The organism is Roseobacter sp. N2S (assembly GCF_031454055.1).
Lineage (GTDB): Bacteria > Pseudomonadota > Alphaproteobacteria > Rhodobacterales > Rhodobacteraceae > Amylibacter.
In genome coordinates, this window is sequence record NZ_JAVDQB010000001.1 from 967943 (window position 1) to 1021495 (window position 53553).

At 55.6% G+C, this 53553-nt stretch carries 64 protein-coding genes (2 of these 64 only partly in view); 34 read left to right on the top strand and 30 right to left on the bottom strand.

Annotated features, from left to right (window positions below):
- Both cpaB and GGE09_RS04755 read right to left on the bottom strand, forming a co-directional pair.
- Positions 1-586, bottom strand: the 5' portion of a protein-coding gene (gene cpaB, locus GGE09_RS04750) for a Flp pilus assembly protein CpaB (protein ID WP_309744361.1). Its footprint begins 248 nt before the window's first position; the window shows 586 of its 834 coding nt (coding positions 1-586); the start codon lies at positions 584-586; its stop codon lies off the left edge, out of view.
- 277 nt (positions 587-863) lie between these two features.
- On the bottom strand, positions 864-1037 hold the full coding sequence (locus GGE09_RS04755; RefSeq protein ID WP_172827912.1) for a hypothetical protein: 174 nt from the start codon (positions 1035-1037) through the stop codon (positions 864-866).
- 352 nt (positions 1038-1389) lie between these two features.
- Here GGE09_RS04755 and GGE09_RS04760 point away from each other — a divergent pair, with 352 nt between their 5' ends.
- Together GGE09_RS04760 and GGE09_RS04765 are read left to right on the top strand one after the other, a co-directional pair.
- The gene (locus GGE09_RS04760) at positions 1390-2247 is read left to right on the top strand and encodes a lytic transglycosylase domain-containing protein (RefSeq protein ID WP_309744364.1); all 858 of its coding nucleotides are present in this window, start codon (positions 1390-1392) and stop codon (positions 2245-2247) included.
- On the top strand, positions 2244-3665 hold the full coding sequence (locus GGE09_RS04765) for a UbiA family prenyltransferase (protein WP_309744366.1): 1422 nt from the start codon (positions 2244-2246) through the stop codon (positions 3663-3665). The genes GGE09_RS04760 and GGE09_RS04765 overlap by 4 nt, the downstream gene beginning before the upstream one ends.
- Before the next feature lie 12 nt (positions 3666-3677).
- Here the strand turns inward: GGE09_RS04765 and GGE09_RS04770 are convergent, their stop codons facing one another.
- From GGE09_RS04770 to GGE09_RS04780, 3 genes are read right to left on the bottom strand one after another with little or no spacing between them, the layout of a single operon-like run.
- Positions 3678-4415, bottom strand: coding sequence for an SDR family NAD(P)-dependent oxidoreductase (locus GGE09_RS04770; protein WP_309744368.1), 738 nt, complete (start codon positions 4413-4415; stop codon positions 3678-3680).
- On the bottom strand, positions 4412-5734 hold the full coding sequence (locus GGE09_RS04775; RefSeq protein WP_309744370.1) for an FAD-binding oxidoreductase: 1323 nt from the start codon (positions 5732-5734) through the stop codon (positions 4412-4414). Before GGE09_RS04775 ends, GGE09_RS04770 begins: the two co-directional genes overlap by 4 nt.
- The gene (locus GGE09_RS04780) at positions 5715-6692 is read right to left on the bottom strand and encodes a lysylphosphatidylglycerol synthase transmembrane domain-containing protein (RefSeq protein WP_309744372.1); all 978 of its coding nucleotides are present in this window, start codon (positions 6690-6692) and stop codon (positions 5715-5717) included. The genes GGE09_RS04775 and GGE09_RS04780 overlap by 20 nt, the downstream gene beginning before the upstream one ends.
- Positions 6693-6889: 197 nt before the next feature.
- On the opposite strand from GGE09_RS04780, the gene GGE09_RS04785 reads away from it, so the two are divergent.
- A complete protein-coding gene (locus GGE09_RS04785) occupies positions 6890-7132 on the top strand; it encodes a CDGSH iron-sulfur domain-containing protein (RefSeq protein WP_309744374.1) in 243 nt (80 codons plus the stop codon).
- A gap of 75 nt (positions 7133-7207) precedes the next feature.
- Here GGE09_RS04785 and GGE09_RS04790 read toward each other — a convergent pair whose 3' ends face one another.
- The 3 genes from GGE09_RS04790 to GGE09_RS04800 form a co-directional block, all read right to left on the bottom strand.
- A complete protein-coding gene (locus GGE09_RS04790) occupies positions 7208-7834 on the bottom strand; it encodes a 3-oxoacid CoA-transferase subunit B (RefSeq protein WP_309744376.1) in 627 nt (208 codons plus the stop codon).
- Between the two features lie 3 nt (positions 7835-7837).
- Complete coding sequence (locus tag GGE09_RS04795) at positions 7838-8542, bottom strand: CoA transferase subunit A (protein ID WP_309744378.1); 705 nt, start codon at positions 8540-8542, stop codon at positions 7838-7840.
- Positions 8543-8693: 151 nt separating this feature from the next.
- The gene (locus GGE09_RS04800) at positions 8694-9803 is read right to left on the bottom strand and encodes a class II histone deacetylase (protein WP_309744380.1); all 1110 of its coding nucleotides are present in this window, start codon (positions 9801-9803) and stop codon (positions 8694-8696) included.
- 78 nt (positions 9804-9881) lie between these two features.
- Here GGE09_RS04800 and GGE09_RS04805 point away from each other — a divergent pair, with 78 nt between their 5' ends.
- Positions 9882-10154, top strand: coding sequence for a DUF167 domain-containing protein (locus tag GGE09_RS04805; RefSeq protein WP_309744382.1), 273 nt, complete (start codon positions 9882-9884; stop codon positions 10152-10154).
- Positions 10155-10161: 7 nt separating this feature from the next.
- On the opposite strand, the gene GGE09_RS04810 is transcribed toward GGE09_RS04805, so the two are convergent.
- Positions 10162-10404 (bottom strand): hypothetical protein, encoded by a 243-nt coding sequence (locus GGE09_RS04810; protein ID WP_309744384.1) that lies wholly within the window; start codon positions 10402-10404, stop codon positions 10162-10164.
- 34 nt (positions 10405-10438) lie between these two features.
- Between GGE09_RS04810 and GGE09_RS04815 the strand changes: the two genes are divergently transcribed.
- Entirely contained in the window at positions 10439-10792 is a 354-nt protein-coding gene (locus tag GGE09_RS04815) for a YigZ family protein (RefSeq protein WP_309744386.1), read from the top strand.
- Between the two features lie 39 nt (positions 10793-10831).
- Here the strand turns inward: GGE09_RS04815 and GGE09_RS04820 are convergent, their stop codons facing one another.
- Both GGE09_RS04820 and GGE09_RS04825 read right to left on the bottom strand, forming a co-directional pair.
- On the bottom strand, positions 10832-11398 hold the full coding sequence (locus GGE09_RS04820) for a L,D-transpeptidase family protein (protein WP_309744387.1): 567 nt from the start codon (positions 11396-11398) through the stop codon (positions 10832-10834).
- A gap of 91 nt (positions 11399-11489) precedes the next feature.
- Entirely contained in the window at positions 11490-11888 is a 399-nt protein-coding gene (locus tag GGE09_RS04825; protein WP_309744389.1) for a helix-turn-helix transcriptional regulator, read from the bottom strand.
- 197 nt (positions 11889-12085) lie between these two features.
- Here GGE09_RS04825 and GGE09_RS04830 point away from each other — a divergent pair, with 197 nt between their 5' ends.
- A complete protein-coding gene (locus GGE09_RS04830) occupies positions 12086-12283 on the top strand; it encodes a CsbD family protein (RefSeq protein WP_309744391.1) in 198 nt (65 codons plus the stop codon).
- A gap of 569 nt (positions 12284-12852) precedes the next feature.
- Here the strand turns inward: GGE09_RS04830 and GGE09_RS04835 are convergent.
- The 5 genes from GGE09_RS04835 to GGE09_RS04855 form a co-directional block, all read right to left on the bottom strand.
- Positions 12853-13245 (bottom strand): helix-turn-helix transcriptional regulator, encoded by a 393-nt coding sequence (locus GGE09_RS04835; protein ID WP_309744393.1) that lies wholly within the window; start codon positions 13243-13245, stop codon positions 12853-12855.
- Positions 13238-13621, bottom strand: a complete 384-nt coding sequence (locus tag GGE09_RS04840; protein WP_309744395.1) for a hypothetical protein — start codon at positions 13619-13621, stop codon at positions 13238-13240. The genes GGE09_RS04835 and GGE09_RS04840 overlap by 8 nt, the downstream gene beginning before the upstream one ends.
- Before the next feature lie 221 nt (positions 13622-13842).
- A complete protein-coding gene (rimO, locus tag GGE09_RS04845) occupies positions 13843-15231 on the bottom strand; it encodes a 30S ribosomal protein S12 methylthiotransferase RimO (RefSeq protein ID WP_309744396.1) in 1389 nt (462 codons plus the stop codon).
- A gap of 125 nt (positions 15232-15356) precedes the next feature.
- Positions 15357-15824, bottom strand: coding sequence for a DUF1810 domain-containing protein (locus tag GGE09_RS04850; RefSeq protein ID WP_309744398.1), 468 nt, complete (start codon positions 15822-15824; stop codon positions 15357-15359).
- A 213-nt stretch (positions 15825-16037) separates the two neighbouring features.
- Positions 16038-16499 (bottom strand): MaoC family dehydratase, encoded by a 462-nt coding sequence (locus GGE09_RS04855; protein WP_309744400.1) that lies wholly within the window; start codon positions 16497-16499, stop codon positions 16038-16040.
- A gap of 280 nt (positions 16500-16779) precedes the next feature.
- On the opposite strand from GGE09_RS04855, the gene GGE09_RS04860 reads away from it, so the two are divergent.
- The 3 genes from GGE09_RS04860 (at position 16780) to GGE09_RS04870 (ending at position 19313) form a co-directional block, all read left to right on the top strand.
- Positions 16780-17211: a thioesterase family protein gene (locus tag GGE09_RS04860; protein WP_309744402.1), complete on the top strand. Its 432-nt coding sequence runs from the start codon at positions 16780-16782 to the stop codon at positions 17209-17211.
- A gap of 86 nt (positions 17212-17297) precedes the next feature.
- A complete protein-coding gene (locus tag GGE09_RS04865; protein ID WP_309744404.1) occupies positions 17298-18095 on the top strand; it encodes a TIGR03084 family metal-binding protein in 798 nt (265 codons plus the stop codon).
- A 6-nt stretch (positions 18096-18101) separates the two neighbouring features.
- On the top strand, positions 18102-19313 hold the full coding sequence (locus tag GGE09_RS04870; protein ID WP_309744406.1) for a YbfB/YjiJ family MFS transporter: 1212 nt from the start codon (positions 18102-18104) through the stop codon (positions 19311-19313).
- Here GGE09_RS04870 and GGE09_RS04875 read toward each other — a convergent pair.
- The gene (locus GGE09_RS04875; protein ID WP_309744408.1) at positions 19305-19586 is read right to left on the bottom strand and encodes a DUF1127 domain-containing protein; all 282 of its coding nucleotides are present in this window, start codon (positions 19584-19586) and stop codon (positions 19305-19307) included. The genes GGE09_RS04870 and GGE09_RS04875 overlap by 9 nt on opposite strands.
- 112 nt (positions 19587-19698) lie before the next feature.
- On the opposite strand from GGE09_RS04875, the gene GGE09_RS04880 reads away from it, so the two are divergent.
- The 6 genes from GGE09_RS04880 (at position 19699) to GGE09_RS04905 (ending at position 23389) form a co-directional block, all read left to right on the top strand.
- Complete coding sequence (locus GGE09_RS04880; RefSeq protein ID WP_309744410.1) at positions 19699-20589, top strand: LysR substrate-binding domain-containing protein; 891 nt, start codon at positions 19699-19701, stop codon at positions 20587-20589.
- A 212-nt stretch (positions 20590-20801) separates the two neighbouring features.
- Positions 20802-21116: an AtpZ/AtpI family protein gene (locus tag GGE09_RS04885; RefSeq protein WP_309744412.1), complete on the top strand. Its 315-nt coding sequence runs from the start codon at positions 20802-20804 to the stop codon at positions 21114-21116.
- A gap of 50 nt (positions 21117-21166) precedes the next feature.
- Positions 21167-21928: a F0F1 ATP synthase subunit A gene (locus GGE09_RS04890; protein ID WP_405048535.1), complete on the top strand. Its 762-nt coding sequence runs from the start codon at positions 21167-21169 to the stop codon at positions 21926-21928.
- Positions 21929-21980: 52 nt separating this feature from the next.
- Complete coding sequence (locus tag GGE09_RS04895; RefSeq protein ID WP_309744843.1) at positions 21981-22217, top strand: F0F1 ATP synthase subunit C; 237 nt, start codon at positions 21981-21983, stop codon at positions 22215-22217.
- A 75-nt stretch (positions 22218-22292) separates the two neighbouring features.
- Positions 22293-22823, top strand: coding sequence for a F0F1 ATP synthase subunit B' (locus GGE09_RS04900; protein WP_309744416.1), 531 nt, complete (start codon positions 22293-22295; stop codon positions 22821-22823).
- Positions 22824-22828: 5 nt separating this feature from the next.
- Positions 22829-23389: a F0F1 ATP synthase subunit B gene (locus GGE09_RS04905; protein ID WP_309744418.1), complete on the top strand. Its 561-nt coding sequence runs from the start codon at positions 22829-22831 to the stop codon at positions 23387-23389.
- Positions 23390-23503: 114 nt separating this feature from the next.
- Here the strand turns inward: GGE09_RS04905 and GGE09_RS04910 are convergent, their stop codons facing one another.
- Together GGE09_RS04910 and GGE09_RS04915 are read right to left on the bottom strand one after the other, a co-directional pair.
- A complete protein-coding gene (locus tag GGE09_RS04910) occupies positions 23504-24790 on the bottom strand; it encodes a homoserine dehydrogenase (protein ID WP_309744420.1) in 1287 nt (428 codons plus the stop codon).
- Positions 24791-24886: 96 nt separating this feature from the next.
- Positions 24887-25153 (bottom strand): hypothetical protein, encoded by a 267-nt coding sequence (locus GGE09_RS04915; protein ID WP_309744422.1) that lies wholly within the window; start codon positions 25151-25153, stop codon positions 24887-24889.
- 160 nt (positions 25154-25313) lie between these two features.
- Here GGE09_RS04915 and GGE09_RS04920 point away from each other — a divergent pair, with 160 nt between their 5' ends.
- A complete protein-coding gene (locus GGE09_RS04920; protein WP_309744423.1) occupies positions 25314-25892 on the top strand; it encodes a TetR/AcrR family transcriptional regulator in 579 nt (192 codons plus the stop codon).
- A 10-nt stretch (positions 25893-25902) separates the two neighbouring features.
- Here the strand turns inward: GGE09_RS04920 and GGE09_RS04925 are convergent, their stop codons facing one another.
- The 3 genes from GGE09_RS04925 to GGE09_RS04935 are packed head-to-tail and all read right to left on the bottom strand — an operon-like array spanning position 25903 to position 29497.
- The gene (locus tag GGE09_RS04925) at positions 25903-27246 is read right to left on the bottom strand and encodes an insulinase family protein (RefSeq protein WP_309744425.1); all 1344 of its coding nucleotides are present in this window, start codon (positions 27244-27246) and stop codon (positions 25903-25905) included.
- 1 nt (position 27247) lies between these two features.
- Positions 27248-28531, bottom strand: a complete 1284-nt coding sequence (locus GGE09_RS04930) for an insulinase family protein (protein ID WP_309744427.1) — start codon at positions 28529-28531, stop codon at positions 27248-27250.
- A 39-nt stretch (positions 28532-28570) separates the two neighbouring features.
- Positions 28571-29497 (bottom strand): adenylate/guanylate cyclase domain-containing protein, encoded by a 927-nt coding sequence (locus tag GGE09_RS04935; RefSeq protein WP_309744429.1) that lies wholly within the window; start codon positions 29495-29497, stop codon positions 28571-28573.
- Between the two features lie 206 nt (positions 29498-29703).
- Here GGE09_RS04935 and GGE09_RS04940 point away from each other — a divergent pair, with 206 nt between their 5' ends.
- Genes GGE09_RS04940 through GGE09_RS04950 form a run of 3 tightly spaced genes read left to right on the top strand, consistent with a single transcriptional unit; the run spans position 29704 to position 30917 of the window.
- On the top strand, positions 29704-29910 hold the full coding sequence (locus GGE09_RS04940; protein ID WP_309744431.1) for a hypothetical protein: 207 nt from the start codon (positions 29704-29706) through the stop codon (positions 29908-29910).
- Positions 29911-30225 (top strand): YbjQ family protein, encoded by a 315-nt coding sequence (locus GGE09_RS04945; protein WP_309744433.1) that lies wholly within the window; start codon positions 29911-29913, stop codon positions 30223-30225. It abuts the gene before it with no gap.
- On the top strand, positions 30222-30917 hold the full coding sequence (locus tag GGE09_RS04950) for an SDR family NAD(P)-dependent oxidoreductase (RefSeq protein WP_309744435.1): 696 nt from the start codon (positions 30222-30224) through the stop codon (positions 30915-30917). The genes GGE09_RS04945 and GGE09_RS04950 overlap by 4 nt, the downstream gene beginning before the upstream one ends.
- A 71-nt stretch (positions 30918-30988) precedes the next feature.
- Here GGE09_RS04950 and glyA read toward each other — a convergent pair whose 3' ends face one another.
- A complete protein-coding gene (gene glyA, locus GGE09_RS04955; RefSeq protein ID WP_309744437.1) occupies positions 30989-32281 on the bottom strand; it encodes a serine hydroxymethyltransferase in 1293 nt (430 codons plus the stop codon).
- 329 nt (positions 32282-32610) lie between these two features.
- Here glyA and GGE09_RS04960 point away from each other — a divergent pair, with 329 nt between their 5' ends.
- Positions 32611-33375 (top strand): NAD kinase, encoded by a 765-nt coding sequence (locus tag GGE09_RS04960; RefSeq protein ID WP_309744439.1) that lies wholly within the window; start codon positions 32611-32613, stop codon positions 33373-33375.
- A 67-nt stretch (positions 33376-33442) separates the two neighbouring features.
- Here GGE09_RS04960 and GGE09_RS04965 read toward each other — a convergent pair whose 3' ends face one another.
- A complete protein-coding gene (locus GGE09_RS04965; protein WP_309744440.1) occupies positions 33443-33829 on the bottom strand; it encodes a Lin0512 family protein in 387 nt (128 codons plus the stop codon).
- On the bottom strand, positions 33826-34173 hold the full coding sequence (locus GGE09_RS04970; protein ID WP_309744442.1) for a Lin0512 family protein: 348 nt from the start codon (positions 34171-34173) through the stop codon (positions 33826-33828). Before GGE09_RS04970 ends, GGE09_RS04965 begins: the two co-directional genes overlap by 4 nt.
- Positions 34174-34303: 130 nt before the next feature.
- Between GGE09_RS04970 and GGE09_RS04975 the strand changes: the two genes are divergently transcribed.
- The 4 genes from GGE09_RS04975 to GGE09_RS04990 are packed head-to-tail and all read left to right on the top strand — an operon-like array spanning position 34304 to position 39748.
- Positions 34304-35374, top strand: a complete 1071-nt coding sequence (locus GGE09_RS04975) for an AI-2E family transporter (RefSeq protein ID WP_309744445.1) — start codon at positions 34304-34306, stop codon at positions 35372-35374.
- Complete coding sequence (locus tag GGE09_RS04980; protein WP_309744447.1) at positions 35367-36041, top strand: chromosomal replication initiator DnaA; 675 nt, start codon at positions 35367-35369, stop codon at positions 36039-36041. The genes GGE09_RS04975 and GGE09_RS04980 overlap by 8 nt, the downstream gene beginning before the upstream one ends.
- Complete coding sequence (locus GGE09_RS04985; protein WP_309744449.1) at positions 36041-38257, top strand: RNA degradosome polyphosphate kinase; 2217 nt, start codon at positions 36041-36043, stop codon at positions 38255-38257. The genes GGE09_RS04980 and GGE09_RS04985 overlap by 1 nt, the downstream gene beginning before the upstream one ends.
- A gap of 15 nt (positions 38258-38272) precedes the next feature.
- The gene (locus GGE09_RS04990) at positions 38273-39748 is read left to right on the top strand and encodes a Ppx/GppA family phosphatase (protein WP_309744451.1); all 1476 of its coding nucleotides are present in this window, start codon (positions 38273-38275) and stop codon (positions 39746-39748) included.
- 4 nt (positions 39749-39752) lie between these two features.
- Here GGE09_RS04990 and GGE09_RS04995 read toward each other — a convergent pair whose 3' ends face one another.
- On the bottom strand, positions 39753-40418 hold the full coding sequence (locus tag GGE09_RS04995) for a YafY family protein (protein ID WP_309744453.1): 666 nt from the start codon (positions 40416-40418) through the stop codon (positions 39753-39755).
- Positions 40419-40517: 99 nt separating this feature from the next.
- On the opposite strand from GGE09_RS04995, the gene GGE09_RS05000 reads away from it, so the two are divergent.
- Positions 40518-41375, top strand: a complete 858-nt coding sequence (locus GGE09_RS05000; protein ID WP_309744455.1) for a DMT family transporter — start codon at positions 40518-40520, stop codon at positions 41373-41375.
- A gap of 1 nt (position 41376) precedes the next feature.
- Here the strand turns inward: GGE09_RS05000 and GGE09_RS05005 are convergent, their stop codons facing one another.
- Positions 41377-42636, bottom strand: coding sequence for a patatin-like phospholipase family protein (locus tag GGE09_RS05005; RefSeq protein WP_309744458.1), 1260 nt, complete (start codon positions 42634-42636; stop codon positions 41377-41379).
- 182 nt (positions 42637-42818) lie between these two features.
- Here GGE09_RS05005 and proS point away from each other — a divergent pair, with 182 nt between their 5' ends.
- The 8 genes from proS (at position 42819) to recR (ending at position 50548) form a co-directional block, all read left to right on the top strand.
- Complete coding sequence (proS, locus tag GGE09_RS05010; RefSeq protein ID WP_309744459.1) at positions 42819-44156, top strand: proline--tRNA ligase; 1338 nt, start codon at positions 42819-42821, stop codon at positions 44154-44156.
- A 13-nt stretch (positions 44157-44169) separates the two neighbouring features.
- Positions 44170-44667 carry a DUF2937 family protein gene (locus tag GGE09_RS05015; RefSeq protein ID WP_309744461.1) on the top strand — a complete coding sequence of 166 codons (498 nt, stop codon included), beginning with the start codon at positions 44170-44172 and terminating at the stop codon, positions 44665-44667.
- Entirely contained in the window at positions 44664-45947 is a 1284-nt protein-coding gene (locus tag GGE09_RS05020; protein ID WP_309744463.1) for a lipoprotein-releasing ABC transporter permease subunit, read from the top strand. Before GGE09_RS05015 ends, GGE09_RS05020 begins: the two co-directional genes overlap by 4 nt.
- Before the next feature lie 83 nt (positions 45948-46030).
- On the top strand, positions 46031-46708 hold the full coding sequence (locus tag GGE09_RS05025) for an ABC transporter ATP-binding protein (RefSeq protein WP_309744465.1): 678 nt from the start codon (positions 46031-46033) through the stop codon (positions 46706-46708).
- Positions 46709-46830: 122 nt separating this feature from the next.
- A complete protein-coding gene (locus GGE09_RS05030; protein WP_309744467.1) occupies positions 46831-48072 on the top strand; it encodes an MFS transporter in 1242 nt (413 codons plus the stop codon).
- A complete protein-coding gene (locus tag GGE09_RS05035) occupies positions 48073-49455 on the top strand; it encodes an MATE family efflux transporter (RefSeq protein WP_309744469.1) in 1383 nt (460 codons plus the stop codon). It begins immediately after the preceding gene.
- Between the two features lie 60 nt (positions 49456-49515).
- The gene (locus tag GGE09_RS05040) at positions 49516-49860 is read left to right on the top strand and encodes a YbaB/EbfC family nucleoid-associated protein (protein ID WP_309744471.1); all 345 of its coding nucleotides are present in this window, start codon (positions 49516-49518) and stop codon (positions 49858-49860) included.
- 88 nt (positions 49861-49948) lie between these two features.
- Positions 49949-50548, top strand: a complete 600-nt coding sequence (gene recR, locus GGE09_RS05045) for a recombination mediator RecR (RefSeq protein WP_309744473.1) — start codon at positions 49949-49951, stop codon at positions 50546-50548.
- A 48-nt stretch (positions 50549-50596) separates the two neighbouring features.
- Here recR and GGE09_RS05050 read toward each other — a convergent pair whose 3' ends face one another.
- From GGE09_RS05050 to gpt, 3 genes are all read right to left on the bottom strand, one after another.
- Positions 50597-50944, bottom strand: a complete 348-nt coding sequence (locus GGE09_RS05050) for a RidA family protein (protein ID WP_309744475.1) — start codon at positions 50942-50944, stop codon at positions 50597-50599.
- 80 nt (positions 50945-51024) lie between these two features.
- Positions 51025-52179 carry a PLP-dependent aspartate aminotransferase family protein gene (locus GGE09_RS05055; protein WP_309744477.1) on the bottom strand — a complete coding sequence of 385 codons (1155 nt, stop codon included), beginning with the start codon at positions 52177-52179 and terminating at the stop codon, positions 51025-51027.
- Entirely contained in the window at positions 52180-52683 is a 504-nt protein-coding gene (gene gpt / locus GGE09_RS05060; RefSeq protein WP_309744479.1) for a xanthine phosphoribosyltransferase, read from the bottom strand.
- 156 nt (positions 52684-52839) lie between these two features.
- Between gpt and edd the strand changes: the two genes are divergently transcribed.
- On the top strand, positions 52840-53553 hold the start of the coding sequence (edd, locus tag GGE09_RS05065) for a phosphogluconate dehydratase (RefSeq protein ID WP_309744481.1). 1104 nt of this gene lie beyond the right edge of the window; the window shows 714 of its 1818 coding nt (coding positions 1-714); its start codon is at positions 52840-52842; the stop codon falls past the right edge of the window.

The window sequence follows — 53553 nt, forward strand, 5'->3', positions numbered from 1 at the left end:
CTGTGGTCACATTGCGTGAAGCATCGGCTTGTTGGTCAATCGCGATCAGTTCTAATCCATTCAGGATCAGTTTTGTCACGGTTTCAGTGTTGGATTGCCCAGTCCAATAAACGTCAACTTTATCGCCAGGGCGTAGGAAGCCAGACACACCAGAGGCAACATCAACGCGGATGGCAAATGCACGCATGCCTTTTTTCAACCGCGACGAAACGCCAGCGTCTTCGCCAAGGCGGGTCACTTTGGTGGACAAAATTGCTTCACCAGGTTCCATCGTACGCAACACTGTGCGGAACTCATTGGCATCTTCGCCTGTGCCGATCAGTGTTTCCAATTCGGAAAAGGAATTCTCAGGAACGGCCGCCAAGGGGAATTCAACAGCTTTGACATCGTCTTTTGTCAAAGGTTTGCCGTAGTCCAGTTCAGTCGCCGCTACATAGACGGTTTTCAGGTCGATCTTCTGAATCTGAGGTGTGTTTTTCTCTGCCAGAGCTGTTTCATATTGATTGAAACGCTCCATTGCCATGTAAACGGCGCCGCCTGCGATAGCGACCCCCATTACCAGCACCAATGCAAATACCATACGCATTTTCTTCACCCGCTCTTTTGTAATCTCGTTACTTAGTTTAACTCATTCAGTCGGTTGAGTTGTTACCTGTGGCGGCGCGCTATTGCGTGCTGCCGTCTTGGCCTGTGCCTTGGTGACATCATTTGTCGCGCACCAGAAACACGCTTGGTGTTCCACCTAAAAAAAAGCGCGATCCGATCTATGATCGTTCGCGGCATACAAAGTCTTGGGGTTTGCTGCCGCCTAGCGCGGTGGAGAGCGAAGGGCGCTAAGGCCCTTCGCTACAGCATCAGTCAGCTTAGGAAACAGAAGTCGCAGACAGCTGAGTGTTGATGTCGGAGGCCAGATCTTCCATGCCGCCACGGATCGCTGTCACTACAACGCCACCAACCAGAACCAGTGCTGCTGTCAGAACAACCCAGTCAACTGTTACTGCGCCATCTTCGTCTTTTGCAAATTTAAAAAGTTTCATTTTTGTACCCTCCAAGGTCACATTTGAGTTTTTTCGTAGACCCGTTTGTTTTGGTAGAGCGTTCTCGTCAATGCTCGTCCCGTCGTGTCTATGAAGCTATTTATACTCGGAATTGTGACCACACTTTGGCGCTGAAACTTTGAATATCTCAGATTTTCACTTTTTATCGAATTAAATTGGAAAACTCTTTGATTTCAAGCGGATGTCTGCCGATAAAAAGTGAAAACAAATGCAAATTCAGGGGGGCTTCAGGCCATTACGACAAAAAAGCCACAGTTCAACCACACAATTATCTAGCTTTGACGCCCTTTTTTTGCGATTCCTTTGAAAACAAAATCAAAAGAGCAGCGCAGTGACAGGTTATTCCGCAGTAAAAGCGGTATGTGTGGCAGGGATGATCGTCTTTGGCGGTCAACCGGTCCCAACATACGCCGCGGGGGGCTTTACCTTTAAAAAGGTGGGCGTCCCCAACAAGCCGGTTGGCAAGCGCATTGATGTGCAGATCACGCCGGATGAAGACTATTACAAGAAGCTGCACAAAGAAAAGATGGAGAATGCAAAGAACAAAGAGCCTGAAAAGACCGTTGTGGCCACAGCCCCTGTGACACCGGCGGATTTGCAGGATTGGTTCTGGACGTCAAATTCTCCCTCTTTAACGGCGGCGCGCTCGGGTCGATTGGAAGCGGCTTTGCAAAGTCTGGTGTCAAACCCAGGCCATTCCGCGCGGCTGTCCCCGAACATCAGCCATATGCAGACTCTTGCGGATAAATACGGCGGCAATATTTTGTTGGCTACTTTGGGCAAAAACGTCTCGCCTGCTTTTGTACTGGCAGTGATCGGTGTGGAGTCCGCAGGTAAGGTCGATGCGGTTAGCGGGGCAGGGGCTGTGGGGTTGATGCAATTGATCCCCGACACAGCAGCGCGGTTCAACGTAGCCGACAGTACCGACCCTGCGCAAAATATCAAAGGGGGTGCAGCCTATCTCGATTGGTTGCTAAAAGAATTCAAAAGCGATCCGTTACTGGCGCTGGCTGGGTATAACGCGGGCGAAAACGCGGTGAAAAAGCACCAAGGCGTGCCGCCATATCCGGAAACCCGCGCATATGTGCCCAAGGTCGTCGCGGCATGGCAAGTTGCCCGCACATTGTGTATGACTCCGCCAAACTATGTGACAGACGGATGCGTCTTTAAGACAAGAGCCAGTAAATGACCCAGAAAAGACCGCTTGCCGTTGATATCGACGGCACGTTCCTGAAAACGGATATGTTGTTCGAGGGCTTTTGGCTTGCCATGGGTAAACAGCCCCTGAAGACGATCAAAACCGTATTCCAGAATTTCAAGGATCGCGCCCGTTTGAAACGGGAAATCACCGATCTGGCGGATGTGAATGTGGAGCTGCTGCCAGTTAATCCCGACATTCAAGCCTATATAGACGAAGCAAAGTCCGAAGGGCGTGAGGTGATCTTTGCCTCCGCCAGTGATGCGTCACTGGTGCAAAGGCTGGCGGATTATCACGGGCTGGACGGGGATCACATCGGATCGGACGGTCATGTGAACCTGAAAGGGGATGCTAAGGCAGCGGCGCTGAATGCCCGGTTTGGCGAGGGCGAATACGCTTATGCAGGCGATCAGGATCTGGATCTGAAGGTTTGGAAATCCGCAGGCGAGGCGATTATTGTCGGTCGTCACCCCAAAGCGGTGCGGCAGTTGAAAGCCGACGGGATCGAAGTTGTGCAGGTGAAAAAATCCTGGTCGCGGCGATCCTTGGCCATGGGGTTGCGCCCCCATCAATGGGTGAAGAATGCGCTGCTGTTCCTGCCGCTGATTGTGGCCCATTCCACCGATCCGCTGGCTTTGCTGCGGGTTATTCTGGCCATAGCCGCGTTTTCAGCGGCGGCTTCGTCTATTTATATCGTCAATGACCTGCTGGATCTGGAAGCAGACCGCCAGCACCCGAAAAAACGCTTTCGCCCGCTGGCATCCGGCAATGCACGGATTCCCGATGCCATGTTAATGAGCGTCGCTTTGGGAATTTTTGCCCTTGGGGTCGGTTTCATCATGGGCTGGGCGCTATTGGGGGTGATCGCGCTTTATATGGTGTTGTCCTTATCCTATTCCCTGAAGCTAAAGAAAATGCGCTGGGTGGATATCGCCACTTTGGCGGGTCTTTATACGTTGCGGGTGATTGCGGGTGGTTTGGCAGCGCAGGTGCTGGCCTCTGGCTGGTTGGTCGGGTTTATCTTTCCCACGTTTCTGGCGCTTGGCTGCGTGAAACGCCTGACAGAGCTGACTTTGGCAAAATCTGACGGCAAGGTTCCGGGCCGCGGCTATCGCAAATCGGACCGCGAGGATTTGGTGAACGTGGCAGGGCTTGGCGTGTTCTTTTCGCTGCTGGTGTTTCTGATGTACACGTTCAGTGACACAGCCGAGGCTTTGTACCAAGACATCTGGATGCTGCGACTGGCGATCATTCCGCTGGCTTTGTGGCAAATCCGCATGGTGCTGCTGGGCTGGCAGGGCAAACAGGATTATGATCCGATCGTATTTGCCATGCGTGATAAATCCGGCATTGCCATCATCGCGGTGACGGTTCTGATCCTGCTCTATGCCGCAGGCGAGATCGTTTAGGCGGTTACCGCCCTAGACCGACAGTTTCTTGAAAATCGGTTCAGGAATGGATTTGATAATCGCCATGATGTAGCGCCAGAAAAACGGCGTATAGAGCGTGTTTTTGCGTTTCACATGGGCGTTCCATAAATCATTGGCGATCTGATCAGGGCTGGCCACAAGGAACATGCCTTCAATCCCCCAGGTCATGGCCGTATCCACAAAGCCCGGTTTCACGGTCACAACATGGCCGCCCGAACGGTTCAGCCGATTGCGCAGGCCTGACAAATAGGTGTGAAACCCCGCTTTGGCCGCGCCATACGTGTAATTGCCGATGCGCCCGCGATCCCCCGCAACCGAACCAATCCCCAGAACCGTGCCGCCTTTGCGGGATTCCATCAAAGGGGCCAAACCGTGCAGGAAATTCACAGGTCCGGTAAAGCTGTCCTGAATGGTCAGATCACCGATCATCGGGTCCGCATCTACATCGTCTTGGGGGGCCATAGACCCCACAAAGACCGCTGCGTTGACAATACCGTCCTTTGCTTGGGCCGCTTTATAGATTGCCGCAAAGGTTTTCGGATCACGGGCATCAAACAAAACCGGCGTAGCGCAGGGCGCGCCGCGCAACAGGCAATCCGCGGCGGTGCGGTCCAGATCGTCTTTGTCACGGGCGGCCAAAATCACATCCGCGCCTTGGGCGGCGGCCTTGCGGGCAAAAGCGCGGCCCATAGCCGAGCTGGCACCCAGAATAATCCAAGTCTGGCTCATGCTGTTTCCCTTAATTTCAGGCGGCGAACCAGATCGGTTTTGAAATGGCCTTCGGGATCGGCGGCGGCCACGGTTTTCTGCCAGTCCGCCAGTTCCGGATACATATCTTTTATCTGTGTCGCAGTGGCCAGACTGTCTTTGGCAAAGTAAATTCGCCCACCTGCCTGCGCCGTCATTTTGTTCAACTGTTTCACCAAAGCGCGGGATTTATCCGAATTCGGAAAGTCGAGCGCGAGGGTAAAACCCTCCATCGGGAAAGACAGCGGCCCTGCGCGCCCTGCACCCGTGCGTTTTAAAACCGCAAGCGGCGACGCCAGACCCGCATCGGCGATCAGGCGCAGCATTTCACGCAGGGTTTGTTCGGCGGTGGCATCGGGCAGCACACATTGAAACTGGTGAAACCCGCGTTTGCCGTACAGTTTGTTCCAGTCGTGGATTTTATCCAGCGGGAAAAAGAAATCCCCAAGGCTGCGCAGAACACCGCGCCCGTTTGTGGGGATGCGGTTGAAATAAAGCGTGTTGAACAGACGCACAGTTGGCGGAGACAAGGCAAATTTTGGCGCGTTGAACGGCACTTTGCGCGGCTTGCGCAGCTTTGGGGCCATGTTGGATTTGGTCAACTCTGCCTCTTCCAGAATGCCGCGCCCAAGGGATTGGCCATTGGCCGTGCCGTCGATCCAGCCCACACAATAGGTCGCGGTGGAAGATTTGAGCATCTGCATAAACTCGGCCAGATTGGCGGCGCGCCGTTCATCCACCTGTATCAGGCGCGACGAACATGGGGTCATCTGGATTTTGGCTGACAGGATCACACCCGTCTGCCCCAAGCCGCCGATTGTGGCGGCGAACAGGTCTTTGTTGCGCGCAGGTGTCAGGGTTTTCAAGCTGCCGTCCACACAGAGCAGTTCAATCGACAAAACGTGCTGGCCGAATGTGCCCGCGCCGTGGTGGTTTTTGCCGTGGACATCATGGGCAATACAGCCCCCAAGCGTGGCAAACCCCGTTCCGGGCATCACGGCGGGCATCCAGCCTTTGGGTGCAAACGTGTCGAGCATGGCGGTGATAGAGACCCCGGATTCGGCATTCAATACGCCTGTTTCGGGATCAAAGCCGATAAACCGATCCAGACGGTTCATATCAATCGCCGCGCCATCACTGTTTATGGCCGCATCGCCATAAGACCGCTGCGCCCCGATCGCAGGGGCAGGGGTTTCAGTGAAAATGGCAGCAAGGGCGGATGGTCTTTCAGGGCGTGCCAGTGTGACAGCCCCCGAAAGCACACGGCCCCAGCCTGTCAGTTCAGCGGTTTTCCAGCGCATGTGGCCTCCGTGCGGCAGCGGTTTCTGCAAAGGGGAAAATAAGTACACCCAGCCCGATGGCGAACCAAAGAGTTGTAATGCGGATGATCGCAGTGGCAGGGATCGCAATGTCAAGCGGCACCCCCTGCAAGGCCAGCAAGGCCAGCATGGCTGCCTCTGCTCCGCCAACCCCCCCCGGAAGTCCTGTGGCACCGCCTGTCATCATAGAAAAGACAAAGATACCGACGCAGGTCCAGACGGGCAAGGAAGCGCCCATCCAATCCAGCAGCAGGTAAAAGGCGTAACCTTCGGCGAACCAGCCCAGAAACCCCAGCGCAAAGGCGGGGAGGGCGATAGTGGGCTGTGAAAAGGGTTTGAGCGACAGGGCTGCGCGGCGGGCACGGGCAAACAGGCGCGGCTTGCGACCCGTCATCCTGTAAACCACCGTGACGCACCAGCGGAACAGGCTGGGACGTGTGGCAATGATTGCGGCCAGAACGGCGATCAGTGCAACGGGGATGCCCCCTTTGATGCCTCCTGCCATTACCAGCATGGCCGCGGCCAGCAACAGCCCCGAAGACGCCAGATCAGCGGCACGATCCACCAGAACCAGCGGCGCGGTGCGTTCCACACTGGCCCCTGTTTCACGGTTGATCCAGCGCACGCGCACCAATTCCCCCAGTCGTCCCGGGGTCATGGTCAGGGCAAAGCCGCCCAGATAGTGGCGCAGCACCTGTAGCGGGCGCAGGTTCAGCCCAAGGGCGCGGCCATAAAGGAACCAGCGAAATGCGCGAAAGGTGTAATTTACCAGTGACAAGGCCAGCAGGACTGCGATCTGTGTGACAGAGAGCAGAGTGATCTGATGCCAGATATCCTCACCCGAGGCGGTAGCGAAGGCAAGAATGCCGCAGCCCAGAAAAATCGCCAAAACGATCAGGGTCGAGCGGTATGGATGCGCGCCGTTCATTGCGGAAATCATTTTCTCTGCCTCAAGCGGTCTGTATCTGTGCCGCGTTGCCCGATCACTAGCCGTCGAATTGGGCCAGAGTGTGGCAGGTTTCCAAGGCAACTGTTGCAATTTGAACAGTATAATCCGCATAAAATGAGTCTGTTCACGGGGTAAAAATAGGCGCAGGCTGGGCGGGCAGCCATCTTGAATATCAAAGGAGAGCCAACATGCCCGACATCCCGAATATTGCCCAGAAAGCCCCGTATCCTGTCGAGGTGGAGGCGGGGAAATCCTATTTCTGGTGCGCCTGTGGTAAATCGTCCAAACAACCGTTTTGTGACGGATCCCACAAAGGCAGCGCCTTTACGCCGTTGAAATATGACGCCACTCAAAGCAAAAAGGTCTTTTTCTGCGGCTGTAAACACGCCGGCAAAGCGCCGCTGTGTGACGGTACCCATAAAGACCTGTAAACGTGAAAACGGCCCCAGACAGAATCCAAGGCCGTTCTAATGCCTAGGGTGCGTGGTTCCCCACGCACCGCCAAATTAATTCACCAAAGTCGCTTCTGTCAGCGAGTCGATTTCCTCGCGGGTGACGCCATCGGCCATTTGAACCAGCTTCAGGCCGCCTTCGACCACGTCGAACACACCTAGATTGGTGATGATGCGATCGACAACGCCCTTGCCTGTCAGCGGCAGGGTGCATTCTTTCAGCAGCTTGCTTTCACCCTTTTTATTGGCGTGATCCATGATGACGATAACCTTGCCAACACCAGCGACCAGATCCATCGCGCCGCCCATGCCTTTGACCAGCTTGCCCGGAATCATCCAGTTCGCCAGATCGCCGTTTTCAGCCACTTCCATTGCGCCAAGGATCGCTGCTGCGATTTTGCCGCCGCGGATCATGCCAAAAGACGTGGCGCTGTCAAAATAGGCGGTGCGGGACAATTCGGTGATTGTCTGCTTGCCTGCGTTGATCAGGTCAGGGTCTTCATCGCCGTCAAAGGGAAACGGGCCCATGCCCAGCATGCCGTTTTCCGATTGCAGGGTGATGTCTTTGTCACCCACATAGTTTGCCACCAGCGTCGGAATCCCGATGCCAAGGTTCACATACCAACCGTCTTGCAGTTCTTCTGCGGCCCGTTCGGCCATTTGGTTTCTATCCCAAGCCATGGTTCAAGCCTCCTCACGCTGGCGCACTGTGCGCTGTTCTATACGTTTTTCGTGATCGCCCTGAATGATGCGATGCACATAGATGCCGGGCAGGTGGATGTGATCGGGGTCAATGGACCCGCGTGGAACGATCTCTTCTACTTCAACCACGCAGACCTTGCCACACATGGCCGCTGGCGGGTTAAAGTTGCGTGCCGTTTTGCGGAACACCAAATTGCCCGTGTCATCGGCTTTCCAAGCTTTGACGATGGCCAGATCAGCGAACAGACCTTCTTCGAGGATGTAATCCTGCCCGTTGAAGTTCTTAACTTCTTTGCCATCAGCAATCACAGTGCCCACGCCGGTTTTGGTGTAAAAGCCCGGAATGCCACAGCCGCCCGCACGCATGCGTTCTGCCAAAGTGCCTTGGGGGTTGAATTCGAGTTCCAGTTCTCCGGAAAGATACTGGCGCATGAATTCGTCGTTTTCACCCACATAAGAGGAAATCATCTTTTTGACCTGACGGGTTTGCAACAACACGCCCAAGCCAAAATCATCCACACCCGCGTTATTGGATGCGACGGTCAGCTGTTTGGTGCCAGCCTCTTTGATCGCTTCAATCAGATTTTCAGGGATACCGCACAGGCCAAAGCCGCCTGCCGCGATGAGCATTCCGTCGAACAAAAGGCCGTCTAATGCCTCTGCTGCGGAGTTGTAGATTTTACCCATTGGGGCCTCCTCGTTGCAATTATTCCGTGTTTACGCTGCGTCGCAGCGATATGCAACTGCGCCGCTATGGGCTGATCAGGGTTAACGTTATCGCTGGGCTTGGGCCAAAGCGTGATCGGTTGCATGTTCTGTTGTATGATCCGGTGCAGGGTCAGTCATAGCCGAAACTGGCAGCCATTTCTCCGATCAAGGTGGAATGAAACGCCTGCACCCGCAGGCTGGGTTGGCGCGCTACCATGATTTCGGCCAGCGGATCGGGCGCGGCGGTGTCACTGGCTGCCAGTTGCGCGATTGCGGCATGGCCGCAAAACGGAACGTAGGCTTCGGAATAGCCGCCTTCATGGACCAGAACCAGCTTGCCGTCGCAAATATCAGCGGCGGTTTCCATCAACAATTCGGTCATCATGCCATAGGTCAGCGGCGTACACAGCATATGCGCCAACGGGTCCAGTGCAGAGGCATCAAACCCGCAAGCCACAATGATAATATCAGGGGCGAAATCTGTGATTGCTGGGATGACAATGCGTTCCATAGTTTCAATATAGGCGGCATGGCCACAGCCAGGGGGGAGGGGGATATTGTAGTTAAAGCCCTCACCCGCGCCAGAGCCTTGATCTGATACATCGCCTGTGTCGATCGGGTAGTTATGATCTTGGTGGATCGAAATGGTCAGCACATCGTCGCGGTCATAAAAGATTGCCTCAGTCCCGTTGCCGTGGTGAACGTCCCAGTCAAGGATGGCGACCCGCTCTGCGGTGCCCTCGGCCAAGGCGGTTTCGGTTGCGACGGCGATGTTGTTGATCAGGCAGAACCCGTTGGGGAAATCAGGCAGGGCGTGATGACCGGGGGGACGGGACAGGGCATAGGCGTTGTCCAGCTTGCCAGACAAAACATCGCGCACCGCAGCAGTGGCCAGCCCTGCCGAAAGAGCCGCAATTTCATAACCGTCTTGGGCAAAGGGCGTGCGCAGCCCCAATTCCCCCCCGCCGTTGTCAGACATTTCCTTGAACTGGTGCAGATAGCTTTCGGGATGCACCCGCGACAATTCTTCGAAACTTGCGGCAGGTGCAGATGAAGATTTCAGTTCAGCCAGCAGCCCCGTCACATCCATCAGGTTTTTCAACCGCCGCTTGGTTTCAGGGCTTTCGGGCAACCCGCCTGCGACCAAAGGCTGAACATGGCCGCCGATCCGTAGGGTCAGGGCATAGTTGCCCCCCGCATGCCAAAAGCATTTTTCGTCCCAAAAGAATCCGGTGCGCATAGCCACTCCTTAAGAATTCGGCCAGAAAGGGCCGCGTGGAATCGTCTGGCAGTTTTGGCGCAGTTGATAGGATTGGCAATGGATAACTTGGGTGGCGATCAGGCCACATCTCTGCGTGGCTTGATTGTTGAGGGGCTTTTGACGGTGCGGGTCACCCCCAAAGCCGCGCGCAATCGGCTGGTGATCGACGCAGGCACCGCGCGGGTTTACGTGACCACAGTGCCCGAGGACGGCAAAGCCACAGCGGCGGTGGTTAAACTGCTGGCCAAAGAGCTGGGCATCGCCAAGTCACGCATCGCCCTGCTGCGCGGGGCGAAAGATCGCACCAAAGTGTTTCAGATCAGTGACTAGTCGTCAGTCAGTCTGTGGGGGCATCCGAGAAGCGGTAGCTGCCTTCGGGCAGGTTCAATGCCGCCTGCAAATCACGCAATTGCGCCATAGACATGGATATTTTATGGATGCGGTCGGTTCTGGGATTATACTGTTCCAGCGTCACCACACTGGCAAAGGCCGCTATGGTGATATCGTCCTGCAACGGGATGTCGCCGTCGTCGATCAGGGTCACTATGGTGGCGTCGAATTCGTGTTCGATGGTAAACATAGGCTCAGCGTAACCTCTTGGGATCAAAGCGGCAATGATACAAATTGAAAATGTGCTGACAGATCGCGGGTCGAAATATGCCGTTAGCGGCGGCGTGGTCACTGATCGCGCCGGGGCCGAGGCTTTTGTCAAAAAACTCTGCCGCAAAAAGAAATTCGCCAAGGCGACCCATAACACTTGGGCGGTGATCCTGCCCGATGGCACCCAAATCAAAAACGACGATGGAGAAAGCGGTGCGGGCATGGTGATCCTGCGCATGTTGGAACGGCAGGATATTCTGGGCGAGGTGGTAGTGGTCACCCGCTGGTATGGCGGTGTGCATCTGGGCGGTGACCGGTTTCGCCATGTCCAAAGCTGCATCCGCGCCTATTTTGAGGCGCGGAATTAACACTGTCCAATGGGGTTGGGGAACAGCCGCAGGGCTGGATCAGATAACCCGAACCTGTGCGCCAACAGGGGTGATCGCAAACAGTTCTTCGATCATGTAGTTGAACAGACCGATACAGCCAGAGGATGACTGCCGCCCGATTTTACGGGTGTCTTGGGTGCCGTGGATCAGATAGGCAGGCCAGCTTAAATACATGGCATGGGTGCCCAGCGGATTGCCCTCGCCAGCCGGCATAAAGGCGGGCAGGCTTGGGTCACGCTTGCGCATATTTGCGGTTGGCGTCCATGTGGGGCCGACTTTCTTGCGCACAATTTCAGTATAGCCGCGTTTGGTCAACTCGTCGGTTTGGGGCACAGATGTGGGGTAGATACGATAGTCATTGCCCACCGGATTCCAGTAATGCAGCGAACGCGAACCGGTGTCACACAGGATCGACACCCGATCCAGCGACTGGAAATGATCCTGCCAGTCCTGCGCGACAAACCCTGACACATTGCGTGGCACAAGCGGGCTCAGCACTTGCTGGTCCTGTGCGCGCAACAGGGTTGGCGTGCTTAACGTGGCCAGTGCTGCGGTCAAAAAGGTGCGGCGAGTTGTCTGTGTCATGTCTACGGCTCTGCTAGGTGTTTTGGCTGTCCTAGCAGATCGACCCATGTCTGGGAAGATTATAGATGGTCACGTGTGTGTGACAGACCCGTCAGCTTTCGCTTGTATCTTGCAAGCGGCTTTCCAACTGTGCCAGTTTTTCAAGCGCCCCTGACAAAGTGTCTTTTAACTGGGCAATTTCGCCCAAGGCGTCATTCACGGCAACAGACCGATCAAAGCTGTCTTCCACATTGCTGGTGCCATTGCTTTCGCCGTTGATTAACCAAACCATCGACACGTTCAGCAGCCCTGCCAGCATCTGGATGCGGTTGGAGCGGGGGGAATCTTCATCCTTTTCCCAAGCATCAATTGTGTCTGGTTGTACCCCGAGCTTTTCACTTAACCCCTGCGCCGTCAGCCCTTTGGTTTCGCGCGCAGCCTGAAGGCGGCCACCAAAAGTTGCGGCGGTTTCCTGAAACGTTTCGGCTTGGTCGGTCATTGGTGCGGACAAAGGGGTCTCCTCAAAAGGTTTAGTCAATCGGTAGGGCAGTCCTACTGGAAGTGGCCCAAAGATGCAAATTTTCGCCGAATGTTCGGCTGGTTTGCAAAACAATAGGGAACTTTCCCAACGGTTAGGACGTTGAGTGGTCAGAGCAACCGGTGCAGGGCCAACCGTGGCAACTGCCCATAACCATGAGAGGAAACAGTATGAATTGGGACCAAATCGAAGGCAAATGGAAAGAGTTCTCTGGTAAAGTACAGTCCGAATGGGGCGATCTGACCGACGACGAAATCGCCGAAGTGAACGGCGACCGCCGCGTGCTGGAAGGTAAGCTGCAAGCCAAATACGGTAAGACCAAAGAACAGGCCAAAGAGGAAGTAGACTCCTTTCTAGGCCGTATCTAACAGGTCGCAGGTTAATATTTGGTGCACACGATAGGTATAGAAAGGGGCGCAGCATTGCGTCCCTTTTTGCATGTGGGCGTTCGACTAATCAACTCTTTCGGAAAGTGAAGGGAGGGGTGGTAATTTCAGGCCGGCAGAATGCGACTGAATGGCGAATTGAGAACGAAAATAAGGGTAAGTTGCGAACCTAGCCACCTTTTTGAAGTATAATTCAACATATTTTTCTTCGTGATGGAGGAGGTTTTCGTACGCGACTACATATTTTGTGGACAACTTTAACGCGTCTTTTCTGCCAGACTTAACCTTGACTTGCCAAAGGTACGAACCAACTAGAATACCATTCACTGTGTCAAAGCTAACGTTGTTCCACGAGCCGTCAAATGCGTGCTTTAAGAGGTCTCCCTCAGTCAGAAGCTCACCCATACAGTCATCTTTTATTCTAAAATGGCTTTCAGTCATAAAGATTTCGAGTAACTTTGCGTCTTTTGAAACGCTGAAATACTTATTACGGTCAAATTCCTTTGATTTAAAGTCGAAGTTAATCGATTTAAGATCTTTGTGTTTGGACATTACGCTACCAAATCCAAGGGCAGATCGTTTTTGTTCGCTGAATCATCAGACCAAACACGGGCGGGGCGATTGAATATTTTCAGGTGATGAGGGATATTCTCACCTTTGGTTTCCTCAGTTTTGGTTTCCTTGACTAGCGCAAATTTGACATTCATTGCGTTGGCGATCTTGGCCACTGTTGCAAGTGTCATGTTCGCGCCTTCGTCGTTCAAAAGTTGCGAAATTCGTGCGTCCGACAATTTAAGTGCTTTAGCCAGTTGGGATTGGTTTGTCTTCACTTCTCGCATCGAGCGTTGAATCAAAAGTTGTGTTGACAAAATCAACTCCTCAACAGCAAAAATTTCTTCCTCTTCTTCATTTTGAGGGCCGAAATTGTAGGTCTGATTACTCATGATATTCCCCAACCTTTTTTGCGATATTTTTTAGGAAATCCTGCGTGACTTGATCTTTTTTTTTGATCAAAGCCTCCACAAAAATAAAATTTAGCTTACCGCCTATTGTTAAATAGCCGCCGTAGACACGTAGCTGATATGCTTTGAAAACATAAATATTCTCTTTCTTTCCAGAAGCCAGTCCAAGCGAAAATCTTCCTTCGCGCTTGAATTGAGTTGAGTTAAAGTCTTCAGGTCCAAGCTTTGCGAAATGTTTAACAAGAGTCTCCCACTTTGCTCGATTGATTGCTGGGGCTTTTCGAATAGTTTTTTCGATTTTTTTATCAAGCCGAACACTACAGTGTCTACCATTGGTAACATCCAGTAAATTCTTCATATGAGCGCACAGTACACGCTATAGTTAAGGTATAACTTAACTGCCAAAAAAAGATTGTCGAGGGGTTCTTTCGCATGCGACATTACGCAACACTCAATTCTGTTATGCACAATTAAATTTCTACAACTAATAGTAGGGGGATCAATAAATTGTGTACAGGATTGATTGCTAAAATGTAACTAAAATTAGCTTTCCATAATTTTCAAGCGACTTATTAGAGTTTAAACCACTTTACCCCACAAATCATACTCCCCACTCTCATCAACCTCCACTGCCACAATATCCCCAGCACTCAACCCCTCAAAGCCTTCATCAATAAACAGGTTCCCGTCGATCTCGGGGGCATCTGCCATGGTGCGGCAGGTGGCGCCGTCGGGTTCTACGCTGTCCACGATAACTTGGATGGTAGTGCCGACTTTGGCCTCTAGTTTGGCCTCGGAAATGGCTTGGGATTTCTCCATAAAGCGGTTCCAGCGGTCTTGTTTGACGTCATCTGGCACATGATCGGGCAGGGTGTTTGACCGTGCGCCGTCCACATTTTCATATTGAAAACAGCCAACGCGGTCCAGTTGGGCCTCGTCCAGCCAATCCAGCAGATGTTGGAATTCGGCCTCGGTTTCGCCGGGGTAGCCGACGATAAAGGTAGACCGCAGGGTGATGTCCGGGCAAGTGGCGCGCCATGCGGCGATTTCATCCAGTGTTCGGGCACTGGCAGCGGGTCGTGCCATACGTTTCAGCACATCAGGATGCGAGTGTTGGAACGGAATATCCAGATAGGGCAGCACGCCGTTGGACGGGTCGGCCATGATCGGGATCAGGTCCCGCACAAACGGGTAGGGATAGACGTAATGCAGCCGCACCCACGCGCCCAACTGGCCCAATTCGCGGGTCAGATCGGTGATATGGGACCGCACCTCGCCGTCTTTCCAGGGGTTCATATCGTGGCGACGGTCCAGCCCGTAGGCAGAGGTGTCTTGCGAGATCACCAGCAGTTCTTTCACCCCTGCCTGCACCAGTTTTTCCGCCTCACGTAAAATGGCATGGGCAGGGCGCGACGCCAGACGGCCGCGCATGTCGGGGATGATGCAGAATTTACACTTGTGGTTACATCCCTCGGAAATCTTAAGATAACTGTAATGGCGCGGCGTCAGGGTGACGTTTTGGGCGGGCAGCAGGTCAATAAACGGATCGGGGCTGGGCGGCACGGCTTTGTGCACCGCGTCCAGAACCTGTTCGTATTGATGGGGGCCTGTCACCGCCAGCACGCTGGGGTGGGTGCCGCGGATATAGTCTTCTTCGGCGCCTAAGCAGCCCGTGACGATGACTTTGCCGTTTTCGGTCAAAGCCTCGCCAATCGCCTGAAGGCTTTCGGCTTTGGCGGAATCAAGAAAGCCGCAGGTGTTGACGATGACCGCTTCAGCACCGGCGTAATCGGGGGAGATGGCATAGCCTTCGGCGCGCAGCCGCGTGAGGATGCGTTCGGAATCCACCAGCGCTTTGGGGCAGCCAAGGCTAACCATGCCGATTTTAGGCTGGCCGTCGCGCGGGGCGTCGGAAAAGCGGGCTTGCGGGGCTAGGTCGGGGCGGAGGCTGGGTGGGTTCTGGCTCATACGCGCGGTATAGGGCGTTTTTAGCGGGATGGGAAAGGGTTTTGGCAGGGGTGGAATTGGATATTTACCCCAAAAAGAGCGCAGGTTCGGGTTTTGTTAATCAAGCTTTGGTTAAGTGGGCTGGTTCAGGGTGTTTGTGACGGCTCTTGGGATGTTGGCTTGGCCTGTGCTGGCTGGTGTTGAAAGGGTTGGTTTGGAAAATACTTGCACAGGACTTCGGCAAAAGGGGAGTTTTCTTCGGCGATGGAGGCGAACAATGTCAGAGAAGAGCAAAGTTTCAGGTCATCGGGGGAGCCGAAGACGGCGTAAGCGCTATGGTTGCCAATCGTAAGCAGGATGCCGCTGCATTGGCGCAGGCGGGGGCCGAGCGTGTCATGGGCAAGGTAGGCGCGGGCCTCTGCGATGTCGTTGAGGCCGAAGAATTCAGCAGTGGTGCTGTGGCCCAAGCCACTAAGTTGCGGGAAAATGACCCCCATCCACTGGGTGGTTTTTTTACCTGCCCGTAATTCGTTAAGAACGGTTTGAAAGACAGGGGTTTGCGCCGCAAGGAAACGGTCTAGGCTGTCGTGTTGGCTGGGGTCAATCAGGGGCATCAGCAAGCCGAATAATGCAAAGGTTCGCTGCAAGGTAGAAAACAAACTGGCATAAGGCAAACTGCAACTGCGCGGGGCAGGCGGTTAACGGCTGGTTTTGTAGTGGGAATTACGTCTGCGGCGCATGGGGTACTGTTAGAAACAGACCGCGCTGTATTAATTGCGCGGTCTGATTGAACGGTGTCGCACGGCTGGCTTATTCAAATGACTGGATTATTCAAAAATGGCCATGCCAAGCCATTGTGCGATCAGGGCAGGGGTGTCCTTGCCCTTGATTTCAATGGTCAGAGTGTTTTCTGACAATAGTTGCGTGTCAGATTTTTTGGTAACGGATTTCAACACAAAACGACCGCGAATTTGATCGCCTGCGCAGACCGGGTTGAGAAACCGCACCTTGTTCAGGCCGTAGTTGATCCCCATCACTTGCCCAGGGAAGGACTTGGCGGTGTCGATGGAAAACTTTGACGCCATAGACAGTGTCAGAAACCCATGCGCAATCGAGCCGCCAAACGGGGTCTCTTTCGCGGCGCGTTCCGGATCAATGTGAATCCATTGGGGGTCTTCTGTCACCTCGGCAAAAGTATTGATGCGGGCCTGATCAATGGTGACCCAGTCGGACAGGCCGGTTTCGGTGCCGATTTTAGCGGTTTGCTCTTCAAAGGCTTTGTCGATCATATGTTGTTCGGGCGAAGGCCCGCTCCTAGTTGATTTAGCAAGAGTGAACCCGCTTTCCCAGAAGTTGTAAAGCGGGTGTGACGTAGTGTTCTGGCCGTTTTGAAACCTTGCGCAGACCCTGCGTTCCGTTGAAACTGATCCGAATGGGGCCACCGTTTTAAACGTTTTGGTCGTTGGTGAAATGTGGAATTACACACAGCTAAGGAGTGGTGAGCATGACGAAACAATGGGACGGTGACCCGCAAAGCCAGCCTGTGGCAATCTGCGTGGCGCGGATCTGATGGCCCGCATCCCCCCAAGCAAGAGATCCGATTTTGATTTGTTCCGCCCGGTGCCGACCCGTTGGAATGACAATGATCTGTATGGTCATATGAATAATGCTATCCACTATCAGCTGTTTGACACCGCAGTGAACGGCTGGCTGATTGAAACGGGGCTGCTGAAATTTGGCGATGAAACGGCGTTTATCGTGGCAGAAACCGGCTGTCGCTATCACGGCGATATTATGTTCCCTGATATGGTGCACGCGGGATTGCGGATTGAACGGTTGGGGGGCTCCTCGGTGATTTGGCAGATCGGGTTGTTTCGCGCAGAAGCCGAGGACGCCGCCGCTGATGGGCGGTTTGTACATGTGCATGTCACATCCCAAGGCCATAAGCCGATCCCGATGACCCCAAGCCAAAGGGCCATTCTGGACCCTTTGGTAACGTAATCGCAAACACGCCCCACCCGTTTTCAAGGCTGGACAGTTAGGGCCAGCGGCGTCAGTCTGCCCCGCATAGAAGGAGCCATTTTTACATGCAACAAGCCGAAGATTTCCGCGCTGAAAGCGCTGCCTTGGCCGCGATCTTACTGCCTCTGTCTGAAGAGGAGTTTTTTGCGCCGACCCAGTTTAAGGGTTGGACCATCGACGATGTGCTGGGGCATTTGCATATGTTAAATCACGCGGCGGTGCTGTCTTTGAAAGATGGCGACGCCATCGACGGGTTCTTTAAACAAATGTTCGCGCGAATGGCCGAAGGGGCCACTATGGTAGAGGCGCAGTATCCGTGGCTTGACGGTCTGAAGGGACGGGCCTTGTTTCTGGAATGGCAGGCACAATGTGAAACGCTGGCGGATGAATTTGCAACAGCCGACCCAAAGGCGCGGGTGCGCTGGGCCGGGCCGAGCATGAGCGCACGTTCGAGCATCACCGCACGTCAGATGGAGACTTGGGCCCATGGTCATGAAGTGTTCGATCTTTTGGGGATTGAGCGCGCAGAGACTGACCGCATCAAGAATATCGTCGTGCTCGGGGTCAATACCTTTGGCTGGACCTATACTGTGCGCGACAAACCCGTGCCTGTTGCGATGCCTTATCTGGAATTAACTGCGCCAAGTGGGGCGCTTTGGACCTTTGGCGAGGATACTTCTGGCAACAAGATCAGCGGCTCTGCGGTTGGCTTTGCCCAAACCGTGACGCAAACCCGCAATTGGGCGGATACGGATTTGCAGGCGGTTGGAGATGTATCCCATGAATGGATGGAAACCGCCCAGTGTTTTGCGGGTGGTGTGGCGCGCCCGCCTGCAAAGGGCACGCGGTTTGTGCGGGGCTGACGGAATATGACGATACGCGCCGACGATCCGATGCCGAACCGGATGTTGATCCTGCTGGGGCTGGCCTTTGGGGTGTGTATCACCAGCGGGTTTGCGCGGTTTGCCTATGGGCTGATCCTGCCGTCCATGCGCGATGATCTGGGCTGGGGGTTTACCCAAGCGGGGTGGATCAATACGGCAAATGCGCTGGGCTATTTGCTAAGCGCGGTTGTGTCGGTGGGTCTGTTCCGCCGCTTTGCGCAGGAACGTTTGTTCGCTTGGGGGGTGGTTCTGACGACCATAACCTTGGTGGCGAGCGGGTTGACGCGGGATTTTTGGGTTTTGTCGTTCTGGCGGTTTGCCAGCGGAGTGTTTGCGGCACCGGTGTTTATTGCGGCGGGGGCTTTGGCGTCTAACCTGTTTGGTGCGGATCAGCGGCGCAATGCCATGTCGATTGCGTTGACCTTTGGCGGCGGCGGACTGGGCATGGTTCTGGCGGCACTTGCCTTTCCGCCTTTGTTTGCCATTTGGGGCCATAGCGTTTGGCCCGTTGCGTGGTTGTCCATGGGCGTGGCCAGCGTCGCTATGGCGCCGCTATCCCTATGGGCGGCCCGCCAGTTGCACACGCCAGTGCGGGGATCGGATGACGCGCCCGCGCCGCTGTTGCGTACGATGCGCTTTGAAATGGCGGGATATTTCATGTTTGCGGTGGGCTATATTGTCTATCTGACCTTCCTCAGCGCGTGGATGCGCACTTTGGGGGCGGGGCCGTGGATGGTGTCCTCGGTCTGGTGCATCGTGGGGATTTGTACGCTGCTGTCGTCGTTTGTCTGGCGCGGGGTGATCGGGCGGTTCCAGTCGGGGGTGCCTTTGGCGTTAACCAATGCCTGCGTTGCAGTGGCGATCCTCTTGCCTGTGGTTTTTCCGACCATTGCAGGGCTGTTGGTGTCCTCGGCGCTGTTCGGTCTGACGGTGTTCATGCCGCCCACATCCGTCACCAGCTTTATCCGCCAGAACAACCCGCCCGATACGTGGGGTCGCTTGATGAGCATTTATACAGTGATGTTTGCTGTGGGGCAGTGCATTGGCCCGATTGCGGCGGGGTTGATTGGTGATGCGTTTGATAACATTGGCTATGGGCTGATCGCCGCCGCGGGTATTTTGGCGGTTGGGTCACTTTGCGGCGCCCTACAGCGGAGGTTAGAGTCCCCCGCTGCGGTGCCACAGGCATCATCTTAACCGCTGGATCTGCGGATCATTACTGTCTGAATTAAACTCCGTCGGTTTCAGCTGTGCGATGTCAGAGTCTTCCAATCCGATGTCGCGCAGCAGGTGATCTGGCAATTGGCGCAGCGTGTGCAAGTTTCTGGCCCGTGCGCTGGCTTTTGTCACGGCAGACAGCATCCAGACAAAAGGCGCGGCCCCTGCAAAAGCGGGGCGCAGCCGTTTGAAATCTGGCGGGCGGAGCGCGGCTTTCAAAGCGCGCGAGGCTTGTGTGTCGATGAAGGTCATATGGTTTCCTTTCAAGGAAATACGGTACGTTGCAGTCCTTTTCCCCCGTTGCGCCGATTTGCACAAACGGCTTTACTTGACAGGTAATGTGCAAAAAAGTCACGTATTGCCTATGGTCCGAATCCTGCCGCCCTTAAACGCCTTACGCGCCTTTGAATCCGCCGCCCGATTGCGCAGTTTTACGCGGGCGGCGCAGGAGTTGAACGTGTCTCATTCCGCCATCAGCCGTCATGTGCGCGGCTTGGAAAAACGGCTGGATGTGGCGCTTTTCCGCAATATCGCGCGAGGGGTGGAATTGACGGCCAATGGCCATTGGTATCTGGAACGGATCAGCCCTGCTTTTGATCTGATTTCCGAAGCAACCGACGGGCTGACAGATATTCCCGCAGGGCAGGTGATCCTAAGTTGCGAGCCGTCGATTGCGCAAAAATGGTTGATCCCCCGATTAGGACGCTTCAATGATCTGCATCCTGATGTACGGATCACCCTGACGGTGACGGATCGGCTGGCCAATGTGGAAAACCACGATTGCGATATTGCGCTGCGCTATGTCAGTGAAGGTGTGGATGTTTCGGGCTATGACGAAATCAGCCGCGCGCCGGTCTATCCCTATGCGAAACCCGGGTTTGCCAGTCTGGACCCCGAAGATCTGGATTTGACCCTACTGGCGCGGCAACATCTAATACAGGAACACACGGGGATTTTATGGCCCATGTGGTTTCGCCAAGCGGGTGTCGTGCCAGATGCCCCGTTAAAATTATCTACACCACTGGATGCAGTCTTGGGCATTGAGGCGGCCATTTCGGGCATGGGCGCGATTTTGATGTCTGCGGAATTAACCTCGGTCGAGGTAGAGGCGGGGCGGCTGGTGAAGCTGTCTGATGTTGGGGTGCAGTCGGGTGGGTATTACCTGTTGACCAATGACAAGGCAGGGCGGCGCAAGGCGGTGAAAGTGTTTCGGGAATGGATGCTTGATGAAAGCGCGGCTTGGCGTTCGGTCTAGGGGGGCGGTTCTTATTCAACCAAAACGTTGAATAAGCGAAAAGGCTTTAATTCGCAGTTCTGCTGCTGCGACCCTTGTGTCGCATCATTTAAAGTGAAGCATTTTCAATGCGTTAGTAATCAGCATTCCCGTTGACTCTGTGCCAACCCCTGCTATTTTCCGCGCAACTGTCCAATGCAGCGATTTTAACGGTGGAGAAGGAGGCTCGGCAAATGTCAGATGGCCCTGATCCGGACCGGTTGAACGCACTAGAGGCGAAGCTTAACGCGAAGAAGAAGGCGATGACGCCGGAACCTGCGGAAGAGCATCACCTTAGTCAGGCGCAAGCCGGGTGGCGGATGGTTACAGAACTGGTGGTCGGTTTGCTGCTGGGGTTCGGGTTCGGATACGGATTGGATTCTTTCTTTGGAACCATTCCGATCTTTCTGGTCCTGTTTACAATGTTGGGTTTTGCCGGTGGGGTGCGCGCGATGATGCGATCTGCCGAAGAGATCACGAAAAAGAACGCGGAAACGCACGATAGTTAATACGGCGACATGAAAGTCTCCGCCCGAAAAGAGGACACGATACCGTGGCAATTGAAAGTGATGTAGTCGAACAGGAGCTTGAGCTCGCAATCCATCCAATGGATCAGTTCGTGATTAAACCGTTGTTTGGCGGTGGCCACGGTGACATCGGCATGTTCACGATCACCAACGCAACCCTGTGGTTGGGTATCACTGTTCTGTGCGTCATCGCGCTGATGGTTCTGGGCACACGGGGCCGCGCGATTGTGCCAAGCCGCAGCCAGTCAATGGCCGAAGTGCTGTACGGTTTTATCTACAAAATGGTTGAAGACATCACAGGCAAAGACGGTCTGAAATACTTCCCTTACATCTTTACACTGTTCATCTTTATCCTTGTGGCAAACGTTGTTGGCCTGCTGCCAGCCTCTTTCACCACAACAAGTCATATTGCTGTGACAGCAACGCTGGCGATGATTGTGTTCCTGGTTGTGACCATTCTGGGCTTCATCAAAAACGGCGCTTCCTTCCTGAGCCTGTTTTGGGTTTCCGCGGCGCCTCTGCCGCTGCGCCCCATTCTGGCCCTGATCGAGGTGATCTCTTACTTCGTGCGCCCTGTAAGCCATTCCATTCGTTTGGCGGGGAACATGATGGCGGGGCACGCTGTTGTTAAGGTTTTCGCAGGGTTTGCGGTTGTGACCTTCATCTCCCCTGCTGCAATCGGCGCGATCGTTGCGATCTATGCGCTGGAATCTCTCGTGGTCTGCATTCAGGCTTACGTTTTCACCATTCTGACTTGTGTCTATCTAAAAGATGCCCTGCATCCGTCGCACTAAGTCCGAGTAAACTATCTACGTCATTAGAATCTTAAGGAGAAATAAAATGGCAATCGAAGGCGATCTGGCACAAATGGGTGCATTTCTTGGCGCAGGCTTGGCAAGCATCGGCATGGGTGGCGCAGCCATCGGTGTGGGCAATGTTGTAGGCAACTACCTGTCCGGCGCTCTGCGTAACCCTGCTGCTGCAGCTGGCCAAACAGCGACCATGTTCATTGGTATCGCGTTTGCGGAAGCTCTGGGGATCTTCTCGTTCCTCGTTGCGCTGCTGCTGATGTTTGCCGTTTAAGCCAACCGAACCGAATTACGTAAGGGTGGGGCCAATTGGCCCTCCCTTTGGTTCTTAAGCTGAACGGAGGTTGCCATGGCAACTGAAACACACGCAGCTGCATCCGAGCATGCCCAAGGCATGCCGCAGTTGGACTTTTCGACGTTTCCCAACCAGATCTTCTGGTTGCTGGTTACTTTGGTGGTCATCTATTTCGTAATGAGCCGCGTCGCGCTTCCGCGCATTGCTTCGGTTCTGGCGGAACGGCATGGCGCGATCCAAAGTGATCTGGATAAAGCCGAACAAATGAAAGCCAAAGCTGTTGAAGCAGAGGCTGCGTATAATAAAGCACTGGTTGATGCCCGTGCCGAAGCGCAGTCGATTGTTGATGCAGCCCGCGCCGAAATCCAAAAAGAAGTGGATGTGGCGATGGCGAAAGCGGATGCGGAAATTGCTGTGAAAGCAGCGGAATCCGAAACCGAGATCAAAGCGATCCGTGATTCAGCGCTGTCTGCCATTGAAGAAGTGGCAAATGACACAGCGGTGGAAATCGTGAATGCGGTAATGCCAGCAGCAGCGGATGCCAAAGCGGTAAAAGCGGCTGTCACAGCACGGTTGAAAGGGTGAAGAACATGAAATTATTCAACACTCTCGCAGCCCTCGTTCTGTCAAGCGCACCTGCGTTTGCAGCCAGCGGGCCTTTCTTTAGTCTGGGCAACACCAACTTCGTGGTCACAATCGCATTTGTGATCTTTGTCGGTGTGCTGATCTATCTGAAGGTTCCTGGTAAGGTTGCCGGTCTGCTGGACCAGCGGGCAGATGACATCCAGTCCGAACTGGACGAAGCGCGCGCGTTGCGTGAAGAAGCCCAAAGCATTCTGGCCACTTATGAGCGCAAGCAAAAAGAAGTGTCAGAGCAAGCAGAGCACATCATCGCAACGGCGAAAGCCGAAGCTAACCGTGCCGCCGAAGACGCGAAAGAAGATATCAAAATCTCTATCGCGCGTCGGTTGCAAGGGGCTGAAGATCAGATCGCATCGGCACAAGCCGCAGCCATCAAAGACGTGCGCGACACAGCTGTGTCCGTCGCCATTGCGGCTGCAAGCGAAGTGATCGCAAAGGGCATGACTGCAAAAGATGCAGGCAGCCTGATTGACGACGCGATCAAGGATGTGGGCGAAAAGCTGCACTAAGATCGTCAACGCTTTCACAAGCACGGCTTAACACATTAAACCCCGCAGTTTTGGCTGCGGGGTTTTTCTTTGGATATTTGTAGAAAATGGAAAGAGGTGGGCGCGGTGTGCGCCCTAGACCTCGACGATTTTCAGGGCAATCGGGTCGCTGGTGGCATCGCCTGTGGCCTTGATGGCTTTGATGGCTTTTTCCACTTCTGCGGGGGTGCAGGGGTGGGTGACGATCAGGATCGGTGCGCTGTCGCCATCGTGGTTTTGCTGGCGCAGGCGGTCGATGCTGATGCCAGCGTCCCCAAGGGCGCGTGCGATATTGGCCAGCACGCCCGGTGCATCGCGCAGGCTGGTGCGGATGTAATAGGCAAATGGCGCTTTGGACTGGGCGGATGGGGTGTTGACCAGTTGAGTAGCGGGAATGCCAAAGACAGGCAGGGTAAAGCCGCGGGCGATGTCCATCACATCCCCCATCACAGCGCTGGCGGTCGGCCCTTCGCCCGCACCTGCACCGCGCAACACGATCTGTCCGACGCTGTCGCCTTCTATCACCACCATATTGGTGCCACCCTCTAGCTGACCGAGCGGGGAGTTATAGGGCACAAGGCAGGGTTGCATGGTCTGTTCCAGCCCGTTGCCGGTCATCTGGCTGAGGCCCAGCAGTTTGATCCGGTAGCCCATGTCACTGGCGGCGTGGATGTCGTCGATAGAGATTTCACCGATACCTTGCAGCTGTGCCGATGGGAAATCCACCTGCGTGCCATAGGCAATGGACGACAGCAGCACCAATTTATGGGCCGCATCAATTCCGCCAACATCAAGGTTGGGATCCGATTCCAGATAGCCGAGTTGGTTGGCCTCCTCAAAGACCACATCATAGGGCAGGCCCGCGTTTTCCATCCGTGTCAGGATATAGTTACAGGTGCCGTTCATCACCCCCATGATGCGGGTGATTTTATTGGCAGCCAATCCTTCGGTCAGGGTTTTGATCACAGGAATTCCGCCAGCAACAGCCGCTTCAAAGCGCAGGTTCACACCTTTGGTTTCGGCTGCTACAGCAAGGGCTTGGCCGTGGTGGGCCAGCAGGGCCTTATTGGCGGTAACCACGTGTTTGCCAGCCGCCAGTGCTGCCTCGACCGAGGCTTTGGCAGGGCCGTCTTCGCCGCCCATCAATTCCACATAGACATCCACATCGTCGCGCTGTGCCAGAACGGTGGGGTCGTCTTCCCAAGCATAGCCAGAGAGATCCACACCCCGATCCTTACTGCGCGAACGGGCACTGACGGCCGTGATCTCTATCGAACAGCCACTGCGTGCCGTCAGAAGGGCCGCGTTTTGTTGGACGATTTTGATGACGCCGGAACCAACAGTTCCAAGTCCGGCGATGCCGAGGCGAAGGGTGGAGGACATGTGTTTTACCTTTGCAATGCGGGGGAACTACGGAGGCTCGGGCCATGTGTTATCCCAAGGCTGCAAAGGGTGCAATCCGATCTGGGCAGCCCGTGGCTAATTGGCTGTATTCCGTTGCAATTGCTGTGCGCGGGCGCGCAGGGCGCGGGCGCGGGCGGCCAGTTGATCTGCCTCGATCTGGTTTTGGCGGGCATCGTCCTGCACGCCTTGGCCCGCTGCTGCCAGTTCAGCCGTCACCGCAAGGTCCGGCCAGTCACTGCCGCTGGCATCTGAACTGGCAGGGTATTGATATTCGGGGCGGTTGGATTTGATCGAACAGGCCGCCAAAGCCATCGCGGTGGTCAAGACAAGGATCAGGCGCATGGGGCGGCTCCGCAGGTGTAGGGTCGCCCAAGTCTATTCAAATGCGGCGTGCAGGGCAATGGGGCGGCGTATTGGGTTTGCAAAGGGGTTGCAATTAAATGGTCGTTCATTTCTGTTGGGGACAGGGATACAGTGGCAGTAGCAAAACGAGATAATCAGCATGGCACGCACATCGGGTTCTAGTTCGGAAAAGACGCGGCCTTTGGTGCGGGCAGCAGCGTTGAAACTGTTTGCACGCCACGGGTTTGCAGCCGTGTCCATGCGCCAGATCGCAGCCGAGGTAGGGGTGCAGGCGGGCGCGCTGTATCGCTATACGCCTGACAAACAAAGCCTGCTGTTCGAATTGATGCAGATGCACATGGAAGACCTGTTGCAGGCATGGGCGCAGGTGGATGCGGGGGGGGCTCCGCTAGAGCAACTGGACCGTTTCGTGCGGTTTCACATCTTGCACCATCTTGATCGGGTGGACGCGGTGTTTATCGCCTATATGGAGCTGCGCAATCTGACTGAACCGAATTTTGCCGAGATTGAAGGCATGCGGGCCACCTATGAAAAGGTACTAGAGGATATTCTGGTGTCTTGTGGCGGCGCGGGACTCGGGGATGCCAAGCTGACCACACTGGCTGTGCTGGCCATGCTGACCGGTGTTAACACATGGTACCGCGAGGGCGGTCGCCTTGATCGTGAAGCTGTGGTGCAAACCTATGTGGCGATGGTGCGTCGCGTGGTTGGCGAATAGGGGACGGCTGTTAATCCTGTTCGGCTTGCAACTGTTCCAGACAGTGGCGCAGCGGCTGTGTCAGCGCCAATTCGCAATAGCCAGCCTGTTTTTGCAGTTCTTCCGGTGGCAAACTGCCCCCGATAAGCAGAACCAGATAGTCGGAAAATGGCGGTAGGCTGGCTGCGGCCTGTTGGGTTGCGGTTTCCAAAGTGCTTTTGACCAAAGCGTTGAACAGCGGGATTTTCACCTCGCCAGTGGTGCCATCCGGATATTGAGACAGAAACTGGTTGGCGGACCAAGCGGGATTGGTTGCAAACTGGTATTCGTACCCCCGCAACAAGCGGCGTTTGTTGTTGGTAAAGCCCTGCGCGCCCACATCCCCGTCGCGGGTGCGGGTGTAAATATCCTGCATGGTTTTCAGAATTTGCGGCCAGTCATTGGCCGAGACCGTAGCGCTGAGCGACAGCAGGGCTTGATCGCGGGCGGTGTGTTCAAAGGCCGTTGACGGATCATAGGCTGCGCGCATTTCCTGACGGATGATGCGGAACATTTCAGACCCTTGGTAAGCGCCCATGTAATCCAGCAGCAAATTGGCGGATATCTGGTGGTCTGCATCCCCAAACAACGAATGGTGAACGGCAAGGATCAGGGTTTCATGCCCGTCAGGATCAGGTGCAAAGATAATGCCTTTAGGCAGGTCGATTGGGCGATCCGGCCTGTTCGTCACGGGTAAAGGCGCATTGCGTAGGGGCAGGTGATCCACTGCGGATTGGATCAGTGGTGCAGTGTCCCGTTCCGGCGTGCGAATGACGATCTGGCGCGGCATGCCAAAGGTAAAACTGGCGTCCGTTGTCTCCACCCCGTCCGAGGCCACAGGAAACCGGACATAATCCGACAACACATTGATCACATGGGACGGGCGGCGGTTTTTGGTGACTTTTACAGGAGCAAGATTCAAAGACTGACGTTTGTACCATTGGCGCGAAAATTCGGGGTTACGCAGCAGGGCATTCAGATGGGTCAGGGCCATTGGAAAGACGGCATGGGGCGCGGTCAATGTTAACAGCAGGTCATTGTTCTGGGTGGAAATCCCTAGTGAGATGCCGTTCACCTCGCGGTAGGTTTCGGCGTCAAAGGGTGACATGTCAGGCGTGCCGCCGCTGATCGCAGTGGACAGGCCCGCGTTTAATGCGACGATCCGGTTCATGGCGAAATCGGAAATGCCCCAGACAAAGGTAATCGCAGACAGGCCGTTGCGCAGCGGGTTCAGTTGCGCGACCTTCGGGTCTTGGCTTGCGGCAATCAGCTCTGCCCTTGCGCTAAAGGGCAGGGTCACAAGCAGTGTCAGGATCAAAAGGCGTTTGAAAAACATATCAGTCTTCCTTTGTTGCAAAAATGGAAGACGTGGCGGCAGGGGCAATCAGTGAGGTCAGAAAATCAATCACCTCGGCGTCGCTGGTGTCTTTGATCAATTGCGCAAATGTGCCAGGCGATATGGGCGGCAAGCCGTCAGAGCCGACGTTTTCCAGAAACGCCAGAAAATCATCTGTCCGCCGCGCCGCTGATATTGCATGGGCCGCGTTGCGTTTGCGGGCGGTTTCGATTTCAGCGTGATCGGGCGGGGTGTCGAGCAAACCCGCGATGGTGGTTTCAAATTCGGCCAGCGCCGCGTCAAAACTGACCCCCGGCATCGGCACCAGAAAAGACGTCATTTCCATATCGCCGTTTTTGGCCAGATAGAAACTGGTGCTGATGGATTGAAAGTTTGCGCTGTTAAAAATCAATTGCTCGCGGATGCGGCTTTCAAAGATCGACACGCCGATAAAGAACTCTCCTTGCAGGTCTATGCTGGTGTCTTCTACGGGGTATTCAATAAATTTCGTGTAAACCAACGTGTCATCATACAGACGATTAGAGGACAAGGCTTCTACGGTGTTCAGCTTTGGATCGGGCTTTTCATCCAGCCACCATTTGGCGGGGGGCGTGGTTTTTACTGTGTCGCCAAAATATTCCTTCACCTTTTCCGCCGCAAGTTCGGGGGTGATTTTTCCCGAAATGATGATCATGATATTTGACGCGACATAATGTTCTGCGTGAAAGGCCAGCGCGGATTCCAGACTGAGTTTGGGCACATCAGCGATTATGTCATTAGCGCGACCACGGGTTGATCCGTAAAGGTTCTCCAAGGCTTTGCGCCGCAACCATCGGGTCGGAAACTGGCGTTCGCGCAGATAGGTTTCCCGCTCGACAATCTTCTTTTCGCTTTTCAGAAAATCCTCGGGCAGTTTTGGCGTGTCCAGCAGGGCACGGGACAGTTTCATCAGGCGGTCGATTTCATTAGGTGTGCCTGAATTGGTGTAAATCGTCGCCACTTGGGTGGTTTTTGCAAAGAGATCCCGCTCGCGCGGTTGGCGCAGCACATAGGTGTCGGCGGAAAACGCCGCCAGATGTTCCAGAAAATGCGCCGTGCCTGATGGCACCGGATCGTCATAGCTGCCCGACAGCACCAGAAGCTGTACATCCAAGCGGTTGAACTGTTCTCGCGGCACAACATAGGCCGAATGCAGCCCGCCGATATCCGTAAGGGGGATCACCTCCTGTGCCGCGGCACCAAGGGGAAACAGAGTCAGGAAGGCGGCAGCAATGAAACGGATCAATTGGGCGTCCTTTGGTTGGAAATTCAACAGGAAACAGCCCTAGGCAGGTTTGAACAGGGCCGCATGGTGTAATTGGCAGGTGATAGACAAGGCGTCTTCGGCGTCAGGGTGTTTCGTGGGTGACAGGGTGCAGGTTCCCGGCAGGGCCATGGTTTCACGGCGCAACAGAATAGGCAATTGCCCGTCCATACACACATAGGTCCCGTTAGAGCTGATGTCGCGTAAATAGGCGTGATCCTTGCGCATTTCGATCACAATGTGCTGACGAGACACCCATTGGCGCGGCAAAACCAGATCGCAACTGTCTGCCCGACCTATGGTGACACCTTTGTCCTGCGTGCAATGGGCGATGATGCCTTCAAAGCCGATCAGAGCCGACATTTGATCACCCCCGTCATGGGCGGGCAGGGGGAAATTGGTCACGGGGGCCGCGCCAAAGGATACATGTGTGTTGCTTTCCACATTCACACCCGCATAGCGGTAGATATGTTCGGCCTTGGCCTTGCCGCGGATTTTGCGGCTGTCAAAGAAATGCAGCTCGTTTTTGGTTTTCGGGGTGATCGCCTTGAATATACTGCGGCTGCACAGACCCTCTTTGGGGTTGGCCAGACTGGCCAGCCGCGCTGCCACATTCACACAATCGCCAAACACATCGTCCCGCGTGCGGATCGCAGGGCCGAAATCCAGCCCGATATGCACTGATAACGCGCCGTCTTTGGTGCGGGCCAGCATATCTTTGACGGTGGCAAAGGCGTTCTGCGGGTCATCAAACGTACACAGCACATCATCGCCGCGCGAATGGATAAAGTCGCCGCCATGTTCACGGATCACCTGCTGCAAAATGCGCAGGCAGGCGTCAATCTGGCTGCGTGCCTCTAGATTGCCGACCTGATCGTATAACGCCGTGCTGCCCGAAATATCCGCGCAGATGACAGCAACGATCACTTCTGATTGCTCGTTTGGCATTAAAATCAAGTCCTTGGGTCAATGTGTGGGCAGTCAGTACCCTGTCGTGAATATGCGGGACGATAGGCAAAACCGGACGCGCGTGCAAGAAGCTGACGGGGGAAACCTGTGCAATCGCGCCTGTTTCCTTTTCGCAAAGACCAGCTAAACTTGGCCCATTGGCGCAGGACTGCGTCGAATGGCCTTGGCACAAAGGAGAGCGGATCGTGAAACTTGATACTCTGGCGTTGGTTTGTGTGTGCCTGGCAGCAGGACTTTGGCTGTTGTTGATGGTTTTGGGCCTGTTAAGCGCAGGCCCGCTTGGATTTCTGGCGCTTATCCCGCTGCTGGTTGTGGGGTATTTCGGGGGCAGTGTGGTCTCCCAGCGGCTTAACAATAAAGAAGACGATTATTATGACAAAGTGGAGAAATAAATGCTGGTGGTGACAACAGATACAGTTGCAAACCGCGAGATCGAGCAGGTTCTGGGACTGGCCAAAGGCAATGTGATCCGCGCCAAACACATCGGCTCGGATATTATCGCATCCCTGCGCAATCTGGTCGGCGGCGAGGTGCATGAATACACCCAACTGATGGCTGCCGCGCGGGAACAGGCGCTGGATCGCATGATCGAGGATGCGCGCAAAATGGGTGCAAACGCTATTCTGGGTGCGCGATTCACCACCGCAACCATCGCGCAGGGCGGGGCGGAAATTCTGGCTTTTGGTACTGCGGTACGCTTGAAATGAAACGCACCGTTCTGGTGACGGGTGGCGCGCGCGGGATCGGGCGTGCCATTGCTTTGGCCTTTGCGGCAGATCACAATGTCGCCGTTGTCTGGAACACAACACCGCCGCGCGAAATGCCTGCGTCGGTTTTGGGGATACAGGCAGATTTGACACAAACCGGTCAATGCAGAGCGGTGCTAGATCAGGTTATCAATCGGTTTGGCGGTTTGGATGTGGTTGTAAATAACGCAGGGTTGATCCGAATGTCGCCGAAAGAGGTTTTTGATCGCGCAGATCAGCAAGCGATATTGGATGTGAACCTTTTGGTGCCTGCCGATTTGCTGGCAGCGGCACTACCCCATTTGAAGTGCGGGGCGGCAATTGTGAATATCTCGTCGATCAATGCCGTGCTGCCCCCGCGCGAGGCGGCTTTGTACGGGGCAAGCAAGGCCGCGTTGAACCTTTGGACCAAAGCTATGGCCAAGGAGCTGGGGCCAAAAGGCATTCGCGTGAATGCGGTGGCCCCCGGTGCAATCAATACCCCAGAAGAGCCCCGTTCCGCCGAATTGACAGCAGCTTTTGTAAAGGACACCCCTTTAGGCCGTATTGGCCGTCCAGAGGATATCGCGCAAGCTGTGCGGTTTCTTGCCAGTGAAGATGCCGGATTTATCACCGGCGAGGTTTTGACGGTTTCCGGCGGCTACCGCCTGTAAATCAACACATTTAAACCAAAAAAGCCGCCCGATGGGGCGGCTTTCTGTGTGTCTTGGGGGCGATGAAACCCTTACAAATCGTCGTAGATCGGGAAGCGTTTGCACAGATCAGCAACTTTGGCGCGCACTGCGGTTTCGATCTCGGCGTTGCCCTCTTCGCCATTGGCGGCCAGACCGTCCACGACTTCGATGATCATATCACCGATTTCACGGAATTCGGCTTCACCAAAGCCCCGCGTTGTGCCCGCAGGTGTGCCCAGACGAATGCCTGACGTTACTGTTGGTTTTTCAGGGTCAAACGGGATGCCGTTTTTATTGGTGGTGATATGGGCGCGGCCCAAAGCCTTGTCGGTGATGTTGCCCGTCACGCCTTTGGGGCGCAAATCCACCAGCATCACATGGGTGTCCGTGCCCCCTGTGACGATATCAAGCCCGCCTTTCATCAACTGATCGGCCAGTGCTTTGGCATTAGCCACAACTTGCTTTTGGTAGGCTTTGAATTCGGGGCGCAGCGCCTCGCCAAAGGCGACGGCTTTGCCAGCGATCACATGCATCAACGGGCCGCCCTGAATACCCGGGAAAATCGCCGAATTGACCTTTTTAGCGATGGTTTCATCGTTGGTCAGGATCATCCCGCCGCGCGGGCCACGCAGGGTTTTATGGGTGGTTGTTGTGGCTACATGGGCGTGGGGGAACGGTGAGGGGTGCTCTCCCGCTGCAACCAAACCCGCGAAATGGGCCATGTCCACCATCAGATACGCGCCAACACTGTCGGCAATATCGCGCATTTTACCAAAGTCGATCTGGCGTGGAATGGCTGAACCACCAGCGATGATCATTTTGGGCTGATGTTCAGAGGCCAGTTCCTGCACTTGGTCATAATCCAGCAGATTGTCTTGCTGGCGCACACCGTATTGAATCGCGTTAAACCATTTGCCAGACTGGTTGGGCTTGGCGCCGTGGGTCAGGTGCCCGCCTGCGTCCAGCGACATGCCCAAAATGGTGTCACCCGGTTGCAGCAGTGCCTGAAACACCCCTTGGTTGGCTTGCGAGCCGGAATTGGGTTGCACATTGGCAAAGTCACAGTCGAACAATTGCTTGGCGCGATCAATGGCAAGGTTTTCGGCCACGTCCACATATTGGCACCCGCCATAATAGCGACGACCCGGATACCCTTCGGCGTATTTATTGGTCATGATCGACCCTTGCGCCTGCATCACGGCCTTGGAAACGATGTTTTCGGATGCAATCAGCTCGATCTCGTCGCGCTGACGGCCAAGCTCGTTGGTGATAGAGTTGAACAGCTCTGGATCACGTGTCGAAAGGTCTTCGGTGAAAAATCCTGCGTCGCGGGCGGTTGTCATGGGTTCTGATCCTCTGTTGGTCTTGCCGATGCGGAACGGGTAGGCTACGCCGCTAGGTCAGGCTGATCCAGATGCGACGTGTCACTGCGCTTTGCGGACGCAAGTAGGGGGAATCGGCGTGAATGAAAAGGCGCATTCTGTCGCGCAATAGTCGTTTTTCGACTTTTTGCGCTTGAACGCACAAACTTCGCGCAAAGACGACACTGACAATGCGCAGGGGCGAAGTTTGACAGGGGCGGGGGCGAGGTTTGGCAGAAGGCAGGGGTTTTCCGCTTGCGCAGGGTCCGGCACAACGTGAAAGTGGCCACAGAGTAATCGGGACGCGGTGCATGAAGTATAAAAAGATTTGTTTTCTGGCGAGCCATGTGGAAACCGCCCAAGACGCCCGCGCAGGACTGGTGCAGCGCTATGGAGATGTGCCGCCTGTGCAGGCGGATTTGATTGTGGCCTTGGGGGGCGACGGGTTCATGCTGTCGGTGTTGCACCAGACCCAAGGTCTGCGTGCGCCTGTTTACGGAATGAACAGGGGCACGGTCGGTTTTTTGATGAACACTTTTGCGCCCGAAGGACTGACCGACCGTCTGGCCGAATCAGAAGAGGCGATTATTCACCCGCTGCGCATGCGTGCCCATTGTGTGGACGGCTCAGAAATTGAGGCTTTGGCCATAAACGAGGTGTCTTTGTTGCGGCAGGGGCCACAAGCGGCAAAGCTGCGGATTTTGGTGGATGGCAAAGAGCGCCTGCCCGAATTGGTTTGCGACGGGGCGCTGTTGGCAACCCCTGCGGGGTCCACCGCGTATAACTATTCCGCCCACGGGCCGATTTTACCGATTGGGGCTGAACTTTTGGCCCTGACCGCCATGGCCGCCTTTCGCCCGCGTCGCTGGCGCGGGGCCTTGTTGCCGATGAAGGCAAAGGTGCGGTTTGAGGTGTTAGAGGCGGAAAAACGCCCTGTGCAGGCGGTGGCAGATGGCAATGAGGCCCGCACAGTTGAATGGGTGGAAATCGCAATCGCGCCTGAAATTTCCCACCGTTTACTGTTCGATCCGGGCCACGGGCTGGAGGAGCGGTTGATCCGCGAGCAGTTTGTTTGAGAGCTGCGTGCTGCGTGAAGGGACTTAAATGCGCTCCGCGCGGGGGATATTTAGCAAACAAAAAGCCCTATGGGTTTGAGAGTTTCCAGCGGGTTTGGTCGATGGGATAAAAAGCCTCAATCGCGGCGGTGGCGATGACGCTGGCGGTTGAGCCATCTGGTGACGGTATGTTCTGGCCGCCTTTGGTGGCGGTCACAGTGGCCTTGCCACGGGGGAGTTCGGCGGCGATGCGGTCTGTGTCCAGTTGGTCAGGTTCTTGAACGCCGATGGTGACTTGGACGCTCATTTCCTGATGGTCCAGCCCGAGTTCTGTGAACAAGGTCAGCGAAGAATGGCGGATGGCGTCATTCACCGCGCGAATGGCGGCTTTGGTGTAATCCTTGCCATAAAGATCGGTGCCGATGCCTGTTTCAAGGATGATGCGGCTGTTCTGTTTTGTGCTGGCCTGTGTCATGCTGGCTCCATATCAAAAGACACCACGATCGCTGCGTTGGCGATGACGGTGATGCCGGACCCGTCCGGTTTGGCAATGTCCAGCCCACCGTGAGAGGCGGTAATGCTGATCTGCCCGTAAGGAAACATGTCCTTCAGCGCCGCTGTGTCCACTTGATCGGGGTGCTGCACGGCGATATCCACATCCACAAGCATGGCCTCTTTGGGAAATCCAAAGGCAGGGGCCACGGTCAGCGAATTGCGCCACAGCGCGTTTTGAACCGCACGTCGGGCAGCGGCGGTGTAATCCGCACGGCGCAGCGAGGTTCCGTGACCGATTTCTAGTGCAACACGGGTTTTGGGCATGGCGTGGCCTTTGATTGTGATAGCGCAGGCCTAGCCTGTGTGATTAGCCTTATGCAAGGCCTGTAGGGGGCGAATTGTTTTTGTTACACTGCTACGATAGAACAAGAACTTGGAATTTGGTGGAGCTTTCATGGCGTTAAGTGCAAATGAGCAGGTGCGGTACTGGAGCATTGGACTGGTGGTATTGCTGCTGGTGATGTGGTCCTTGGGCAATGTTTTGCTGCCGTTTATCACAGGCATGTCCATTGCTTATTTCCTGGACCCTGTCGCGGACCGGCTGGAACGGGCTGGTGCGTCGCGCACTGTGGCGACGACGACCATTACTTTGGTGGCGGTCATGGTGATTCTGTTGCTGGTGATTGTGCTGGGGCCGTTATTGGTGAAACAGACGGCGGCTTTTGTTGTGGCGATGCCTGACTATGTGACGCAGCTTCAGACCTTTATGTCCGAGCGGTTTCCTGACGCCTTTAATGAAGGCTCTGCTGTGCGGCAGGGACTTGGGTCTTTGGTGGAATTCATTCGCTCTAAGGGTGGGGAACTGGCGAATGCGGTTCTGGCCTCGGCCTTTACCATTGTGGATGTGGCGGTGTTTATTGTCGTCGCACCGGTTGTGGCATTTTACATGCTGCTGGACTGGGACCGGATGGTGGCAACGATTGATACCTGGGTGCCACGGGATCATCTGGAAACCGTGCGCTATCTGGCACGGCAGGTTGATAATGTACTGGCGGGATTTGTGCGCGGGCAGTTGACGGTCTGCGCCATTCTGGGCACGTTTTACGCAGTGGCCCTGATGTTGGTGGGGCTGCAATTCGGCTTGATCGTCGGGCTGATTGCGGGGTTGTTGACCTTTATTCCCTATGTGGGCTCGGTGATTGGCGGGGTTCTGTCGATTGGTCTGGCCCTGTTTCAATTCTGGGACCAGCCGGTCTGGATTGCTGCGGTTCTGGTAATTTTTGTGATCGGCCAGATGCTTGAGGGTAATTTCCTGACGCCCAAGCTGGTGGGGCGATCGGTTGGTTTGCATCCGGTCTGGTTGATGTTCGCGCTTTCGGCCTTTGGCAGTTTTATGGGATTCACCGGTATGTTGATTGCCGTCCCCGTGGCGGCCAGTCTGGGCGTGTTCTTTCGCTTTGGCGTCGGGCAATATCTGCACGGGCGGCTGTACAAAGGCCTGACGGAGCATGAAACCGATGGCTGAGCAACTTATCTTTGACCTGCCTGTGGTAACCGCCTTTGGGCGTGATGATTTCTTTACCTCGCCTGCCAATAGTCTAGCCGTAGCCGCTATTGAAGGCTGGCGGGACTGGCCACTGGGTAAGCTGGTATTGGTCGGGCCAGAGGGTGCGGGAAAATCCCATCTGGCGCGGATCTGGGCAGATATTGTGGGCGCCAAAGTGGTGCAGGCAAAGGATGTGCGCGATGCAGCCGCTTTGGGGCAAGGGCCGCTGTGCGTGGAAAATCTGGATGCGGTGGCAGGGGATCGCGGGCAGCAGGATGCCCTGTTCCATCTGCACAATCTGATGGCGCAGGCGGGCTATCCGTTGCTGATGACGGGGCAGGGCGTGCCGCGCAGTTGGGGCATCACCCTGCCGGATCTGGCCAGCCGCATAGAAGGCAGCCAATTGGTTCAACTGGGCGCCCCTGACGATATGCTATTGGCCGCCGTTTTGCTGAAACTCTGCGCGGACAGGCAACTGCTGATGGAACCCGAATTGGTTGATATGATCCTGCGCCGCGTTGAACGCTCGTTCGCGGGTATCCGCGCGCTGGTCACAGAATTGGACCGTGTGTCGTTGCAACGCAAACGACCCGTTGGCCCACGAATGGTAAGTGAAACTTTAAGACGATTAGAGGAGACACCCTAATGGATGGCAATCTGCCGGACCTAGGTGAAGACCGTGGTGTACAGTCGGATTTTCTGCACAACTCCGCGCCCGCATCGATTGAAATGCCCGAATTGGATCAGGCCAGCACGGACCGATTTTTCAACCGCGAATTAAGCTGGTTACAGTTCAACTGGCGGGTTCTGGAAGAGGCGCAAAACCCGCGTCTGCCCCTGTTGGAACGGGTGCGGATGTTGTCGATTTCCGGCACCAATCTGGATGAATTCTATTCGGTCCGCGTGGCAGGCTTGCGCGAATTGGAACGCAACGGTATCGAAACGCCAGCACTGGACGGGCGCACGCCGCAGGTGCAACTGGTTGCCATCGACGCCGAGGCCCGCTTGTTGATGCAAAAACAGCAAGATTGCTGGGTTGATCTGATTGCAGAGATGGAAAAGGTCGGCATTGATATTCTGGTGCGCTCGGAATTGAACGAGGCAGATAGAATTTACCTGAAACAGGTGTTTGTGGATCAGATTTTCCCGATCCTGACACCGCTTGCTATTGATCCAGCCCATCCGTTTCCGTTTATTCCGAACACGGGGCTGACACTGGCGTTGCAAATGAAGCGCAAGCGGGACAAACGGGTTTTGCAATCCTTGCTGCCGATCCCGGCGCAGGTTCAACGGTTTATCCCGCTTCCAGATGGCGAAGCTGGCACCCAACGTTTGATCATGCTCGAAGAGGTTCTGCTGGAATTTCTTGATCAACTGTTTCCGGGATATACGGTGGACGGGCATTGTTCCTTCCGCTTGCTGCGCGACAGCGATCTGGAGCTTGAAGACGAAGCCGAAGACCTGCTGCGCGAGTTTGAAACTGCACTGAAACGGCGGCGTCGCGGTGAAGTCATTCGCATGACCATTTCCGCTGGTGCCCCACCGCCGCTGCGCGATGTGATTTTGGGGGCGCTGGGCCTGAAAAGCGATGAAACCATCGAGGTGAACGGCCTGCTTGGGGTGTCTGATCTGGGGGCGTTGATTTTGGACAGTCGCAAGGATTTGCAATGGTCTGAATTCAAACCCCGCGTTCCCGAACGGGTGCAGGATTTCGACGGGGATATTTTTGCAGCGATCCGCCAAAAAGACATGCTGCTGCATCACCCCTATGAAACCTTTGATATTGTTGTGGAATTCCTACGTCAAGCCGCCCGTGACCCTGCGGTTGTGGCGATTAAACAGACGCTATACCGCACATCGAACGAAAGCTCGATCGTTGAAGCTTTGTGCGAGGCGGCCGAAGAAGGCAAATCCGTCACCGCTTTGGTGGAACTGAAAGCCCGTTTCGACGAAGCGGCAAACATCCGTCAGTCCCGCCGTCTGGAACGGGCTGGGGCGCATGTGGTTTACGGCTTTCTGGATCTGAAAACCCACGCAAAACTGAGCACTGTGGTGCGGCGCGAGGGTGCGGAACTGGTCACCTACACCCACTTTGGCACTGGCAATTATCACCCGATCACAGCGCGGTTTTATACCGATCTGTCGTTCTTTACCTGTGACAAACAACTGGGCCATGACGCTACAAAAGTGTTCAATTTCATTTCTGGCTATGTGGAACCCGAAGGGCTGGAACGGCTGTCTGTGTCACCTATGTACCTGAAGCGCGATCTGCTGGCGATGATCAACAACGAGGCCGAATGCGTCAAAGAGGGTAAGCCCGGAATGATCTGGGCCAAGATGAACGCGCTGATCGACGGTGATGTGATTGACGCGCTGTATGCAGCGGGGCAGGCGGGCGTTAAGATTGATCTGGTGGTACGCGGCATTTGCGGTTTACGCCCTGGTATCAAAGGCTTGTCCGATAATATCCGCGTCAAATCCATCGTTGGCCGCTTTCTGGAACACTCGCGAATTGTGTGTTTTGGCAACGGTTTCGGCCTGCCGGATCGTCGCGCACGGGTGTTTATGTCCTCGGCAGACTGGATGGGGCGCAACCTGGTGCGACGGGTGGAATCACTGGTGGAAATCACCAATAAAACCGTCCATGCCCAAATCCTCAGCCAGATTATGGCGGCGAATATGGCGGATCAGGTGAACTCTTGGGTGCTGCAACCCGACGGGCGCTATATTCGGGAACAGGATGAAGACGGCGAAAAACGGTTCAATTGCCATCGCTTCTTTATGGAAAATCCGTCATTGTCAGGGCGTGGGTCTGTGGGGGCGAAAGATGTGCCTAAACTGACCCATAGTGATGAAGGATAAGGCAAAGGGGACAGGGTGAAGATCACAACCAAATTTGCGGCAATGGAACGGGTCGGCGTGATCGACGTGGGCTCGAACTCGGTGCGGATGGTGGTTTTTGACGGCGCGGCCCGCTCACCTGCGTATTTCTACAATGAAAAAGTCATGTGCGGGCTGGGGCGAGGGATTGCCGAATCAGGCCGCCTGAACCCTGAAGGCCGCGTGCGGGCCTTGGACGCAATGATCCGGTTTGCCGCCATCGCCGAGAGTTTTCGTGTCCAGTCCATGACCGCCGTGGCCACCGCCGCCGTACGCGAGGCCGAAGATGGCCCTGCCTTTTGCGCCGAGGTTCTGGAAAAAACCGGCATCACCGTGTCAGTTGCCAGCGGCGTAGACGAAGCCCGCCTGTCTGCCCAAGGGGTGTTACTGGGCTGGCCCGAAGCTAACGGGCTGGTCAGTGACATTGGCGGCGCGTCGATGGAACTTGCGGAACTGTCCCAAGGCACCATCGGGGAACGTCTGACATCGTCGCTTGCCCCGTTACGTTTGGCAGGGGTAAAGGGCGATCTGGACGCCCATATCCGCACCACGTTGATTGAGTTGCGCAAACAATTGTCAGGGTCGTATTCGACGCTGTATCTTGTGGGCGGATCGTACCGCGCGATTGCAAAACTCGATATGGCGCGGCGGGATTATCCGTTGCAGGTGCTGCATGAATATAATCTGGGCCGCGACCAACTGAGCGAAACGCTGGACTGGATCGAAGGGGCGTCCATGGATGAATTCCGCGCCCTGTCCAGCACCAGCGAGGCGCGTCTGACGCTGGTTCCCACGGCCGCCCGTGTGCTGCGCCATCTGGTGGATGTGTTCGATCCCAAAGTCGCCGCGATTTCAAGCTACGGCCTGCGCGAGGGTCTGCTTTACGAACAAATGCCCGAAGAATTACGCGCCCGCGATCCGCTGATAGAGGCCTGCATGTTCAGCGAGCGCACCTCGGCGCGGTTTCCGGGGTTTGGCTTTGAATTGGCCCAGTGGATTTTGCCCCTGCTGCCCGATCCTGACCGTTGGGAGCGGATCACACTTGCCGCCGCGCTGTTGCACGATGTCAGCTGGCGCTCCGACCCCAGTTCCCGCGCTGAGGAGTGTTTTGACAACGCCTCGCGCGGTAATCTGGGCGGGCTTGATCATTCGGGCCGCGTGCTGTTGGCCATGGCCCTGTTGCACCGCTATCGCAAAAGCGGCAAGCTGGATCGCTATAAGGCGTTGCGTCCGTTGTTGAACGATGAACAACATTTGGGTGCTCAAGTGATCGGGCAGGCCATGCGTCTGGGGGCGTCTTTGGCGGGGGGCGATGCCAGCGTGTTGCGTCGCGCCAAACTGGTTCTGACAGACGGTTTGCTTGACCTGCAACTGCCCGCAGATGTGGTGCGGTTCGGGGGCGAGATTGTGTCAACGCGATTGGCTGAACTGGCTGAATCCATGGGGCGTGACAGCCGCGTAACCCATATCTGAGTAATCACAGGTTTTGTGCGTGGCGGGCGGCCCAAGTTGCGCGCAAATCTTTGGATCGGCCTGAAAAGCTGCCGCAGGCTGTGGACTGTGTTTGCAGTCTGTCCGCCCTGAAGTGTCTGAAATCACCGCGTAATTCACACCAGGCAGGCAGCACGATGGATTCGGCATAATAGATAATCGACAGGGGCAGGATCACCCGCTCGGTGACAGCATTGTCGCTGTCCAGATAGGTGATGTGCAGTTTTTCTTCGTCCCGAATGGCACGGCGGATGGCGGAAAGGTCAACGTGCTGCGGGCTGTCCGCCCCCCAAGTGGAAGAAAACAGAGTCTCGCTAAGCGGGGTGGCTTGAGCGATTTTTGCCGCAGCCCGTGCCGCCGCCCGCCCCAGCGATTTATCACCAGTGCGTGCAATCATCGACAGGCCGACAGTGATGGCCTCGGCTTCTTCTACGTCGAAATTCAACGGCGGCAGATCAAATCCCGCCCGCATGATATAGCCGACCCCAGCCGCGCCCTCTATCGGGACCCGCATGGATTGTAACGTGGCAACATCGCGGTAAATCGTGCGGGGCGTGACCTCTAATACGCCTGCCAGATGCTGTGCGGTCAAAGGCTGTTTTGCCGAGCGCAGCAACTGGATGATTTCAAACATGCGGCTGGAACGGGCCATGGCATCCTCGTGTCTTTTTCTTTTGGTAGCACATCACTGCTGACAGATACATGTCAGCAGCCTGTTGCTAGATGACACAAAAGCAAAAAGGCGTGCAGCATGGATCGACAGTATACATTCGGGGTGGTTTTGGTGGCGGTCTCTGCGCTGATCTGGTCAAGCGCGGGGATATTTACCCGCGGCGTCGATGCTGATGCGTGGAGCGTGATTTTCTGGCGCGGGATTGCGGCCACAGGGTTCACGCTGGTCTATCTGCTGCTGCGCGGCACCTTGCGGCGGGACTGGCAGCAGATGCGCGGGCCTGCGTGGCTGGCAACCGCGTTGATGGCATCGGGCACGGCGGCGTTTATTCCTGCTTTCAAATTGTCGAGCGTGGCAAACGTGGCGCTGATTTGGGCCAGTGCGCCCTTTGTTACTGCGGGCTTGGCCTGGCTTTTACTGTGCGAACGCCCGTCAAAGCGGGTGGTTATCGCCAGTCTGGTTACAGCGGCAGGCGTTGGCATTGTGGCGGGGGGCAGCGTGCAAGGCGGCGGTGTTTCTGGTGATCTGCTGGCGTTCTGGATGACGCTGATGATGGCGAGTTCATTTATTATCTACCGGCGCTGGCCGGAAACGCCTGCGGCCTTGCCAGCGGCGCTTTCTTCGGCGGTGCTGGTCCCGACCGCCGCCCTGTTTTCCGACCCAAGCCATGTGATCATCATTGAACGCTGGATATTGGTGGCATTCGGCGCGGTTTTTGCTGCCGCATCGGTTTTGATGCTGGAAGGCGCGCGCCGTATTCCCGCCGCCGAGGTGGCCTTGATCGGCGCTTTGGAAACCCCTCTGGCCCCCGCGCTGGCGCTGATGATCCTGTCAGAATTTCCGCCCACGACAACCCTGTTCGGTGGTGCGGTTATTCTGGGGGCTGTGATTTGGGCGCAGGTCAGCGGGGTGCGACAGACCCCGAAGCGGCGCTGAATTATTGTTTTTCGGCCTGTTGCAAGACCAAGGCTTCGGCTGCAATCGCCGCTTCGCCTTCGCGTTTATCTTTTTCGAACAGGCTTTCCAAACGCCGCCCCCAACTGTTGGGATTCTCGCCCATTGTCCTGCCCACGGCGAACAACCGTGACATATAGCCGGTTTCAAACAGTTCTTTGGGTTTGTCGGTGAATTTTGCAGGCATAATCAGCGCCCGCAGGGAAAACCCGTCGCGTCGCGCAAGGGCGGCTATGCGCAGCAGGTCACCGGTGCTTTGGCTTTTCACCAGCGTAGAAAGCGTGCGTTCGCCGATATCACGCAGGCCGGTTTTTTGTGGCTGATAAACAGGGTTTATCAGATTGTTGTGGATCACCCAGACGCGGTTGTCACGATGGCTAAGCCCGGCTTGTGCCAGGTATTTGCGGACAGGCAGTTCTGGCGCATAGGTAAAGATTTCCTGCGTCAGCCCGCCATCTGCGTGCAGTTCGGTAAACTCTTCGCTTCCGTCAGTGACGTTAAAACGAACAGGCGTGAACAGGATCGGAATAGAGGCAGAGGCAAGGATTACATCGCGCACCAGATCGCGGGCTTCAGGCGTGCGATAGCTGGCGATTTCCGTGACGTTCCAGATCACAGGGCGTTCCGCGTCCATGTTTGTAGTGCCAATCAACAGCAGGCGGCCACGGTCATATTGTACCGCCAGTTCGTCGATCATTTCATCCGTCAGTTCATTTGCGATGACTTGCTGCATGGGGGCTGTGGAATACAGCGATCCGCCGTTGATCAGCCCTGACAGAAAGCGTTTGCGCACAAGCTGTCTGGTGGATGTGGTGGTGTAGACCCGTTTCAGATTTACATCGTATTTTGGCCCTAAGAACGCAAATGGCGCGATCAGCGATCCTGTGGAAATACCTGTCACGATGTCAAATTCCGGCCGCGTCCCCGATTGGGTCCAGCCGTTCAGCACTCCAGCGCCAAAGGCTCCGTTCTGGCCGCCCCCAGACAGGGCAAGAATGTTCAGCCCGTCGCCCTGTTTGCGCACCGCGCGCAGGCGATCTGCAAAGGTTGCAACCTCATCGTCAAGGCTGCTCGGGGCTTCATCCCCGAAATAGCGCACATCTGGGAAACCGATGGGGTGCATGGCGGCATGGCTGGCTTGAGGCGGGGCGTATTGATCGCGGTCAATGCCCGCGCAGGCCGCTAATACAAAAGCCGCACATACACAGGCGGACAGACCGATGAATCGCGTTGTGAACCCCATAAAATCCTCAAGAAAATTGATTATAATAAGGCAAAGTCTATTTGCCACCGACCTGTCTGGCAATGATTCAATTCTGGGTAGCTGTTGTTGGGGCTGTTGTCGGGCCTCGGCTGTTTGCACATGTTGCACCCCAAAGCAGTTTGGCCTAGAGCATAAGCCAAATAGAAGTTGGAGCCGACCCCATGCGCATGTCCCGTTATTTCCTGCCTGTGTTGAAAGAAGACCCTGCCGAGGCTGCAATTGTCAGCCACCGTCTGATGCTGCGGGCGGGGATGATCAAACAATCAAGCGCGGGGATTTATTCCTGGCTGCCGATGGGCTTTAAGGTTCTGCGCAAGATTGAAAACATTGTGCATGAAGAACAGGCCAAAGCGGGCCATATGCCCATGCTGATGCCAACAATCCAATCTGCGGATCTGTGGAAAGAATCCGGCCGTTATGATGACTACGGCGAAGAAATGTTGCGGATCAAAGACCGTCATGACCGCGATATGTTGTTCACGCCCACGGCTGAAGAACTGATCACAGACATCTTCCGCGCCCATGTGAACAGCTACAAAGACCTGCCGCTGACCATGTATCAGATCCAGTGGAAATTCCGCGACGAACGCCGCCCCCGTTTCGGGGTGATGCGGGGCCGTGAATTTCTGATGAAGGACGGTTATAACTTTGACCTGACCAAAGAAGACGCGCTGCACGCCTATAACCGTCATCTGGTCAGCTACCTGCGCACCTATGAACGCATGGGATTGCAAGCCATCCCGATGCGCGCGGATTCCGGCCCGATTGGCGGCGATGACACGCACGAGTTTCTGGTGCTGGCGGAAACTGGTGAATCCGAGGTGTTCTACGACAGTGCCGTTACGGACCTGACCTTTGGTGATCGTGAAATCGACTTTGACGACGTGGCGCAATGTCAGGCGATCATGGAAGAGTTCACTACAAAATACGCCCGCACCGATGAAACCCACGACGAGGCTTTGTTTAACGAAGTCCCCGAAGAGCGCCGCAAAACCGCGCGGGGCATCGAAGTGGGGCAGATTTTCTACTTTGGCACCAAGTATTCCGACGCGATGAATGCCAAGGTCCAAGGACCGGACGGCAAACCCGTCGCGGTGCATATGGGCAGCCATGGCATCGGCGTGTCCCGACTGCTCGGCGCGATTATCGAAGCCAACCACGACGACAAAGGCATCATCTGGCCCGAAGGCGTGACGCCGTATCATGTGGGCATCGTTAACCTGAAACAGGGCGACGCAGAAGCTGATGGTGCCTGCGAAACCCTTTACAAAGAATTTACCGCCGCTGGTTTGGAACCGCTTTATGATGACCGCAATGAACGGGCAGGCGGCAAATTCGCAACAATGGATTTGATCGGATTGCCTTGGCGTATTACAGTAGGCCCCAGAGGTTTGAAAAATGGTGTTGTCGAACTCACCTCGCGTAAGACGGGGGAAAGCATCGAGATGACACCGGCAGAGGCAGTGGCACGGGTAAAGGACATTTACGCGGGCGCTTAACACAGGCGGTCCCATGGGGCAGATACTTAACTTGGGCGGCGGGGCAATCCTATTGGTGGCCGCGTCGCAATTCCCTGAATACTCGCAGCAATATGTGCAGCGTCTGGGCGGTGCGGTCGATGAATTGCGCCTTGTGGCCGGCGATTTTGACAAAAGCGCACAACGGGTGGGACTGACCCGCCAACAGGCGCTGGAGTCTATGACTGGCAATGCGTTTCAAAAGGCACGTCAAGACGACATGATCCGCACTTTCACGCGGCTAGATCGCCTGGAAGCCGACCTTGTGGCGCTGAATGATGCGGGGCCGTTCAACCGTCTGGCCAATGTGGCCCGGCTGTCGGATCAGGGTATCGCGGCCCGTGCATGGCAGGATTTCCGCCCTGCGGTGCCTTTGACCATCGACGGATTTTTATTCGCGATGGGTGGATTTTTCGCAGGTTTTGGCCTGTTTCGTGGTTTGGGCGCGGTGTTTTCCCGCCGTAGACGCCCAATTGCAAAGGTAAACGCATGAGCACGACAGCCCCCTTCGCCCGTTTTGAATGGATGATCGCCTGGCGCTATCTGCGGGCCAAACGCCGTGAAGGCGGCGTGTCTGTGATGACGTGGATTTCCCTGATCGGCATCACGCTGGCGGTATTTGCGCTGATCGCAACCATGGCCGTGCGCAGTGGCTTTCGCACTGAATTCACCAATACAATTCTGGGCGCGAATGCCCATGCGACGGTCTATGTCTCCCCCCATCTGGACGATGAAAACCGCACCGTGCGCACGTTTTCCGATTTTGACCCCATCGCAGAAGCCCTGCGCGGCGTAGAGGGCGTGACCCGCGTGGCCCCGATTGTGAAGGGGCAAGTCATGGCCTCGGTCAACGGGCGCAACACTGGAGTAGAGGTGTTTGGCGAACGGTTTGCCGATATTAAGACCATTCCTTTGGTGGTGAGCCCCGAAACACAGCTGGGTAATCTTGAGAATTTCAACAAAGGCGTGGCCATCGGCATCGGCATCGCACGGGAGTTGGATTTGGCGCTGGGTGATAAGATCACACTGATTTCACCCAACGGCATCAAGACCGCTTTTGGCACCAGCCCACGGGTAAGCGCCTATGAAGTGGTCTATATTTTCGGGGTGGGGCGCTATGATATCGACCGCACCCGCGTCTATATGCCGATGTCCGAAGCCCAGTTGTATTTCAACCGCGAGGACGTGGTGGATGAATTTGAAATTCAGGTGGATGATCCTGACAATGTGCAAAGCCTGATCGACCCGTTAACCCTGGCGGCGGGGCCGAACACTTTGGTCTGGACGTGGAAAAACGCCAGTGGCGGTTTTTTGCGGGCCTTGGAAATGGAGGATAATATCATGTTTATCATCCTGTCCATTCTGGTGCTGATCGCGTCAATGAATATTGTGTCTGGCCTGATTATGCTGGTGAAAAACAAGGGCCGCGATGTGGGAATTCTGCGCACGATGGGCCTGACGCAAGGATCAATCCTGCGGGTGTTCTTTATCTGCGGCGCGTCAATCGGGGTGGTCGGGACCATCCTTGGCGTGATCCTTGGATGTTTGTTTTCCATCTATATCGACCCGATTTTCAACTTTGTGAACCTGATTGCAGGGGGCGGTGTGTGGGATCCTTCGGTGCGGATGCTGTCCAGCCTGCCTGCGGAATTGCAAATGGGCGATGTCGTCAGCGCGGTTGTTCTGTCGCTGGGGCTGGCCTTTGGCGCCACCTATTTCCCTGCGCGCCGCGCTGCCCGCATGAACCCTGTAGAGGCGTTGCGTTATGAATAAGACGATCCCCCAGAACGGCCGTCAATCTGCCGCCAAAACCTATGTTGGCAAACATGTTTGCCTTTACGTAGAGGCGTTGCGTTATGAATAAAGCCCTAAAACTGACTGGCATTACCAAAGGGTATAACCTTGGCAAACCCACCGAAGTGCGCGTGCTGAATGGCGTGGATTTTGAAATGGCAACGGGCGAGGTCGTCGCGTTGGTTGCCCCGTCAGGGGCGGGGAAATCGACGTTGCTGCATATCGCAGGGCTGTTGGATACGCCTGATACGGGGCAGGTTGAAATCGGCGGAACGGTGGTCGGTGGCGGGGATCGCGCCCGCACACGGTTGCGCCGTCAGGACGTGGGATTTGTCTATCAGTTCCACCACCTGTTGCAGGAGTTTACCGGCCTTGAAAACGTGGTCCTGCCGCAACTGGCCAATGGGGTGCCCAAGTGTGCCGCGCAAAGCTATGCGCAGGAATTGCTGGACAAAGTGGGCCTGAAGGACCGCGCCAATCATCGCCCCGGAGAATTGTCAGGCGGCGAGCAGCAGCGGGTCGCCTTTTGTCGGGCCTTGGCCAACAAACCACGGATTTTGCTGGCAGATGAACCCACAGGCAACCTTGACCCCGGAACATCAGACACTGTGTTTGCCGCTTTGATGGATCTGGTGCGCGCATCCGGAATGTCTGCGTTAATTGCGACGCATAATCTGGAACTGGCCGCGCGTATGGATCGGATGGTCCGGCTGGAAGCGGGCGTTTTTGTACCCGTCTAGACCGTTGCCACGCGCCTGAGTTTGCGAATTGCCACATAATTCGGATCATAGGACTGGCAGAACCCTTTTGGCATGGACAAATTCGCCTCGGCATTGTGAATGGTCGGGGATAGAGGACACCCATGCAAAATAACACTGTTCGAATTGTAGATGCTGCCAGCCTGCCCGTGTGGCGGCGGCCTTTTGTCTTGCTGGGATTGATGGCATTTATCATGCCGCTGGCCTTTTCCACATGGCTGGCATTGCTGAATAATTTCGTCATTGAGGTCGCTCATTTTGACGGCAGCAAGATCGGCTGGCTGCATTCCCTGCGCGAAATTCCGGGGTTTCTGGCGATTGGCGTGATTTATGTCTTGTGGTTCGTGCGGGAACAACTGCTTGCGGTGGTATCCTTGATGGCCCTTGGGGTGGCTGTTGTGGTTACTGCCTGGTTTCCAAGCTTTCTGGGCTTGATGGTCACCACGATGATCGGCTCTATCGGGTTTCATTACTATGAAACCGTGAAAATGTCGCTGGAATTGCAGTGGATCAGCAAAGAGCGTGCGCCCCAAGTGTTGGGCTGGATGGTGGCGATCGGCTCGGCGGCCTCGTTGATTGCTTATGGTGCGATTATGCTGGTCTGGAAGGTTCTGGGCTGGGATTACAATTCAATCTACATGGTAGGGGGCGGTGTGGCTGTGGTGCTGACGGCATTTTGCTGGTTTGCCTACCCCACCTTTGAAGCCCCCCACAAACAGCACACCCAAATGATCTTTCGCAAACGCTATTGGCTGTATTACAGCCTGCAAGCGGCAGCAGGGGCGCGGCGGCAGATTTTCATGGTCTTTGCGGCATTTATGATGGTGGAACGCTTCGGGTTTGAAGTGCACGAAGTCACCGCCCTGTTCCTGATCAACTATGTGGCCAATATGGTTTTTGCCCCCCTGATGGGTGGTTTTGTCGCCCGCGTGGGGGAACGCAACGCGCTGGTGTTTGAGTATGTCGGGTTGATCGCCGTGTTCTGCGCCTATGGCGGGATTTACATGTTCGGCTGGGGCGTAATCGTCGCGGCGAGCCTGTATGTTATCGACCATATGTTCTTTGCGCTGGCCTTTGCCCAAAAGACCTATTTCCAGAAGATTGCCCATCCGTCGGATATTGCGCCCACGGCGGCGGTGGCTTTTACGATTAACCATATTGGCGCTGTGCTGTTGCCCGCTTTGCTGGGGTATTTGTGGCTGGCGTCCCCCGCTGCGGTGTTCATATTTGCGGCATCTGTTGCGGTGCTGTCTTTGATCCTCTCCCTGATGATCCCGCGCCATCCGCGCATGGGCTATGAAACGATTTTTGCCAGCACGGTGCTGCCAGCAGAGGCAGCGGAATAAATGGATCCTATCGCCACAGAAACGCCTGAGATTGAAAAGGCGGTTGCAGATAAGAAAGCACGTTTCCTGACGGGGTCAATCATGCGCCACGTTGTGGTGATGACGCTGACCGGATCGCTGGGTCTGGTGTTTATGTTTCTGGTGGATGTGGCGACCCTGTTTTGGGTCAGCACATTGGGCGATCAGGGGCTGGTAGCCGCACTGGGATTCGCATGGACGATCCAGTTCTTTACCATTTCCACGGGCATTGGCCTGATGATTGCCAGCATGGCACTGGTGTCCAAATCCATCGGACAGGGCAATACCGAATTGGCCCGCCAACAAACCACAAGTGCTGCGATTTTCACCTTTGCCTTTCAGATGGTTATGGCCACATTAGTGGTGGTCTATCGCTTTGATATTCTGGCCTTTGCAGGGGCTGAAGGACAAACCCAAATAGATGCCGCGCACTTCCTGACCATCAGCGTGCCAAGCCTGCCGTTTATGGCTTTGGGCATGGTCGGCTCTGCGGTGTTGCGCTCTATCGGGGATGCGTTTCGATCCATGTCTGTCACCATGTCAGCGGGATTGCTGGCGATGGTGGTGGACCCGATACTGATCCTCTATTTTGAAATGGGATTTGAAGGGGCGGCTTGGGGCGTTGTGATTTCGCGCAGCTTTTCGGCTGTGTTGTCTATTTGGTATGTGGTGCGGGTCTATGATATGGTTGGCCCCGTCAACCGCACCGTGATGCGCCAGTTGTTGCGCCCGTTTCTGGTGATCGCTGTGCCTGCGGTCATGACGCAACTATCCACCCCTTTTGGCAATTACATCCTGACCAAAGTGATCAGTGCCTACGGCGATGCGGCGGTCGCGGGGTGGGCGGTTGTCAGCCGCGTGGCAGTTCTGGCCTTTGGCGGTATTTTTTCCCTGTCAGGGGCAATAGGTGGCATTATCGGGCAGAATTTCGGCGCAGGGCAGCTCGACCGCGTCAAACAAACCTACCGCGATGCCTTGCTGTTTTGTGCGCTTTATACTGTGGTGTCCTGGGGCATACTGGCGCTTGTCCGTCACCCCGTCGCCAGTCTTTTCGGGCTAGAGGGCGTGGCCGCCGAGGTGCTGATGGCCTTTATGTTGATCGGCGCGGGGGGCTATATGTTTTCAGGGGCCTTGTTTGTGTCAAATGCGGCGTTTAACAATCTGGGGCGGCCGATTTATTCGACCTTTTGCAACTGGTTACGGGACGGGGTTCTGATCTTTCCCTGCTGCGTTTTGATGGGCCAATGGCTGGCGGCACCCGGTGTGGTTTACGGCCAAGCCCTTGCGGCGGTTCTGGCGGGAACAGGGGCCATGTTGTGGGGCAGCCGGTTTGTGCGGCGGCTTGCGCAAAGCACAACAGCATAGCTTGTTCCGCACGGCGATGCAGGCTATCTAGGGCGCGATCAAACTTGCAGGAGAACAGCGATGCTGAAGGGTTTAGGCGGACTTGGCGATATGGCCAAGATCATGAAACAAGCACAAGAAATGCAGGGCAAAATGGCCGATGCACAGGCCAAACTGGACCAGATCACGGTTGAGGGTGAAGCGGGCGCTGGCATGGTTAAAGTGACCGTCACCGCCAAAGGTGATGTCAAAGGCATCAACATCGACCCCAGCCTGTTTGTGCCCGACGACAAAGAAGTGGTCGAGGATCTGATCGTTGCGGCGATCAAAGACGGTCAGGCCCGCGCGGCTGAAACCGCGAAAGAGGAAATGGGCAAGATCACCGAAGGGTTGAACCTGCCCGAGGGGATGAAACTGCCGTTTTAAGCGGGTGTTTTCCTCATCCACTGCTGTTTCTCCGCTGGGTGGCGGGGAAACGCTCCGCGGGGGATATTTGACGAAAATGGAGTTGGGGTTGAACAGTAAAAATCAGGACATCGACGGGCTGATTGCCTTGATGGCAAAGCTGCCGGGGCTGGGGCCACGGTCTGCGCGCCGTGCGGTGTTGCATCTGATCAAAAAGCGCGCCTTGCTGTTGACCCCGCTTGCGGATGCCATGTTTGCCGTGGCCGCCACTGCGCGGGAATGTTTGGTTTGCGGCAATATCGGCACGCGGGATCGCTGTGACATTTGCGAAGATACGCGGCGGGCCAACGGGCAGATTTGTGTGGTCGAAGATGTGGCGGACCTGTGGGCGATGGATCGCTCTGGCGTGTTCAAGGGTCGCTTTCATGTGTTGGGTGGATCATTGTCTGCGCTGGATGGTATCGGGCCAGAGCAACTGCGTATTCCGGTCCTGATCCAACGGGTTCTGGATGAAGAGATTACCGAGGTTATTCTGGCGCTAAATGCCACGGTGGACGGGCAAACCACCGCCCATTACATCGCAGAACAACTGGAAGAGGCAGGCGTTCCCGTGACCTCGCTGGCGCAAGGTGTGCCGATTGGCGGGGAGTTGGACTATCTGGATGATGGCACAATTTCCGCAGCCCTGAAGGCGCGAAAAGCGGTGTGATCCGCTTTAGCTGCGCCACCCGAATGGATCGGATGGCGCAAAATCCGCTTATTTGGCAGCGGTGATGATGATTTCAACTTTGTAATCCGGTGTCGCCAGATGAGCAGACCCGGCGGCGCGGGCAGGCTCGTTGCCTTGTGGCACCCAGCCGTCCCAGACAGCGTTCATTTCAGCAAAATCAGCCATGTCGTCCATCCAGATGATGGCTTGCAGGATTTTGGTTTTGTCTGATCCTGCTTCGGCCAGCAGTTTGTCAATCTGGTTCAGGATGTCTTGGGTTTGCACGGCCACGGATGCGCCGGCAGTGCCCACTTGGCCCGCCAGATAGATGGTGTCGCCGTGGGTTACGATTTGGCTCATGCGGCCGTTGGAATGGGAGCGTTGAATGTCTGCCATGGGTCTTGTCCTTTTAAATGAGGCATTCGGGTCGAATTGCGGCCCTGCCTGTGTTGGATGGTAGGATGTCAGTATCAGGGTCACGAAGTGGCGACCAGAGCCTGTTGGAAATCAGCAATCAGATCGTCGATATGTTCAATCCCGATAGAAATCCGCAGCAGGTTTTCGGGGATGCCGCTGTCCGGGCCGGAAATCGTGCGGCGGTGTTCGATCAGGCTTTCGACGCCACCAAGCGAAGTGGCGGGGATGAAGACTTTGGTGGCTTTGGCCATTTCAAAGGCGCGCCCTGTGCTGCCATTCATCAGGATCGACATCATACCGCCAAACCCGTTGACCATTTGGCGCGCGGCGACCGCGTGGCCGGGGTGGGTTGGAAGGCCGGGGTAGAGCACGGTTTGAATGTCTGGAAGGGCGTCGAAATGTTTGGCGAAAGCCATCGCGTTGCGGCTGCTTTGGGCGTAGCGGATGTGCATGGTACGCAGACTGCGGATCAGCAGCCATGCCTCAAACGCGGGTAGGATGGTGCCTTGAAAGCTGCGCACATTGCGGATTTCATCCCATAGCGGCATGTCTTTGCGCGCTGACAGAACCCCTGCGGTGAAATCGGAATGGCCGCCCATGTATTTGGTGGCCGAATGGAATGAAATATCCGCCCCGAGGTCCAGCGGTTTTGTGGTGCAAGGCGGGGCGGCAGTGCTGTCTACCATCAGAATCGCGCCTGCTGCATGGGCCAGTTCTGCGGCGGCGGCGATGTCGGTGATCGACCAGTCGCCATTGGCGGGGGTTTCGATCCAGACCAGTTTGGTTTGACCCGGTTTTAATGCGGCTTTTAACCCGTCCATATCGCCCGCAGGAAAATGATCCACACTGATCACACCGCGATCGGCCTGACGGTCCAGCCATTGCAGACCCACATGATACATCATGGATTGGGCAACCACATGGGCTTGGGGGGGCAGGGATTCAACCACAGCAACGGATGCCGACATGCCCGAATTCAACAGCAGGCTTTCATCCGCGCCTTCAAGACTGGCGATGATTTCTTCGGCGTGGGCTGTCGTTGGCCCGCTGTTACGCGCATAGATGTAACCGTCACGCAGGGCATAGTTTTCATCCCGTGCAAAGGTGGATGTGGCCACCATTGGCGGGACCACACTGCCCGATGCAGGGTCAATGTGGCGCAGCGCCTGTGCTGCCTGTGTTTCAGGGGCCAGCGTGTTGGATTTGCGGGTCATTCAGGTGCCTCGGTAGGGTTCGACGTATTGCAAGGCCATATCCCAAGGAAAGAAAATCCACGTATCCTGAGACACTTCGGTGATGAATGTGTCCACCTGCGGGCGGCCTTTGGGTTTGGCATAAACCGTGGCGAAATGGGCGTTCGGGTATAAGGCGCGCACCACTTCTAACGTTTTGCCGCTGTCCACCAGATCGTCGATGATCAAAATGCCCGTGCCATCCCCCATCAGTTCGTCATCTGGTTTCTTCAGTACCGAGGCGGCGGATTGGGATTGGTGATCGTAGGATTTGATAGAAATGGTATCCACTGTGCGAATATCCAGTTCCCGCGCTGCGATCATGGCTGGTGCCATACCGCCCCGTGTGATGGCCACCACCGCACGCCATGCGCCGTCATCAGGGCCGTGGCCATCCAGACGCCACGCCAAAGCGCGGCTATCGCGGTGGATTTGATCCCAAGAGATATGGAAGCCTTTTTCGTGGGGGAGGCGGTTTTCTGACATGGGTATGAGTCTCGTTTTTCCGTTGGTGTGTTAGATTGATACTATGGCAGGCCGTGAAATGGAAAGGCCGAGTTTTCGGGGCTTGTTTTGACTGGCGTTTCCATGTACGTTAGCGATAACGTAACCACGCAAGACATATTCCAGCAGGAGGACGCCATGACCGTTGTTCACACATTGGCCGAAGTCACATCTCGCATCGCAGCGCGATCTGCACGCAGCCGTGCGGCCTATCTAAAGCAGATGGAAAAGGCCCGATCAGACGGGCCCAAACGGGCGCATCTGTCTTGTGGCAATCAAGCCCATGCCTATGCGGCCATGGGGCAGGATCAATCGGCGCTGGCGGTAAAGCCGGGGCCGAATATCGGAATCATTACGGCCTATAATGATATGCTGTCCGCTCACCAACCGTTTCAGGCCTATCCCGATCTGATCAAACAGACCGCGCGGGCGCAGGGTGGCACCGCACAGGTGGCAGCGGGTGTGCCTGCCATGTGTGACGGCATCACGCAGGGTCAGACAGGGATGGAACTGTCGCTGTTTTCCCGCGATGCCATTGCCATGTCGGCGGCGATTGGTCTGTCGCATAATGTGTTTGATACATCTGTTTACCTTGGCGTGTGTGACAAGATCGTGCCGGGCCTTGTGATTGCCGCTGCACGGTTCGGACATATTCCAGCTGTGTTTTTGCCCGCAGGACCAATGCCAAGTGGCCTGTCCAACGACGAAAAAACCAAAGTCCGTAAGGAATTCGCCGAAGGCAAGTGTGACCGCGAGGCTTTGATGGCCGCTGAAATGGCCAGCTATCACGGCGCAGGCACCTGTACGTTTTATGGCACCGCCAACACCAACCAGATGCTGATGGAATTCATG

What these genes read in the sequence shown, in the direction of transcription:
- GGE09_RS04985 (WP_309744449.1), top strand. Translation starts at nt 36,041, where the DNA reads ATGGATGGCAATCTGCCGGACCTAGGTGAAGACCGTGGTGTACAGTCG.
- GGE09_RS04885 (WP_309744412.1), top strand. Translation starts at nt 20,802, where the DNA reads ATGTCAGATGGCCCTGATCCGGACCGGTTGAACGCACTAGAGGCGAAG.
- GGE09_RS04970 (WP_309744442.1), bottom strand. Translation starts at nt 34,173, where the DNA reads ATGCCCAAAACCCGTGTTGCACTAGAAATCGGTCACGGAACCTCGCTG.
- GGE09_RS04870 (WP_309744406.1), top strand. Translation starts at nt 18,102, where the DNA reads ATGACGATACGCGCCGACGATCCGATGCCGAACCGGATGTTGATCCTG.
- rimO (WP_309744396.1), bottom strand. Translation starts at nt 15,231, where the DNA reads ATGAGCCAGAACCCACCCAGCCTCCGCCCCGACCTAGCCCCGCAAGCC.
- GGE09_RS04975 (WP_309744445.1), top strand. Translation starts at nt 34,304, where the DNA reads ATGGCGTTAAGTGCAAATGAGCAGGTGCGGTACTGGAGCATTGGACTG.
- GGE09_RS04865 (WP_309744404.1), top strand. Translation starts at nt 17,298, where the DNA reads ATGCAACAAGCCGAAGATTTCCGCGCTGAAAGCGCTGCCTTGGCCGCG.
- GGE09_RS04855 (WP_309744400.1), bottom strand. Translation starts at nt 16,499, where the DNA reads ATGATCGACAAAGCCTTTGAAGAGCAAACCGCTAAAATCGGCACCGAA.
- GGE09_RS04820 (WP_309744387.1), bottom strand. Translation starts at nt 11,398, where the DNA reads ATGACACAGACAACTCGCCGCACCTTTTTGACCGCAGCACTGGCCACG.
- GGE09_RS05005 (WP_309744458.1), bottom strand. Translation starts at nt 42,636, where the DNA reads ATGGGGTTCACAACGCGATTCATCGGTCTGTCCGCCTGTGTATGTGCG.
- GGE09_RS04945 (WP_309744433.1), top strand. Translation starts at nt 29,911, where the DNA reads ATGCTGGTGGTGACAACAGATACAGTTGCAAACCGCGAGATCGAGCAG.
- GGE09_RS04920 (WP_309744423.1), top strand. Translation starts at nt 25,314, where the DNA reads ATGGCACGCACATCGGGTTCTAGTTCGGAAAAGACGCGGCCTTTGGTG.
- GGE09_RS05055 (WP_309744477.1), bottom strand. Translation starts at nt 52,179, where the DNA reads ATGACCCGCAAATCCAACACGCTGGCCCCTGAAACACAGGCAGCACAG.
- GGE09_RS04835 (WP_309744393.1), bottom strand. Translation starts at nt 13,245, where the DNA reads ATGAGTAATCAGACCTACAATTTCGGCCCTCAAAATGAAGAAGAGGAA.
- GGE09_RS04785 (WP_309744374.1), top strand. Translation starts at nt 6,890, where the DNA reads ATGCCCGACATCCCGAATATTGCCCAGAAAGCCCCGTATCCTGTCGAG.
- GGE09_RS04925 (WP_309744425.1), bottom strand. Translation starts at nt 27,246, where the DNA reads ATGTTTTTCAAACGCCTTTTGATCCTGACACTGCTTGTGACCCTGCCC.
- GGE09_RS04995 (WP_309744453.1), bottom strand. Translation starts at nt 40,418, where the DNA reads ATGGCCCGTTCCAGCCGCATGTTTGAAATCATCCAGTTGCTGCGCTCG.
- GGE09_RS04980 (WP_309744447.1), top strand. Translation starts at nt 35,367, where the DNA reads ATGGCTGAGCAACTTATCTTTGACCTGCCTGTGGTAACCGCCTTTGGG.
- GGE09_RS04795 (WP_309744378.1), bottom strand. Translation starts at nt 8,542, where the DNA reads ATGGGTAAAATCTACAACTCCGCAGCAGAGGCATTAGACGGCCTTTTG.
- GGE09_RS04790 (WP_309744376.1), bottom strand. Translation starts at nt 7,834, where the DNA reads ATGGCTTGGGATAGAAACCAAATGGCCGAACGGGCCGCAGAAGAACTG.
- GGE09_RS04965 (WP_309744440.1), bottom strand. Translation starts at nt 33,829, where the DNA reads ATGACACAGGCCAGCACAAAACAGAACAGCCGCATCATCCTTGAAACA.
- GGE09_RS04910 (WP_309744420.1), bottom strand. Translation starts at nt 24,790, where the DNA reads ATGTCCTCCACCCTTCGCCTCGGCATCGCCGGACTTGGAACTGTTGGT.
- GGE09_RS04875 (WP_309744408.1), bottom strand. Translation starts at nt 19,586, where the DNA reads ATGACCTTCATCGACACACAAGCCTCGCGCGCTTTGAAAGCCGCGCTC.
- GGE09_RS04950 (WP_309744435.1), top strand. Translation starts at nt 30,222, where the DNA reads ATGAAACGCACCGTTCTGGTGACGGGTGGCGCGCGCGGGATCGGGCGT.
- GGE09_RS04850 (WP_309744398.1), bottom strand. Translation starts at nt 15,824, where the DNA reads ATGCCCCTGATTGACCCCAGCCAACACGACAGCCTAGACCGTTTCCTT.
- GGE09_RS04960 (WP_309744439.1), top strand. Translation starts at nt 32,611, where the DNA reads ATGAAGTATAAAAAGATTTGTTTTCTGGCGAGCCATGTGGAAACCGCC.
- GGE09_RS04780 (WP_309744372.1), bottom strand. Translation starts at nt 6,692, where the DNA reads ATGATTTCCGCAATGAACGGCGCGCATCCATACCGCTCGACCCTGATC.
- GGE09_RS04800 (WP_309744380.1), bottom strand. Translation starts at nt 9,803, where the DNA reads ATGCGCACCGGATTCTTTTGGGACGAAAAATGCTTTTGGCATGCGGGG.
- GGE09_RS05035 (WP_309744469.1), top strand. Translation starts at nt 48,073, where the DNA reads ATGGATCCTATCGCCACAGAAACGCCTGAGATTGAAAAGGCGGTTGCA.
- GGE09_RS04905 (WP_309744418.1), top strand. Translation starts at nt 22,829, where the DNA reads ATGAAATTATTCAACACTCTCGCAGCCCTCGTTCTGTCAAGCGCACCT.
- GGE09_RS04755 (WP_172827912.1), bottom strand. Translation starts at nt 1,037, where the DNA reads ATGAAACTTTTTAAATTTGCAAAAGACGAAGATGGCGCAGTAACAGTT.
- GGE09_RS05030 (WP_309744467.1), top strand. Translation starts at nt 46,831, where the DNA reads ATGCAAAATAACACTGTTCGAATTGTAGATGCTGCCAGCCTGCCCGTG.
- GGE09_RS05015 (WP_309744461.1), top strand. Translation starts at nt 44,170, where the DNA reads ATGGGGCAGATACTTAACTTGGGCGGCGGGGCAATCCTATTGGTGGCC.
- proS (WP_309744459.1), top strand. Translation starts at nt 42,819, where the DNA reads ATGCGCATGTCCCGTTATTTCCTGCCTGTGTTGAAAGAAGACCCTGCC.
- GGE09_RS04915 (WP_309744422.1), bottom strand. Translation starts at nt 25,153, where the DNA reads ATGCGCCTGATCCTTGTCTTGACCACCGCGATGGCTTTGGCGGCCTGT.
- GGE09_RS04805 (WP_309744382.1), top strand. Translation starts at nt 9,882, where the DNA reads ATGGATAACTTGGGTGGCGATCAGGCCACATCTCTGCGTGGCTTGATT.
- GGE09_RS04765 (WP_309744366.1), top strand. Translation starts at nt 2,244, where the DNA reads ATGACCCAGAAAAGACCGCTTGCCGTTGATATCGACGGCACGTTCCTG.
- GGE09_RS04935 (WP_309744429.1), bottom strand. Translation starts at nt 29,497, where the DNA reads ATGCCAAACGAGCAATCAGAAGTGATCGTTGCTGTCATCTGCGCGGAT.
- GGE09_RS04840 (WP_309744395.1), bottom strand. Translation starts at nt 13,621, where the DNA reads ATGAAGAATTTACTGGATGTTACCAATGGTAGACACTGTAGTGTTCGG.
- GGE09_RS04810 (WP_309744384.1), bottom strand. Translation starts at nt 10,404, where the DNA reads ATGTTTACCATCGAACACGAATTCGACGCCACCATAGTGACCCTGATC.
- GGE09_RS05025 (WP_309744465.1), top strand. Translation starts at nt 46,031, where the DNA reads ATGAATAAAGCCCTAAAACTGACTGGCATTACCAAAGGGTATAACCTT.
- GGE09_RS05000 (WP_309744455.1), top strand. Translation starts at nt 40,518, where the DNA reads ATGGATCGACAGTATACATTCGGGGTGGTTTTGGTGGCGGTCTCTGCG.
- glyA (WP_309744437.1), bottom strand. Translation starts at nt 32,281, where the DNA reads ATGACAACCGCCCGCGACGCAGGATTTTTCACCGAAGACCTTTCGACA.
- GGE09_RS04860 (WP_309744402.1), top strand. Translation starts at nt 16,780, where the DNA reads ATGGCCCGCATCCCCCCAAGCAAGAGATCCGATTTTGATTTGTTCCGC.
- GGE09_RS04770 (WP_309744368.1), bottom strand. Translation starts at nt 4,415, where the DNA reads ATGAGCCAGACTTGGATTATTCTGGGTGCCAGCTCGGCTATGGGCCGC.
- GGE09_RS04830 (WP_309744391.1), top strand. Translation starts at nt 12,086, where the DNA reads ATGAATTGGGACCAAATCGAAGGCAAATGGAAAGAGTTCTCTGGTAAA.
- GGE09_RS04815 (WP_309744386.1), top strand. Translation starts at nt 10,439, where the DNA reads ATGATACAAATTGAAAATGTGCTGACAGATCGCGGGTCGAAATATGCC.
- GGE09_RS04900 (WP_309744416.1), top strand. Translation starts at nt 22,293, where the DNA reads ATGGCAACTGAAACACACGCAGCTGCATCCGAGCATGCCCAAGGCATG.
- GGE09_RS04775 (WP_309744370.1), bottom strand. Translation starts at nt 5,734, where the DNA reads ATGCGCTGGAAAACCGCTGAACTGACAGGCTGGGGCCGTGTGCTTTCG.
- GGE09_RS04880 (WP_309744410.1), top strand. Translation starts at nt 19,699, where the DNA reads ATGGTCCGAATCCTGCCGCCCTTAAACGCCTTACGCGCCTTTGAATCC.
- GGE09_RS05040 (WP_309744471.1), top strand. Translation starts at nt 49,516, where the DNA reads ATGCTGAAGGGTTTAGGCGGACTTGGCGATATGGCCAAGATCATGAAA.
- gpt (WP_309744479.1), bottom strand. Translation starts at nt 52,683, where the DNA reads ATGTCAGAAAACCGCCTCCCCCACGAAAAAGGCTTCCATATCTCTTGG.
- GGE09_RS05020 (WP_309744463.1), top strand. Translation starts at nt 44,664, where the DNA reads ATGAGCACGACAGCCCCCTTCGCCCGTTTTGAATGGATGATCGCCTGG.
- GGE09_RS05050 (WP_309744475.1), bottom strand. Translation starts at nt 50,944, where the DNA reads ATGGCAGACATTCAACGCTCCCATTCCAACGGCCGCATGAGCCAAATC.